The organism is Flavobacterium cellulosilyticum (genome assembly GCF_004349355.1).
Classification (GTDB): Bacteria; Bacteroidota; Bacteroidia; order Flavobacteriales; family Flavobacteriaceae; genus Flavobacterium; species Flavobacterium cellulosilyticum.
In genome coordinates this window covers 1-57,671 of sequence record NZ_SMFK01000002.1, presented here as the reverse complement: position 1 = coordinate 57,671, position 57,671 = coordinate 1, and the positions used below count along the sequence as shown (strand labels likewise).

At 33.9% G+C, this 57,671-nt stretch carries 54 protein-coding genes, 4 tRNA genes and 1 pseudogene (1 of these 59 running past the window's edge); 14 read left to right on the top strand and 45 right to left on the bottom strand.

All coding sequences use genetic code 11. The features are described 5' to 3' along the window. The 4 genes from gmd to E0F76_RS04195 form a co-directional block, all read right to left on the bottom strand. Nucleotides 1-1,034 carry the 5' portion of a GDP-mannose 4,6-dehydratase gene (gmd, locus tag E0F76_RS04210; RefSeq protein ID WP_132001819.1) on the bottom strand. The gene continues 61 nt to the left of window position 1, outside the view, so 1,034 of the gene's 1,095 nt are visible here — the first part of the coding sequence; the start codon lies at nucleotides 1,032-1,034; its stop codon lies beyond the left edge, outside the window. Between the two features lie 125 nt (nucleotides 1,035-1,159). After that, entirely contained in the window at nucleotides 1,160-1,504 is a 345-nt protein-coding gene (locus E0F76_RS04205) for a four helix bundle protein (protein ID WP_132001816.1), read from the bottom strand. 116 nt (nucleotides 1,505-1,620) lie between these two features. After that, nucleotides 1,621-2,571: a GDP-L-fucose synthase family protein gene (locus E0F76_RS04200; protein ID WP_132001813.1), complete on the bottom strand. Its 951-nt coding sequence runs from the start codon at nucleotides 2,569-2,571 to the stop codon at nucleotides 1,621-1,623. Nucleotides 2,572-3,289: 718 nt separating this feature from the next. Continuing rightward, on the bottom strand, nucleotides 3,290-3,655 hold the full coding sequence (locus E0F76_RS04195; RefSeq protein ID WP_132001810.1) for a CoA-binding protein: 366 nt from the start codon (nucleotides 3,653-3,655) through the stop codon (nucleotides 3,290-3,292). Between the two features lie 107 nt (nucleotides 3,656-3,762). On the opposite strand from E0F76_RS04195, the gene E0F76_RS04190 reads away from it, so the two are divergent. Next, complete coding sequence (locus E0F76_RS04190) at nucleotides 3,763-4,386, top strand: MarC family NAAT transporter (RefSeq protein WP_132001807.1); 624 nt, start codon at nucleotides 3,763-3,765, stop codon at nucleotides 4,384-4,386. A gap of 145 nt (nucleotides 4,387-4,531) precedes the next feature. Here E0F76_RS04190 and ctlX read toward each other — a convergent pair whose 3' ends face one another. The 4 genes from ctlX to eno form a co-directional block, all read right to left on the bottom strand. Further along, nucleotides 4,532-5,467 (bottom strand): citrulline utilization hydrolase CtlX, encoded by a 936-nt coding sequence (gene ctlX, locus E0F76_RS04185; RefSeq protein WP_132001804.1) that lies wholly within the window; start codon nucleotides 5,465-5,467, stop codon nucleotides 4,532-4,534. 66 nt (nucleotides 5,468-5,533) lie between these two features. Next, nucleotides 5,534-6,457 carry a dimethylarginine dimethylaminohydrolase family protein gene (locus E0F76_RS04180; protein WP_132001801.1) on the bottom strand — a complete coding sequence of 308 codons (924 nt, stop codon included), beginning with the start codon at nucleotides 6,455-6,457 and terminating at the stop codon, nucleotides 5,534-5,536. A gap of 67 nt (nucleotides 6,458-6,524) precedes the next feature. Next, nucleotides 6,525-7,811: a citrate synthase gene (locus tag E0F76_RS04175; RefSeq protein WP_132001798.1), complete on the bottom strand. Its 1,287-nt coding sequence runs from the start codon at nucleotides 7,809-7,811 to the stop codon at nucleotides 6,525-6,527. Between the two features lie 637 nt (nucleotides 7,812-8,448). Continuing rightward, the gene (gene eno / locus E0F76_RS04170; protein WP_132001795.1) at nucleotides 8,449-9,741 is read right to left on the bottom strand and encodes a phosphopyruvate hydratase; all 1,293 of its coding nucleotides are present in this window, start codon (nucleotides 9,739-9,741) and stop codon (nucleotides 8,449-8,451) included. A 404-nt stretch (nucleotides 9,742-10,145) separates the two neighbouring features. Between eno and E0F76_RS04165 the strand changes: the two genes are divergently transcribed. Continuing rightward, nucleotides 10,146-11,738: a peptide chain release factor 3 gene (locus E0F76_RS04165; RefSeq protein ID WP_132001792.1), complete on the top strand. Its 1,593-nt coding sequence runs from the start codon at nucleotides 10,146-10,148 to the stop codon at nucleotides 11,736-11,738. Between the two features lie 378 nt (nucleotides 11,739-12,116). Here the strand turns inward: E0F76_RS04165 and E0F76_RS04160 are convergent, their stop codons facing one another. The 20 genes from E0F76_RS04160 to E0F76_RS04065 form a co-directional block, all read right to left on the bottom strand. Beyond that, nucleotides 12,117-12,500 carry a hypothetical protein gene (locus E0F76_RS04160; protein ID WP_132001789.1) on the bottom strand — a complete coding sequence of 128 codons (384 nt, stop codon included), beginning with the start codon at nucleotides 12,498-12,500 and terminating at the stop codon, nucleotides 12,117-12,119. A 216-nt stretch (nucleotides 12,501-12,716) separates the two neighbouring features. Beyond that, entirely contained in the window at nucleotides 12,717-13,022 is a 306-nt protein-coding gene (locus E0F76_RS04155; RefSeq protein WP_181954030.1) for a DUF3467 domain-containing protein, read from the bottom strand. A 92-nt stretch (nucleotides 13,023-13,114) separates the two neighbouring features. Beyond that, nucleotides 13,115-17,425 carry a DNA-directed RNA polymerase subunit beta' gene (gene rpoC / locus E0F76_RS04150; protein WP_132001783.1) on the bottom strand — a complete coding sequence of 1,437 codons (4,311 nt, stop codon included), beginning with the start codon at nucleotides 17,423-17,425 and terminating at the stop codon, nucleotides 13,115-13,117. A 294-nt stretch (nucleotides 17,426-17,719) separates the two neighbouring features. Beyond that, nucleotides 17,720-21,532, bottom strand: coding sequence for a DNA-directed RNA polymerase subunit beta (rpoB, locus tag E0F76_RS04145; protein ID WP_132001780.1), 3,813 nt, complete (start codon nucleotides 21,530-21,532; stop codon nucleotides 17,720-17,722). Between the two features lie 273 nt (nucleotides 21,533-21,805). Further along, entirely contained in the window at nucleotides 21,806-22,174 is a 369-nt protein-coding gene (rplL, locus tag E0F76_RS04140) for a 50S ribosomal protein L7/L12 (protein ID WP_132001777.1), read from the bottom strand. An 89-nt stretch (nucleotides 22,175-22,263) separates the two neighbouring features. Beyond that, on the bottom strand, nucleotides 22,264-22,758 hold the full coding sequence (rplJ, locus tag E0F76_RS04135; protein ID WP_132001774.1) for a 50S ribosomal protein L10: 495 nt from the start codon (nucleotides 22,756-22,758) through the stop codon (nucleotides 22,264-22,266). A gap of 21 nt (nucleotides 22,759-22,779) precedes the next feature. Beyond that, the gene (gene rplA, locus E0F76_RS04130; RefSeq protein ID WP_132001771.1) at nucleotides 22,780-23,469 is read right to left on the bottom strand and encodes a 50S ribosomal protein L1; all 690 of its coding nucleotides are present in this window, start codon (nucleotides 23,467-23,469) and stop codon (nucleotides 22,780-22,782) included. A gap of 3 nt (nucleotides 23,470-23,472) precedes the next feature. Then, nucleotides 23,473-23,919: a 50S ribosomal protein L11 gene (rplK, locus tag E0F76_RS04125; RefSeq protein WP_132001768.1), complete on the bottom strand. Its 447-nt coding sequence runs from the start codon at nucleotides 23,917-23,919 to the stop codon at nucleotides 23,473-23,475. Nucleotides 23,920-24,080: 161 nt separating this feature from the next. Beyond that, a complete protein-coding gene (gene nusG, locus E0F76_RS04120) occupies nucleotides 24,081-24,632 on the bottom strand; it encodes a transcription termination/antitermination protein NusG (RefSeq protein WP_132001765.1) in 552 nt (183 codons plus the stop codon). 10 nt (nucleotides 24,633-24,642) lie between these two features. Continuing rightward, a complete protein-coding gene (gene secE / locus E0F76_RS04115; RefSeq protein WP_132003103.1) occupies nucleotides 24,643-24,840 on the bottom strand; it encodes a preprotein translocase subunit SecE in 198 nt (65 codons plus the stop codon). 15 nt (nucleotides 24,841-24,855) lie between these two features. Beyond that, nucleotides 24,856-24,926, bottom strand: a tRNA-Trp gene (locus tag E0F76_RS04110). A 58-nt stretch (nucleotides 24,927-24,984) separates the two neighbouring features. Continuing rightward, nucleotides 24,985-26,172 carry an elongation factor Tu gene (tuf, locus tag E0F76_RS04105; protein WP_132001762.1) on the bottom strand — a complete coding sequence of 396 codons (1,188 nt, stop codon included), beginning with the start codon at nucleotides 26,170-26,172 and terminating at the stop codon, nucleotides 24,985-24,987. 56 nt (nucleotides 26,173-26,228) lie between these two features. Beyond that, nucleotides 26,229-26,300: transfer RNA gene (locus E0F76_RS04100), tRNA-Thr, on the bottom strand. 93 nt (nucleotides 26,301-26,393) lie between these two features. Then, a tRNA-Tyr gene (locus E0F76_RS04095) sits at nucleotides 26,394-26,474 on the bottom strand. A 124-nt stretch (nucleotides 26,475-26,598) separates the two neighbouring features. Next, a tRNA-Thr gene (locus E0F76_RS04090) sits at nucleotides 26,599-26,672 on the bottom strand. Nucleotides 26,673-26,764: 92 nt separating this feature from the next. Then, nucleotides 26,765-27,067 (bottom strand): ribosome hibernation-promoting factor, HPF/YfiA family, encoded by a 303-nt coding sequence (gene hpf, locus E0F76_RS04085; RefSeq protein ID WP_132001759.1) that lies wholly within the window; start codon nucleotides 27,065-27,067, stop codon nucleotides 26,765-26,767. Nucleotides 27,068-27,100: 33 nt separating this feature from the next. Then, the gene (locus tag E0F76_RS04080; RefSeq protein WP_132001756.1) at nucleotides 27,101-27,997 is read right to left on the bottom strand and encodes a tyrosine-type recombinase/integrase; all 897 of its coding nucleotides are present in this window, start codon (nucleotides 27,995-27,997) and stop codon (nucleotides 27,101-27,103) included. A gap of 68 nt (nucleotides 27,998-28,065) precedes the next feature. Next, entirely contained in the window at nucleotides 28,066-28,263 is a 198-nt protein-coding gene (gene rpsU / locus E0F76_RS04075) for a 30S ribosomal protein S21 (protein WP_132001753.1), read from the bottom strand. A 232-nt stretch (nucleotides 28,264-28,495) separates the two neighbouring features. After that, complete coding sequence (locus E0F76_RS04070; RefSeq protein WP_132001750.1) at nucleotides 28,496-29,635, bottom strand: acyl-CoA dehydrogenase family protein; 1,140 nt, start codon at nucleotides 29,633-29,635, stop codon at nucleotides 28,496-28,498. An 18-nt stretch (nucleotides 29,636-29,653) separates the two neighbouring features. After that, nucleotides 29,654-30,538, bottom strand: a complete 885-nt coding sequence (locus E0F76_RS04065; protein WP_132001747.1) for a ComEA family DNA-binding protein — start codon at nucleotides 30,536-30,538, stop codon at nucleotides 29,654-29,656. 193 nt (nucleotides 30,539-30,731) lie between these two features. Between E0F76_RS04065 and E0F76_RS04060 the strand changes: the two genes are divergently transcribed. Next, a complete protein-coding gene (locus tag E0F76_RS04060; protein ID WP_132001744.1) occupies nucleotides 30,732-32,369 on the top strand; it encodes an amino acid permease in 1,638 nt (545 codons plus the stop codon). A gap of 73 nt (nucleotides 32,370-32,442) precedes the next feature. Here the strand turns inward: E0F76_RS04060 and E0F76_RS04055 are convergent, their stop codons facing one another. The 4 genes from E0F76_RS04055 to E0F76_RS04040 all read right to left on the bottom strand — a co-directional run bounded on the left by E0F76_RS04055 (nucleotide 32,443) and on the right by E0F76_RS04040 (nucleotide 36,633). After that, nucleotides 32,443-32,670, bottom strand: coding sequence for a PspC domain-containing protein (locus E0F76_RS04055; protein ID WP_132001741.1), 228 nt, complete (start codon nucleotides 32,668-32,670; stop codon nucleotides 32,443-32,445). Nucleotides 32,671-32,766: 96 nt separating this feature from the next. Further along, a complete protein-coding gene (locus E0F76_RS04050) occupies nucleotides 32,767-34,038 on the bottom strand; it encodes a DUF2851 family protein (RefSeq protein ID WP_132001738.1) in 1,272 nt (423 codons plus the stop codon). A 56-nt stretch (nucleotides 34,039-34,094) separates the two neighbouring features. After that, on the bottom strand, nucleotides 34,095-34,577 hold the full coding sequence (locus E0F76_RS04045; protein ID WP_132001735.1) for a 3'-5' exonuclease: 483 nt from the start codon (nucleotides 34,575-34,577) through the stop codon (nucleotides 34,095-34,097). 100 nt (nucleotides 34,578-34,677) lie between these two features. After that, nucleotides 34,678-36,633 carry a putative porin gene (locus E0F76_RS04040; RefSeq protein WP_132001732.1) on the bottom strand — a complete coding sequence of 652 codons (1,956 nt, stop codon included), beginning with the start codon at nucleotides 36,631-36,633 and terminating at the stop codon, nucleotides 34,678-34,680. Nucleotides 36,634-36,928: 295 nt separating this feature from the next. Between E0F76_RS04040 and E0F76_RS04035 the strand changes: the two genes are divergently transcribed. Next, entirely contained in the window at nucleotides 36,929-37,594 is a 666-nt protein-coding gene (locus E0F76_RS04035; RefSeq protein WP_132001729.1) for a ribonuclease HII, read from the top strand. Nucleotides 37,595-37,596: 2 nt separating this feature from the next. Here the strand turns inward: E0F76_RS04035 and lipB are convergent, their stop codons facing one another. Together lipB and E0F76_RS04025 are read right to left on the bottom strand one after the other, a co-directional pair. Beyond that, entirely contained in the window at nucleotides 37,597-38,301 is a 705-nt protein-coding gene (gene lipB, locus E0F76_RS04030; RefSeq protein ID WP_132001726.1) for a lipoyl(octanoyl) transferase LipB, read from the bottom strand. A 207-nt stretch (nucleotides 38,302-38,508) separates the two neighbouring features. Continuing rightward, on the bottom strand, nucleotides 38,509-39,666 hold the full coding sequence (locus E0F76_RS04025) for a glutathione-independent formaldehyde dehydrogenase (protein ID WP_132001723.1): 1,158 nt from the start codon (nucleotides 39,664-39,666) through the stop codon (nucleotides 38,509-38,511). A 265-nt stretch (nucleotides 39,667-39,931) separates the two neighbouring features. On the opposite strand from E0F76_RS04025, the pseudogene E0F76_RS19560 reads away from it, so the two are divergent. After that, nucleotides 39,932-40,107, top strand: a pseudogene (locus tag E0F76_RS19560) (lysine--tRNA ligase); the annotation flags it as partial. A 411-nt stretch (nucleotides 40,108-40,518) separates the two neighbouring features. Here the strand turns inward: E0F76_RS19560 and E0F76_RS19235 are convergent. Beyond that, nucleotides 40,519-40,686 carry a hypothetical protein gene (locus E0F76_RS19235; RefSeq protein ID WP_165932630.1) on the bottom strand — a complete coding sequence of 56 codons (168 nt, stop codon included), beginning with the start codon at nucleotides 40,684-40,686 and terminating at the stop codon, nucleotides 40,519-40,521. A gap of 576 nt (nucleotides 40,687-41,262) precedes the next feature. Between E0F76_RS19235 and lysS the strand changes: the two genes are divergently transcribed. The 9 genes from lysS to E0F76_RS03975 all read left to right on the top strand — a co-directional run bounded on the left by lysS (nucleotide 41,263) and on the right by E0F76_RS03975 (nucleotide 50,244). After that, complete coding sequence (lysS, locus tag E0F76_RS04015) at nucleotides 41,263-42,960, top strand: lysine--tRNA ligase (RefSeq protein ID WP_132001720.1); 1,698 nt, start codon at nucleotides 41,263-41,265, stop codon at nucleotides 42,958-42,960. Between the two features lie 158 nt (nucleotides 42,961-43,118). Continuing rightward, the gene (locus E0F76_RS04010) at nucleotides 43,119-43,535 is read left to right on the top strand and encodes a hypothetical protein (protein WP_132001717.1); all 417 of its coding nucleotides are present in this window, start codon (nucleotides 43,119-43,121) and stop codon (nucleotides 43,533-43,535) included. Between the two features lie 382 nt (nucleotides 43,536-43,917). Next, complete coding sequence (locus tag E0F76_RS04005; RefSeq protein ID WP_132001714.1) at nucleotides 43,918-44,316, top strand: DUF2452 domain-containing protein; 399 nt, start codon at nucleotides 43,918-43,920, stop codon at nucleotides 44,314-44,316. Between the two features lie 14 nt (nucleotides 44,317-44,330). Next, complete coding sequence (locus E0F76_RS04000; RefSeq protein ID WP_132001711.1) at nucleotides 44,331-44,969, top strand: flavin reductase family protein; 639 nt, start codon at nucleotides 44,331-44,333, stop codon at nucleotides 44,967-44,969. Nucleotide 44,970: 1 nt separating this feature from the next. Further along, nucleotides 44,971-46,467 carry a cryptochrome/deoxyribodipyrimidine photo-lyase family protein gene (locus E0F76_RS03995; protein ID WP_132001708.1) on the top strand — a complete coding sequence of 499 codons (1,497 nt, stop codon included), beginning with the start codon at nucleotides 44,971-44,973 and terminating at the stop codon, nucleotides 46,465-46,467. 3 nt (nucleotides 46,468-46,470) lie between these two features. Then, nucleotides 46,471-47,208, top strand: coding sequence for a YqjF family protein (locus E0F76_RS03990; protein WP_132001705.1), 738 nt, complete (start codon nucleotides 46,471-46,473; stop codon nucleotides 47,206-47,208). Then, on the top strand, nucleotides 47,195-47,332 hold the full coding sequence (locus E0F76_RS03985) for a DUF2256 domain-containing protein (protein WP_132001702.1): 138 nt from the start codon (nucleotides 47,195-47,197) through the stop codon (nucleotides 47,330-47,332). Before E0F76_RS03990 ends, E0F76_RS03985 begins: the two co-directional genes overlap by 14 nt. 90 nt (nucleotides 47,333-47,422) lie before the next feature. Next, the gene (locus tag E0F76_RS03980; RefSeq protein ID WP_165932629.1) at nucleotides 47,423-48,958 is read left to right on the top strand and encodes a cryptochrome/photolyase family protein; all 1,536 of its coding nucleotides are present in this window, start codon (nucleotides 47,423-47,425) and stop codon (nucleotides 48,956-48,958) included. Further along, nucleotides 48,955-50,244 (top strand): DASH family cryptochrome, encoded by a 1,290-nt coding sequence (locus E0F76_RS03975; RefSeq protein ID WP_132001696.1) that lies wholly within the window; start codon nucleotides 48,955-48,957, stop codon nucleotides 50,242-50,244. The genes E0F76_RS03980 and E0F76_RS03975 overlap by 4 nt, the downstream gene beginning before the upstream one ends. Nucleotides 50,245-50,266: 22 nt before the next feature. Here E0F76_RS03975 and moaA read toward each other — a convergent pair whose 3' ends face one another. From moaA to E0F76_RS03925, 10 genes are all read right to left on the bottom strand, one after another. Further along, nucleotides 50,267-51,274: a GTP 3',8-cyclase MoaA gene (gene moaA / locus E0F76_RS03970; protein WP_132001693.1), complete on the bottom strand. Its 1,008-nt coding sequence runs from the start codon at nucleotides 51,272-51,274 to the stop codon at nucleotides 50,267-50,269. Then, nucleotides 51,264-52,184: a bifunctional molybdenum cofactor biosynthesis protein MoaC/MoaB gene (moaCB, locus tag E0F76_RS03965; RefSeq protein ID WP_342773059.1), complete on the bottom strand. Its 921-nt coding sequence runs from the start codon at nucleotides 52,182-52,184 to the stop codon at nucleotides 51,264-51,266. Before moaCB ends, moaA begins: the two co-directional genes overlap by 11 nt. Before the next feature lie 63 nt (nucleotides 52,185-52,247). Further along, the gene (locus E0F76_RS03960; protein ID WP_132001687.1) at nucleotides 52,248-52,721 is read right to left on the bottom strand and encodes a molybdenum cofactor biosynthesis protein MoaE; all 474 of its coding nucleotides are present in this window, start codon (nucleotides 52,719-52,721) and stop codon (nucleotides 52,248-52,250) included. A gap of 212 nt (nucleotides 52,722-52,933) precedes the next feature. Further along, complete coding sequence (locus tag E0F76_RS03955) at nucleotides 52,934-54,001, bottom strand: HesA/MoeB/ThiF family protein (protein ID WP_132001684.1); 1,068 nt, start codon at nucleotides 53,999-54,001, stop codon at nucleotides 52,934-52,936. Nucleotides 54,002-54,056: 55 nt separating this feature from the next. After that, nucleotides 54,057-54,299 carry a MoaD/ThiS family protein gene (locus E0F76_RS03950; RefSeq protein WP_132001681.1) on the bottom strand — a complete coding sequence of 81 codons (243 nt, stop codon included), beginning with the start codon at nucleotides 54,297-54,299 and terminating at the stop codon, nucleotides 54,057-54,059. Next, a complete protein-coding gene (mobA, locus tag E0F76_RS03945) occupies nucleotides 54,299-54,865 on the bottom strand; it encodes a molybdenum cofactor guanylyltransferase (protein WP_132001678.1) in 567 nt (188 codons plus the stop codon). Before mobA ends, E0F76_RS03950 begins: the two co-directional genes overlap by 1 nt. Beyond that, nucleotides 54,865-55,614 carry a sulfite exporter TauE/SafE family protein gene (locus E0F76_RS03940; protein ID WP_132001676.1) on the bottom strand — a complete coding sequence of 250 codons (750 nt, stop codon included), beginning with the start codon at nucleotides 55,612-55,614 and terminating at the stop codon, nucleotides 54,865-54,867. The genes mobA and E0F76_RS03940 overlap by 1 nt, the downstream gene beginning before the upstream one ends. Further along, nucleotides 55,611-55,940, bottom strand: coding sequence for a winged helix-turn-helix domain-containing protein (locus E0F76_RS03935; protein ID WP_132001673.1), 330 nt, complete (start codon nucleotides 55,938-55,940; stop codon nucleotides 55,611-55,613). Before E0F76_RS03935 ends, E0F76_RS03940 begins: the two co-directional genes overlap by 4 nt. Before the next feature lie 472 nt (nucleotides 55,941-56,412). Further along, nucleotides 56,413-57,243: a mechanosensitive ion channel family protein gene (locus E0F76_RS03930; RefSeq protein WP_132001670.1), complete on the bottom strand. Its 831-nt coding sequence runs from the start codon at nucleotides 57,241-57,243 to the stop codon at nucleotides 56,413-56,415. Between the two features lie 159 nt (nucleotides 57,244-57,402). Further along, a partial coding sequence (locus E0F76_RS03925) for an integrase core domain-containing protein (RefSeq protein WP_220398895.1) occupies nucleotides 57,403-57,671 on the bottom strand: 269 nt, incomplete at its 5' end.

Below are 57,671 nucleotides of genomic sequence, written 5' to 3'. Positions count from 1 at the left end.
AGGTCGTATTGCGGCTCCCATCCCAATTTTTTAGATTTAGAAGGATCACCAATCAACAAATCTACTTCTGTAGGACGGTAATATTGAGGGTCAACTCTTACTACTACTTTTCCTATTTCTAATTGGTATTCTGGATTGTTACAAGCTACAATTTTTGCAGTTTCATTTTCATTTTCACCTTCAAATGCCAATTCTATTCCGGCTTCTGCAAAAGAAAAACGCACAAAATCACGGATATAAGTAGTTACTCCTGTTGCAATAACATAGTCTTCTGCTACATCTTGCTGCAGAATTCTCCACATAGCTTCTACATAATCTTTAGCATGTCCCCAGTCCCTTTGCGAATTTAAGTTTCCTAAATACAAACAATCTTGTTTTCCCAAAGCAATAGCAGCAGTAGCCATCGTAATTTTTCGGGTAACAAAAGTTTCTCCTCTTCGTGGTGATTCGTGGTTGAACAAAATTCCGTTACAAGCGTATATATTATAGGCTTCACGGTAATTTTTTGTTATCCAAAAACCATATATTTTAGCTACTCCATAAGGTGAACGTGGGTAGAATGGTGAGTTTTCATCATAGAAACCTGCAGCATTTTTATTTTCTGCCAAACCTCCATATAATTCAGAAGTAGAGGCTTGATAGATTCTGGTTTTCTTCTCCAATTTCAAAATCCTAACAGCTTCTAATATTCTTAAAGTCCCTATTCCATCTACATTAGCAACATATTCAGGTGAATCAAAAGAAACTTTCACATGAGACATGGCACCAAGGTTATAGATTTCATCGGGTTGCACTTCCTGAATGATTCTAATAATATTTGTAGAATCAGTCAAATCGCCATAATGCAATGTGAAATTGACATTAGTTTCGTGCTGATCTTGATAAATATGATCAATTCTTTGGGTATTAAAAGACGAAGCCCGTCTTTTAACTCCATGTACTTGATACCCTTTTTCTAATAATAATTCAGCTAAATAAGATCCGTCCTGACCTGTTATCCCTGTTACAAGGGCTACTTTTTGTGTTGTACTCATATTAGTTGTTCGTTATTCGTTGCTCGTTATTTGTTGTTCGTTATTCGATTTTCGTTGGTCGTTTTTCGTTGGTCGCTTAGCGATGGACGAAAAGCGGTGGAAGATGGACGAAAGACGGTAAACGATTATTCTATTGACTTAATTAATTTATATAACATCATTTTTATTCTAGTACATAACTCAAATAAAACTATATATTCACTTTCCGATATATACTCTAAATCTTTAGATAAAAATAAATGATAATTTGTTTCTTCTAAAGAACCCTTTGCTATATATAAAAATTGCTTAAATTCTTTTTTATATTGCCTAGCTTGCCCTTCAATAATATTAGTAGGAACACTACTAACACTTCTTCTAACTTGACTTACTAAACCAAATTGCTCCGATTTAGGAAATTTTTGGGTAATCTTATAAACATCTATTGTCAATTGATGCGATAATTTCCAAACTTCTAAATTTGACTGCATACTATTCGATTTTCGTTATTCGTTATTCGCTTTGCGATGTTCGAAAAACTGTGGACGACTTACTTTGTTCGATTTGCGTTTCGCGATGGACGATAAACGGAAAACGAAAAACGATTCTACATTTTCACCTCTTTAAACTTAGTTGCATTTTGTAAAAACCAATTGTATGTTTTCTGAATCCCTTCTTCCAATTGCACTTGGTGTTTCCATCCCAATGCATGCATCTTGGAAATATCCATTAATTTCCTAGGAGTACCATCTGGTTTTGTACTGTCCCAAATAATTTCTCCTTGATGTCCTGTTATTTTTTGGATCGTTTCTGCGAGTTGCTTGATGGTCAAATCTTCTCCTGTTCCTATATTGTATAAATAATCGGGTAGTTTATTTTCTAAAGCAAAAACAACAGCTTTAGCCATATCATCTACAAAAAGAAATTCCCGCATTGGCGTTCCACTACCCCAAAGGGTTACTGGAGCATGATTGTTCACTTTTGCCTCGTGAAATTTTCGCATCATTGCAGGCAATACGTGTGAGGTATTTAGATCAAAATTATCGTTGGTACCATATAAATTCGTTGGCATCAAGCTTACATAATCTTTACCAAATTGGTTTCTGATAGCTTGACAGGTTTTTACTCCCGTAATTTTGGCAATTGCATACCATTCATTTGTTGGCTCCAATTCACCAGTAAGTAAATATTCTTCCTTTAATGGTTGCGGTGCCAATTTTGGATAAATACAAGAGCTTCCTAAAAAAATAAACTTTTCGATTCCTGCTTGTAATGCCGAATTAATCAAATTATTTTGAATTTGCATATTCTCCATCAAAAACTGATATGGATAATTATTGTTCGCTAATATCCCTCCAACTCGCGCGGCGGCATCAATAATTACGGCTGGTTTTTCACTTGCAATAAAATCTATAACAGCTTGCTGGTTTCTTAAATCCAATTTGGAACTTGAAACTCCAATTAGATTGTTGTATCCTTTGGATGTCAAGGTTTTCCAAATTGCAGAACCCACCATTCCTTTGTGTCCGGCAATATAAATTTTAGTATTTGTATCCATAGTTTTTAAAATTTATTTCTAAAAATGATCTTGAATTAGTGTCATTTTTCAAATGAAAAATAACTATTTATAAAGTAAGTTACAACATTTAATTAATCGTATATTCTAAAACCCTCATCACAAAATCTTATGGCTTCGCCCTTCCCACTCCCATAAAAGTCAGAAATTTGATTGTTTTTTTAAGTTGGCAAATATAACCACAAAATATTACTTATAATAGTTTAATATTAGCAGACTTTTCTAATTTATAAAGAAGTGTCTAAAAAAAACATACACTACTTATTGCCAGATAGTTACTTATTATCGTTTAACAATTTAATAACTTAAAAAAATAAAATAACCGATTGTATTTCCTATTATTTTAAAAACATAAAGTTATGACATTCAATTTTATCCAAAAAAAAGCCCGAAGTTGAACTTCGGGTGCAAAAACTAACACTTTATACTTTTGTAATTCAATACACTATTTTCTGAAACAAATTCCTGCAAACGTATTTCAAAACATTGATTAAACAAACTGACTAAAATGAAGTGTGCAATATGTCTTGAATTTACTAAATAAAAGTAACTTTTAAATTTTTGATAAAATAAAGGAATCGTCATATTTACTTCTTTCATATAAAATTTCTAGCCATTCAGTTCACTCAATTCTTCTGATGGTCGCAAAAACATAAAAACTATCTGTTACACACCTTTTTACAGTTAGTCCAAATAAATTTTAATACTGGTTTGTGGCCAATAAAACCAATGTACAAGACACTTCTGCCTTAATATTATTTAACTCTAATAATTGGTAGAATTCTGGATTTTCGGTACCGGGATTAAAAATCACTCGTTTTGGCTTCGAATCAACGATATAATTATAATATTCCTTCTGACGATTAGGTTTAAGATACAAGGAAACCGTATCAATATTTTTTACCGGGATTGCCTTGGTATAAATTTTAACTCCGGCTACTTCACCCGTATTTTGTCCAATAGCTATTACCGTGTGTCCTTTTTCAACCAACATGGTTATTGCCTTGAACGGATATTTATCTGGTTTAGTGTTAGCCCCTAAAACCAATGTTTTCTTGTTTTTCATTTTACAAAAGTATAAAAAATGAATTGTTTTGTAGGTACTTTTTTCTATTTGGTTAATTTAAAGTTTAAATTTACGCTTCGAATTCCCAATAATTTAGACGAAAAAAAATGGAAATCTTTATTTATCTTTTTGCAGCTCTTTTTTCTGTTTTAAATCCTATTGGAACTGTTCCCATTTTTGTAGGTTTAACACAGGATTATACAAAACAGGACCGATCAAAGGTTTCTTTATTGACCGCTTTTAATGTATTTGTCATCTTGATCATTTCTTTTTTTATTGGGCAATATGTTTTAAGCTTTTTTGGCATAACGATTTCGGCATTGCGAATAGCAGGGGGATTGATTATTGCAAGTTCCGGTTTTTCCTTGTTAAATGGGCAGTTTAAAAAAAATAAAGGGATCAATAAAGAAATAGAAGAAGACATTCAAAGTCGTAACGACATTTCACTAACACCATTGGCTATGCCCATGTTAGCCGGACCGGGTTCTATATCCTTATTAATCGCTTATCATCAAGAACATAACACTACTTCTGATATTGTTTTTTCTTGCTTTGCTATTTTAACTGTCGCCATTCTTATATTTATAATTTTAAAAAGTGCCCATTATTTGGCTAGAATACTAGGTTCGGCTGGAATTGTCGCTATTTCCAGAATCGTAGGATTTCTTACTATTGCTATTGGTATTCAATATATCATCAGTTCTATTTTGAATATTATCAAGGAAATATAGTCTCGTTTTGGTTATTTTGTGAAATGGTTAATTGGTTAACTGGTTAACTGGTTATTTGTTTAAACGGTTAATCGAAGTTAACATTCATACTGGTGTTTAAGAATTAACCTTTTCTAAACAATTAACCGATTAAGCGATTAACCTTTTAAATCTGTGGCAAAAACAGTTCCGCCATCATGCATCTGGCACTTCCTCCTCCACAGGCTTCGATCGTATCGAGACTTGAACTCAAAATAGTAACGTGTTCTTCGAGTTGAGCAATTTGTTTTTTGGTCAGACATTTATGTGCAGCAGTACTCATCACTAAATACCTTCTATCATCAGCACCTAGCACTTCGAGCATGTTCCCCGCAAAATTATTGACTTGTGATTCTGTAATCAGAATAATTTCTTTCTCATCACCGCGTAAACTGTCCAATACCATTTTACGTTCTTTTTTATCATCTATAGATTCAGCGCAAATTACAGCAAAAGTATCACCAATACACATCATGACATTGGTGTGATAGATTAACTTGCGCTCTCCGTTAACCGTTTGAAATGCCTCGAATATAACTGGAGAATATTCAAAATCCTCACAAAACTCAATAAACAATTCTTCATCGGCACGAGCTGATAAGGCACAATAGGCTTTGCCATTTTCACGATCCAAAACGATACTTCCTGTTCCTTCCAAATAAAAACCATCTTCTTCCGCTGATGTATAATCCATGATTTCGTTAATTACAAAACCATCCTCTTCTAGAATATCAAAAACATCTTCTCGGCGTTCTCCACGACGATTCTCGGCAAACATTGGATACATAACGACATCGCCATTTTCGTGAAATGAAATCCAATTGTTTGGAAAAATACTGTCAGGTGTGTCAGGATTTATGGTGTCTTCGACCACTATCACATTTACACCAACCATTCGGAGTTTGTTTACAAATACGTCGAATTCTTCTTGTGCTTTTGCATTTACAGTTTCTGCAGAAAGTTCGTCAAGCACTTTTTGATAATAATTATTTACAGCTGTTTGTTCGTTCATCCTGAAAGCAACAGGACGAATCATGAGGATCGAGTTTGTGGTTTGGTTCATCTTTTTTAATTTAAAGTTTAAGGTTTAAATAGTTTAAAACTGTGACATTTTAAACAAATTTAAACTTTAAACAAATTTTTGTTCTCTAATCAAAGGCAAAGTGGAACATCTTAAGAGTCCTTCTTGTTTCGCAATTTCGGCATATGGAATTTCTTCTACAATAAATCCATTAGAACGCAACCAGCTATTAAGTCTACTGAATTTTTTTTCAGAAACTACTACATTCGAGTCAATTGAGAAAACATTGGAATTCATTTTGTACATTTCTTTTCTAGTAATATGAAAAAGATTTTCTTTTCCAAAAAGATTTAGAAGGAATAAATAATCTGCTTCCTCTCGAAAACCTCTTTTATAAATAATTGCTTTCGTATCACCTACGGGTTGAAAACAGCAATCGAGATGCAAGGCATTGTCACGGGCTTCAATTTTTGATTTGATCAAATCGAATTCTTTGATTTTCTTATTGGGAAACAAATCTCTGATATATTGCACCCCTTCTAGATTTGTTCTAGCCGTTATGTAATCTTTATAATCACTTCCTTTATAAGTTCCTATAAAAATATAATCCTTCCATAGCATTACGTCTCCACCTTCGATATGCACTTCTACTGGAGGTCGAACTACTTTTTGAGGATTTATTTGATCTATTATATACTGTATAGCATCTAACTCTCTTTCCCTATCCGGTAAAATATTTGATTTAATAAAAACATCATCGATTACGAAACCAATATCTCTTGTGAAAATTTGATTGTAATTTTCAATCATTTCTGGCTGATAAACGGTAACTCCATACTTATCTAAAACTTGTTTGAAGCAATTCATCTCATGAACCATATCTGGCTCTTTTGGATAGGTGCCCGCCAAAATATGTTCTAATGACTTTGGGTCATAGGCTTCCTCAACCGATGGTGTGGGCCCATTATTTATTGCAGTTCCCATGATAACTGCTTTTAACTTTGATGTTTCGTTCTTTATGTTTAATTCCATATCAATTGACGCCTTGTTTTTACCAAAGATAAAAAAAAAAGCCCCGCAAGTGCGGGGCTTTTACAAATTATTTTCTTTTATCCGAAGGAACAAATTCTCTTAAAGGATAACCAGTATATACTTGTCTTGGCCTTCCTATTGGCTCTTTGTTTAGCCTCATTTCTTTCCATTGCGCAATCCAACCTGGTAATCTTCCTATTGCAAACATGACAGTAAACATATCTGTAGGAATACCCAAAGCTCTGTAGATAATTCCAGAATAGAAATCTACGTTTGGATATAATTTTCTAGAAACAAAATACTCATCAGACAAAGCCAATGCTTCCAATTTTTTGGCAATACCTAAAATTGGATCATTTACACCTAATGTAGCCAATACTTCATCAGCTGCTTTTTTGATGATTTTAGCTCTTGGATCAAAGTTTTTGTATACTCGATGACCAAAACCCATTAATCTAAAAGGGTCATTTTTATCTTTGGCTTTATCCATGTATTTATCAGCATCACCACCATTCGCATGGATTTCTTCTAACATTTCAAGAACTGCTTGATTTGCACCACCGTGTAATGGCCCCCAAAGAGCAGAAATTCCAGCAGATACTGATGCAAATAATCCCGCATGAGAAGAACCTACCATTCTCACTGTCGAAGTAGAACAATTTTGCTCGTGATCAGCATGAAGAATAAACAATTTATCCAAAGCTTCTACTATGGCAGGGTTTGCCGTATAAGGTTCCGTTGGCAATTTAAACATCAATTGCATGAAGTTTTCAACATACCCTATAGTATTATCATAATAATTTAATGGATATCCTTTAGATTTTCTATAGGTCCAAGTAGCAATGACAAGGAATTTCCCCATCAATTTACAAACCGCTTCATATAATTCTTGTTCGTTACCTGGATTAACTGCTTTAGGATTAAAAGCAATCAAAGCACTTGTCAAGGCAGACAAAACCCCCATTGGATGAGCAGTTTTAGGAAAACCATCAATAATCGTTTTCATTTCCTCATCAACTAAGGTATATCTTCTGATATGAGTTTCAAATTCCTTTATTTCAGCGGGAGTTGGCAATTCACCAAAAATTAACAAATAACATACCTCAAGAAAATTTCCTTTTTCGGCTAGTTCTTCAATTGAATACCCTCTGTAATGTAAAATACCTTTTTCTCCATCAAGAAAAGTAATATTACTTGTACAAGCTCCGGTATTTTTATAACCTGGATCTAGGGTTACAACCCCTGATAAATCACGTAATTTGCTAATATCGATCGACATTTCATTTTCAGTTCCAATGTAAATTGGTAACTCATATTTTTTGCCTTCGATCTCTAGTGTTGCTGTTTTTGACATAGTAGTTATGGAAATAAATCTTAATAAATTATATTTTCCAAAATTAGACTATTTCAAATGAATTAAAAAATGAAATTCGCAATGAAATTGTTAATTATAACAAAAAAAATATTTTATCTACTCCAAAACAATCCTGCCTTCTTATAAAAAAGGGGACAGATTAAAAAAAAATGCTTTATTCCAAATTAATTCTGAATTACTTTCTCTATTTGCTTCCTTAATATGTATTATTTTTTAAAATTAAATCCCTTTTCGTTGGATTGAATTTGCCTCTAAAAAACTCCCTTGTAAGTCATCCAAATCTCTTGTCTTGATAGTTATTTATTTTTTTACAAATGGAATATTTTTCTTTAAAATTACCAAATATTGTCTTTTACAATTGACTATTTCCATTTATTATAGCCATTAATAAAAGAACTGTCATATTATTATTTAATATTATCAATGGCAGATTAAAATTTCCATGTATAATAATTAGGACGATTATATTGAAAAAGCAGCTATTTAGTATTCAATTCGTTTGGGATAGTTTTTACGGACATTAGAAATTATAAATAAACATGAATTGGTTAAAAATAAAAAACCCTTTCAGAACTTAGGCTCTAAAAGGGTTTAAAAAATATAAATCTTTGAATTTTTATTTTATTTTAAAAGCATTTTTTCCAGGGAAATAGGCTGTATCTCCTAATTCTTCTTCAATTCTTAATAATTGATTGTATTTAGCCATACGATCAGAACGTGAAGCAGAACCTGTTTTAATTTGACCACAGTTTAATGCTACTGCTAAATCAGCAATTGTAGTATCCTCTGTTTCTCCTGAACGGTGAGACATTACTGAAGTATAACCTGCATTTTTAGCCATATTTACTGCTGCGATAGTTTCAGTTAAAGTTCCAATTTGGTTTACTTTTACCAAAATAGAATTAGCAATTCCTCTTTCGATTCCAGTTGACAAACGCTCTACATTAGTAACAAATAAATCATCACCAACCAATTGCACTTTGTCTCCGATTTTTTCTGTTAGCAATTTCCATCCATCCCAGTCATTTTCGTCCATACCGTCTTCGATTGAGATAATTGGATATTTAGCAGCTAATTCAGCCAAATAGTCCACTTGTTCAGCTGATGTTCTAATTTTTCCTGTTGGACCTTCAAATTTAGAATAATCGTATTTTCCGTCAACATAAAATTCTGAAGCAGCACAGTCTAAAGCCACCATGATTTCATCACCAAATGAATAACCTGCAGCTTCTACTGCTTTTTTGATGGTATCTAAAGCATCTTCTGTTCCTCCAGCTAAGTTAGGTGCAAATCCACCTTCATCACCTACTGCAGTACTCAAACCTCTATCGTGTAATACTTTTTTAAGATTGTGGAAAATCTCCGTTCCCATTTGTAACGCTTGTGTAAAAGATGTTGCTTTTACTGGGAAAATCATAAATTCTTGAAATGCGATTGGCGCATCAGAGTGAGAACCTCCATTGATGATATTCATCATTGGAACTGGCAATGTATTTGCCGAAACTCCACCTACGTAACGATACAATGGCAATCCAAGTTCATTTGCAGCTGCTTTAGCAACAGCAAGCGAAACACCAAGAATAGCATTTGCTCCTAAATTTGCTTTATTAGGGGTGCCATCTAATTCAATCATTGTTTGGTCAATCAAATTTTGTTCAAAAACTGATGTTCCAATTAATTCTTCTGCAATTTTAGTATTTACATTTTCAACTGCTTTTAAAACTCCTTTTCCAAGAAAGGCTTTTCCTCCGTCACGTAATTCTACAGCTTCGAATTTTCCAGTTGAAGCTCCAGATGGAACTGCCGCTCTTCCTAAAACACCGTTTTCTGTAACTACATCTACTTCAATTGTAGGATTTCCTCTTGAATCGAAAATTTGTCTTGCGTGAATTTTGATAATAATACTCATTACTTTTCTATTTTAAATTTTTTGTACTACAAAGATATTATTTCTTGAATAAATCTTTACTCAAAAACAATTAATCTTATTAACGATAACGTTATATTATTTTCAAGGAATTAACTTTTATTGATTCATTACCAAATTCTTAACTAAAAATCCCAATTTCGTTAAGATAATTAGATTAAAAATACGATTATTACAATAATACTCTGCTCCTAAACAAAATAGAGAACATTTTTTTTAAAAAATAAAGTAGAACTAGACTTTTAAGTCCCATTAATTGCTTTAGACTAAAATGCGACACTATTAATTGACTAAAAAAATTAAACTTCAAATGCAAAGCTCAAAATAATTCCTTTTTTGAATTGGCATATATTAATAGTACTTTTGCAGACTATTTATAAAAAAATATGAGCTTTTTAAAAGAAATACAACGCAGAAGAACTTTTGGAATTATATCGCATCCCGATGCCGGTAAAACTACTTTGACCGAAAAACTACTCCTTTTTGGAGGAGCGATTCAGGAAGCAGGAGCCGTAAAAAACAATAAAATAAAAAAAGGAGCGACCAGTGACTTTATGGAAATTGAGCGCCAAAGAGGGATTTCGGTTTCCACTTCGGTTTTAGCATTCAATTATCAAAATAAAAAAATAAACATCCTTGACACACCAGGTCATAAGGATTTTGCCGAAGATACTTTTAGAACCTTAACCGCTGTTGACAGTGTGATTGTGGTTATTGACGTTGCCAAGGGAGTAGAAGAACAAACGGAAAAATTAGTTGCAGTATGTAGGTTACGAAAAATTCCTATAATCGTTTTCATTAACAAATTAGACCGTGAAGGAAAAGATGCTTTTGACCTGATGGACGAAGTGGAACAAAAACTAGGATTGACCGTGACACCATTGAGTTTCCCTATCGGAATGGGTTATGATTTTCAGGGTATCTATAACCTTTGGGAACAAAACATTAATTTATTTAGTGGTGACAGCAGAAAAAACATTGAAGAAACTATCGCTTTTGGAGACGTCCAAAACAATCCCGAATTAGAAAAAATAATTGGTCAAAAACCTGCTGCTCGATTGCGTGAAGAATTAGAATTAATCGACGAAGTATATCCCAAATTTGATCGTCAAGATTATTTGGACGGAAAATTACAACCTGTATTTTTTGGATCGGCCTTGAATAATTTTGGTGTTCGAGAATTACTGGATTGCTTTGTTGAAATTGCACCTTCTCCACGACCAAAAGATTCTGAAACTCGTTTGGTTGATCCAAAGGAAGAAAAAATGAGTGGATTTGTTTTTAAAATCCATGCCAATATGGATCCAAAACACCGTGACCGTCTCGCTTTTATAAAAATTGTTTCTGGTACTTTCGAAAGAAACAAACCGTATTATCACGTTCGACAAAAGAAAAATTTAAAATTCTCGAGTCCAAATGCCTTTTTTGCCGAAAAGAAAGAAATCGTCGATATTTCTTACCCTGGAGATATTGTTGGATTACACGATACAGGAAATTTCAAAATTGGAGATACTTTGACCGAAGGCGAAATCATGAGCTTTAAAGGTATTCCAAGTTTTTCTCCAGAGCATTTCAGATACATTAATAATGCGGATCCAATGAAAGCCAAACAGCTAGACAAAGGAATTGACCAGTTGATGGATGAAGGTGTGGCACAATTATTCACTTTAGAAATGAATAATAGAAAAATAATTGGAACTGTCGGCGCACTTCAATATGAGGTAATTCAATACCGATTGGAACACGAATACGGTGCTAAATGTACTTATGAAAACTTCCCAGTTCACAAAGCGTGTTGGGTTAAACCTGACGACCTGAAAAGTGTGGAATTCAAAGAATTTAGAAGAATCAAACAAAAATTCTTGGCACACGATAAATACGGACAATTAGTGTTTTTGGCCGACTCTGACTTTACTATTCAAATGACACAAAATAAATACCCTAATGTGAAATTATTTTTCACTTCGGAATTTGAGTAAAAAGTTTCGCTTTAGAATTATTAGGATCTGCATTAAGCCACAGATTAAATTGATTACTACAGATTTTAAACTTTAAAAAAGCATGAAATACTACAATCATAATTAGGCTATTTTAGAAATTAAATTACATTTTTCAATTATTTTTGATAGACATAATTAGATACTATTATCTAAAAACAGCAGATTATAATTCTAATCCTTATTATTAAATTTACTTTTTATTCTACTAAGTAGGAGAAATACTTTTACTCACACTCACGATATTAGTTTTTAGATAAAAAATCAATGAAACATTAATTTTGTATTATGCGAAATTTAAACATAAAAAAAACGCCAGTTCATTGAATTGACGTTTTTATATATTTTAAAGTAATAGACTTAGACTATTGAACTTTCGAAATTTACTGCTTTTTTCAAAAATGCTTTAATTAACAAACGATTAGGTTCTGTACCCGATGTTATAAATTGTTGTTTTGCAGAAGTTCCTCTTGGCATAACAGATGAATTTGGACTTTGTTTTGAACCCATAAACCATAAAATAAAATTCATATTAGAATCACCTGAAGTAGGTTGTTGTTTCATAGCATTCATTTCAATATTAGAGTTTACTATCTCACTTTTTTCAATTGTAGCTACTGAACCAGAATTGTTTTCTGAAGCAACTTGAGCAAAAATTGAACTATTTAAAAGTAACATAAAAACTATCATCATAAAAAAGGTGTTGATTTTAGTGTTTCTGTTTCTTTTAGTTAATTGATTCATTTTCCTTGTTTTTATAAAGTGACAAAAGTATTTCTCTTATCTGATGTCAAACCTAAATCAAACTTAAACTACTAAAAAATATATTCGTTAAATCACCCCAAAACTCGTTTAAAGCACAAAAACGAAGCATGCATCACTTAAAACATTACCTTTATTTAATTACAAACCAATTATGTTTATAATAGAAAAAGGCTCCCACTGGAGCCTTTTCTGTTATTATGCTTGTCCCGGAGGACCAAAATTCAATGGTATTGGAGGCTGTTCAGTGTCTCTAATTTCGCCATGGGCGACTTCGAAACGGTGAATGTTTTCTCCAATGGCTTTCAACAATCTTTTTGCGTGTTGTGGCGTCAAGACTATTCTTGATTTCACTTTAGCTTTTGGAATACCTGGCATGATACTTACAAAATCCAAAACAAACTCTGATGAGGAATGATTAATTATGGCTAAATTAGAATAAATTCCTTCGGCCGTTTTTTCATCCAATTCAATATCCAATTGTCCTTGTTGTTGCTCTTTCATATTTATAAATTTTAAAAAATGAATACCTTTAGTAAATAGAGATTAGCCTATAAAACGACCAATCTCTAATTACTATTCACTAAAAACTTAAATTAGTATATGTACTCTTCTTTATTTGCCATCATTTCATTGTAATCTTCATTTGAACCTACAATAGTATTGTCATATTCTCTCATTCCAGTTCCGGCTGGAATTCTATGACCAACGATTACATTTTCTTTCAATCCCTCTAAGTAATCGATTTTACCTGCTACAGCAGCTTCATTCAATACTTTAGTGGTTTCCTGGAACGATGCAGCCGAGATGAATGATTTCGTTTGAAGAGACGCTCTTGTAATACCTTGTAAAACAGGAGTTGCAGTTGCAGTGATAACATCACGAGCCACAACTAAGTTTTTATCAGTACGTTTCAATAATGAATTTTCATCACGTAAATCACGAGGAGAAATGATTTGACCTGGTTTTAAATTAGCAGAATCTCCAGCATCTTCAACCACTTTCATACCATAAAGCTTATCATTTTGAACGATAAAATCTTTAGTGTGAATCAATTGATCTTCTAAGAATAATGTATCTCCAGGATCTTGAACTCTTACCTTACGCATCATTTGACGTATTACAACTTCAAAGTGTTTGTCGTTTATTTTTACCCCTTGTAAACGGTATACTTCTTGAATTTCATTTACCAAGTACTGTTGAACAGCAGCTGGACCTTGAATTCTCAAAATATCTTCCGGAGTGATTGCACCATCAGACAATGGCACACCCGCTCTTACAAAGTCATTTTCTTGTACAAGAATTTGACTTGATAATTTCACTAAGTATTTCTTAATCTCACCAAATTTAGATTCGATTATTATCTCACGGTTTCCTCTTTTGATTTTTCCAAAAGAAACAACACCATCGATTTCAGAAACTACAGCTGGGTTTGAAGGGTTACGAGCTTCAAGCAACTCGGTAATTCTTGGTAAACCTCCTGTAATATCTCCTGATTTAGAAGAACGACGTGGAATTTTAACCAATACCTTACCTGCTTTAATTTTCTCCCCGTTATCAACCATCAAGTGGGCTCCAACTGGTAAGTTATACGAACGAATCAATTCACCATCTTTACCGTAAACCAATAAAGTTGGGATTAATTTTTTAGCTCTAGATTCAGAAATTACTTTTTCTTGGAAACCAGTTTGCTCATCAATTTCAACCATGTATGATTGACCTTGTTCTAATTCTTCGTAAGCAATTTTACCTGTAAATTCCGAAACAATAACTCCATTATAAGGATCCCATTTACAAATAGTAGTTCCTTTTTCAACAATCTCACCATCTTTAACAAAAATACTTGAACCGTAAGGAATATTATGTGTATTCAATACAATACCTGTTTTGGCATCGACTAGTTTCAATTCAGTTGAACGAGAAACAACAATATCAACCGCATTTCCTTCACTATCTTCTCCTTTAACCGTTTTTAAATCTTCGATTTCTAGTTTACCCGCAAAACGAGTTAAAATACTAGATTCTTCAGAGATACCACCCGCAACCCCACCAACGTGGAATGTACGTAATGTCAACTGTGTTCCAGGTTCTCCAATAGATTGTGCGGCAATTACACCAACAGCTTCTCCTTTTTGGGTCATTTTTCCTGTGGCCAAGTTACGACCATAACATTTTGCACAAATACCTTTTGTAGCCTCACAAGTTAGTGGAGAACGAACCTCTAACCTTTCGATTGGAGAAGCCTCGATTAATTTCATGTATGGTTCAGTAATTTGCTCACCCGCTTCTATTATAAGTTCATTAGTCAAAGGATTAATAACATCTTGCAATGCAACACGTCCTAAAATTCTTTCCCCTAAAGTTTCCACGATTTCTTCGTTCTTTTTCAATGCTGCAACTTCAACACCTCTTAAAGTACCACAATCTACAGTATTAACAATAACATCTTGAGAAACGTCATGCAATCTTCTTGTCAAATAACCCGCATCGGCCGTTTTCAAAGCCGTATCCGCAAGACCTTTACGAGCACCGTGAGTAGAGATAAAGTACTCAAGAATCGAAAGACCCTCCTTAAAGTTAGACAAAATCGGGTTTTCAATAATTTCTCCACCACCAGCAGTAGATTTTTTAGGCTTAGCCATCAAACCACGCATACCAGTTAACTGACGAATTTGTTCTTTGGAACCCCTTGCACCAGAATCAAGCATCATATACACTGAGTTGAAACCTTGTTGGTCTTCTCTAATGTTTTTCATCGCAGTTTCTGTAAGCTGTGCATTTGTTGAAGTCCATACATCAATAACTTGGTTGTAACGTTCGTTATTAGTGATAAGACCCATATTATAATTTGCAGAAATAGCTTCTACTTGCTCTCTAGCATCTGCAATTAATTTTGGTTTTTCATCTGGGATTCTAATATCTCCCAATGAGAATGACAATCCACCTTTGAAGGCAAATTTGTATCCCATATCTTTCATATTATCCAAGAAGGCAGCTGTTGTAGGAACATTCGTTACGCTTAAAACGTGTCCGATAATGTCTCTCAAGTTTTTCTTAGTCAATACATCATTGATATAACCTGCAGCTTCTGGAACCACTTCGTTAAACAATACACGACCAGCTGTAGTTTGGATAATTTTATACACTAAATCTCCAGCTTCGTTATAATCTTTTGCACGTATTTTAACACGAGCATTCAATTCTAAACGACCTTCGTTCAATGCGATATTTGCTTCTTCTGCAGAATAAAATGTTAGGCCTTCACCTAATATCTTATGATCTGGAGTAGACAAACGCTCTTTGGTCATATAATAAAGACCTAAAACCATGTCTTGAGAAGGTACTGTAATTGGCGCACCATTCGCAGGATTCAAGATATTGTGAGAAGCCAACATTAATAATTGTGCTTCCAAAATAGCTTCTGGTCCTAACGGCAAGTGAACTGCCATTTGATCCCCATCAAAATCCGCATTAAATGCAGTACAAACTAAAGGGTGCAATTGGATTGCTTTTCCTTCAATTAATTTTGGTTGGAATGCTTGAATACCTAATCTGTGCAAAGTAGGAGCACGATTCAGCAAGATTGGATGACCTTTAATTACATTTTCAAGGATATCCCAAACTACTGGCTCTTTTTTGTCTATTATTTTTTTGGCTGATTTAACCGTTTTTACAATTCCTCTTTCAATCAATTTACGGATTACGAAAGGTTTGTAAAGCTCTGATGCCATATCTTTCGGGATACCACATTCGAATAATTTTAATTCAGGTCCAACAACAATTACTGAACGAGCAGAATAATCCACACGCTTACCCAATAAGTTTTGACGGAAACGACCTTGTTTTCCTTTAAGGGAATCCGAAAGTGATTTCAATGGTCTGTTAGATTCTGTTTTAACAGCTGATGCTTTTCTTGTATTATCAAAAAGTGAATCTACTGATTCTTGCAACATACGTTTTTCGTTTCTCAAGATAACCTCTGGAGCTTTGATCTCCATTAATCTTTTCAAACGGTTGTTACGTATAATTACACGACGGTATAAATCATTTAAATCTGAAGTTGCAAAACGACCTCCATCAAGTGGTACGAGTGGACGTAATTCTGGTGGAATAACAGGAACTACTTTCATAATCATCCATTCTGGACGATTCTCACGGTTCAAGTTAGACTCACGGAAAGATTCAACTACGATTAATCTTTTTAATGCTTCTGTTTTACGTTGTTTAGACGTTTCATTATTTGCTGAGTGACGTAAATCATATGATAATTGATCTAAGTCAATACGAGCCAATAAGTCCATAATACATTCTGCTCCCATTTTGGCAACAAATTTATTTGGATCAAAGTCATCTAAATATTGGTTGTCAGCCGGAAGTGTATCTAAAATATTCAAATACTCTTCTTCTGTCAAAAAGTCTAATCTTTTTACAGATTCTCCTTCTGGAGTTTTAGCAATACCTGCTTGGATTACAACATATCTTTCATAATAGATAATCATGTCTAATTTCTTAGAAGGAAGACCTAATATATATCCAATTTTGTTTGGAAGAGAACGGAAATACCAAATATGAGCAATAGGCACAACAAGATTGATGTGTCCTACTCTATCTCTACGTACTTTTTTCTCTGTAACTTCAACACCACAACGGTCGCAAATGATTCCTTTGTAACGGATTCTTTTGTATTTACCACAAGCACATTCGAAATCTTTTACTGGTCCGAAGATACGTTCGCAGAAAAGACCATCACGTTCTGGTTTGTGAGTTCTATAATTGATAGTTTCAGGCTTCAACACTTCACCTCTTGATTCTTTCAAGATTGATTCAGGAGAAGCTAGACCTATCGAAATTTTATTGAATCTTTTTACAGGATTCTTATCTTTATTATTATTTCTATTATTCATCATAGTTTTTACTATTGATTTATTGCAATTAAAAAATTGATTCTTTTTTAGTCTAGAGTCAAATGTCATAAAGTTTTAAAGTCTAGGACGACTTTGGACTTTGGACTTTCAAACTTTTGACTTAAAACTACCTCGGATTACTTCTCTAAACTTCAAACAAATTTTTGAAGTGCTAATTATATAGGATATATAAAAAATCGGAACGGCTTACGGGTATAAATCCTAAAAACCTATAAAAAAGTGATCAGTGCTCAGTGTTCAGCTTTAAACTGACTACTGAACACTGATAACTGAATACTATTCTTCTAATCTAATGTCTAAACCAAGACCTTTCAATTCATGCATTAATACATTGAATGATTCCGGTAATCCTGGTTCTGGCATAGACTCTCCCTTAACGATTGCTTCGTAAGTTTTAGCTCTACCAATAACATCATCAGATTTCACAGTCAATATCTCTCTAAGCGTACTTGATGCTCCATAAGCTTCAAGTGCCCAAACTTCCATTTCTCCAAAACGTTGACCTCCAAATTGAGCTTTACCTCCCAATGGTTGTTGTGTAATTAATGAGTATGGTCCAATTGAACGTGCGTGCATTTTATCATCAACCATGTGACCTAATTTCAACATATAGATAACACCTACTGTTGCTGCTTGGTGAAAACGTTCTCCAGTTCCTCCATCATAAAGATAAGTGTGTCCAAAACGTGGAATTCCAGCTTCGTCAGTCAATTCGTTGATTTGATCTAAAGTAGCACCATCAAAAATTGGAGTAGCATATTTTCTACCTAAATTTTGACCAGCCCAACCTAAAACCGTTTCATAAATCTGACCAATGTTCATACGTGAAGGTACTCCAAGTGGATTCAACACAATATCAACTGGCGTTCCATCTTCTAAGAAAGGCATATCTTCATGACGAACAATACGAGCTACAATACCTTTGTTACCGTGACGTCCCGCCATTTTATCCCCAACTTTCAGTTTACGTTTTTTAGCAACATATACTTTAGCTAATTTCAATATTCCTGAAGGTAATTCATCACCTACAGTAATAGTAAATTTCTCTCTTCGTAATGCACCTTGTAAATCGTTCAACTTAATTTTATAGTTATGAATTAAATCATTCACCATAGTATTAGTTGCATCGTCAGCTACCCATTGTCCTTTGCTTAAGTGAGCAAAATCTTCAACAGCATAAAGCATTTTTTGAGTATATTTTTTACCTTTTGGTAAAACTTCTTCACCCAAATCATTCATTACACCTTGAGATGTTTTTCCGTTAACGATTAAAAACAATTTCTCGATTAATTTGTCTTTTAATTCAACAAATTTAACTTCAAATTCCATTTCCAAAGCGCCTAAAGCATCTTTATCTTGGGTACGTTTGCGTTTATCTTTTACTGCTCTTGCGAACAATTTTTTGTCTAGAACCACACCATGTAAAGAAGGAGAAGCTTTTAATGAAGCATCTTTTACATCACCTGCTTTATCCCCAAAGATGGCTCGAAGCAATTTCTCTTCAGGAGTAGGATCTGATTCTCCTTTTGGAGTTATTTTTCCGATTAGAATGTCACCAGGCTTAACCTCGGCTCCAATTCTAATCATTCCGTTTTCATCTAAATCTTTAGTAGCTTCTTCAGAAACGTTTGGAATATCATTCGTTAATTCTTCGTTACCTAATTTAGTATCTCTCACTTCTAATGAATAATCATCAACGTGAATAGATGTAAATATATCGTCGCGAACTACTTTTTCAGAAATTACAATCGCATCCTCAAAGTTGTACCCTTTCCATGGCATAAATGCCACTTTTAAGTTACGACCCAAAGCTAGCTCTCCATTTTGAGTAGCATAACCTTCAGATAATACTTGTCCAAGAACTACTCTATCACCTCTTCTTACGATTGGTTTCAAGTTGATACTTGTACTTTGATTGGTTTTTCTAAATTTAATTAGATTGTATGTTTTCTCATCTTCTTCAAAACTTACCATTCTTTCTTCCTCAGAACGATCGTATTTGATAGTGATAATATTAGCATCAACATATTCTACAACTCCAGGACCTTCAGCATTTATCAATACTCTAGAATCTGAAGCTACTTGACGCTCTAAACCTGTTCCAACAATTGGAGCTTCAGGGCGTAATAATGGTACGGCTTGACGCATCATGTTCGATCCCATCAAGGCTCTATTCGCATCATCATGTTCCAAGAAAGGAATTAATGAAGCAGAAATCGAAGCAATTTGGTTTGGGGCAACGTCAGCATAATCCACTTTAATTGGATCAATTACAGGAAAATCTCCCTCTTGACGCGCAATTACGTTTTCGGCAAGGATTTTACCAGTAGCATCCATTTCAATGTTTGCTTGAGAAATCAACATACCTTCTTCTTCTTCAGCGCTCAAGTAAACAGGTGTAGAAACTAAATCTACAACTCCATTTGTTACTTTACGATACGGTGTTTCAATGAAACCCATTCCGTTTACTTTAGCATAAACACCAAGCGAAGATATCAAACCAATGTTTGGTCCCTCAGGAGTTTCAATTGGACATAAACGTCCGTAGTGCGTATAGTGAACGTCACGTACTTCAAAACCTGCTCTTTCACGAGAAAGTCCACCTGGTCCTAGTGCCGATAATCTTCTTTTGTGCGTAATCTCAGCTAGTGGATTTGTTTGATCCATAAATTGAGACAACTGGTTGGTACCAAAGAAAGAGTTGATTACTGATGATAATGTTTTAGCATTAATCAAATCAATAGGTGTAAACACCTCGTTATCTCTAACGTTCATTCTCTCACGAATGGTTCTTGCCATACGAGCTAAACCTACACCAAATTGTTGTGACAATTGCTCTCCAACTGTTCTAACACGACGGTTTGACAAGTGATCGATATCATCAATATCTGCTTTCGCATTAATCAATTCAATCAAATATTTCACTATGGTAATGATGTCTTCTTTGGTAAGCACTTGCTTTTCCATTGGCGTATCAAGACCCAGTTTTTTGTTTATTCTATAACGACCAACTTCACCTAAATTGTAACGTTGTTCAGAAAAGAATAATTTATCAATAATACCACGAGCAGTTTCTTCATCAGGCGGTTCTGCATTACGCAATTGTCTGTAGATATGCTCAACAGCTTCTTTTTCAGAGTTTGTTGGATCTTTTTGTAGCGTGTTGTGAATAATAGAATAATCTACTCCATTATTATCTTCCTTGTGCAACAAAATAGATTTAACGTTAGAATCAATGATTTCTTCAACATTATCTTTGTCGATAATTGTATCTCTATCAAGAATTATTTCGTTACGTTCGATAGAAACAACTTCGCCGGTATCTTCATCCACGAAATCTTCATGCCAAGTGTTCAAAACACGAGCCGCTAATCTTCTACCAATATATTTTTTAAGTCCTGTTTTAGATACTTTAATTTCTTCAGCAAGGTCGAAAATTTCAAGGATATCCTTGTCTCTTTCGAATCCAATGGCACGGAATAAAGTAGTTACAGGTAATTTTTTCTTTCTGTCGATATACGCGTACATTACGCTATTGATATCGGTTGAAAATTCTATCCAAGAACCTTTAAAAGGAATTACTCTGGCAGAATATAATTTTGTTCCATTTGCATGGAAAGATTGTCCGAAGAAAACCCCTGGAGAACGGTGTAATTGAGAAACAACAACACGCTCAGCACCATTGATTACAAAAGTACCACTTGGAGTCATGTAAGGAATTGTTCCAAGATATACATCTTGTACAATAGTTTCAAAATCTTCGTGTTCTGGATCTGTACAATATAATTTCAATCTTGCTTTTAAAGGCACACTATATGTAAGACCTCTCTCAATACATTCTTGAATTGTATAACGTGGTGGATCTACAAAGTAGTCAAGGAATTCCAATACAAAATTGTTTCTTGTATCTGTAATTGGAAAGTTTTCCATGAAGGTATTGTATAAACCTTCGTCGCCTCTTTCATCAGATTTTGTTTCCAATTGGAAAAAATCTTTAAACGATTTAACCTGAACATCTAGAAAATCTGGATATACAGGAATGTTTTTTGTAGAGGCAAAATTTAATCTTTCAGTCTGATTAGTTATCATCTATGGACAAAATTTTGATTAAAAAAGTAATTTTTTTGTGTATAAATACTATTTCTATACTTTACTTTTACAACCATTACATCTTTAAAAATCAATTTAAGATAACTACTTTTTTATTATCTGTTAATTTTTTTTCCTCGTAATGGGTAAAAATGTATTCTATTTCAAAATTCTATTTTGCAATGAAACAAAATAGAAATTTATTATACGAAAAATGGTTTAGGTCTTTGGATTGTATCCAAGACCTAAACCTAATTCTCTAAAAGAGGTGAACTATTTAATTTCAACAACAGCTCCAGCTTCTTCTAATGATTTTTTAAGACCTTCAGCCTCATCTTTAGAAACGCCTTCTTTAACATTTGATGGAGCAGAATCAACTACATCTTTAGCTTCTTTCAAACCTAAACCTGTAAGTTCTTTAACCATTTTCACAACAGCTAATTTAGAAGCACCAGCTTCTTTTAATACTACTGTAAATTCAGTTTGTACTTCTTCAGCAGCAGCTTCTCCACCACCTGATACTACTACAGCTGCAGCAGCTGGTTCGATTCCGTACTCATCTTTTAATATTGTTGCTAATTCGTTAACTTCTTTTACTGTTAGGTTAACTAATTGTTCTGCGAATTGTTTCAAATCTGCCATTTTTTCTATCGTTTTAAAATGATTTGTTAAATATAATTTATTTATTGTGCGCGTAATCATACGCTTAATTCATACTGTTAAGTATGGAATTAAGCCACCTCTTCTTCTTTGAATTGGTTTTGAAGAGCAGAAATAACTCTTTGTGCTGGCGATTGAAGTAATCCAATAAGTTCACCAATAAGTTCTTCTTTAGATTTAATAGTTGCCAAGGCATCTAATTGATCATCTCCAATATAAACTTCTGCATTGATGTAAGCCCCTTTCAAAATTGGCTTAGCATTCTTTTTGCGGAAATCTTTAATTATTTTTCCAGGTGCGTTAGCAACATCAGCAATTAATATAGCACTATTACCTGTCAATACTGAAGGTAATTCACCATAATCATTAGCCGAAGCTTCCATTGCTTTTGCAAGCAAAGTATTTTTAACTACCTCTAATTTTATACCTGCTTTAAAGCAAGCTCTTCTCAAGTTTGAAGTTGTTTCTGCATTTAATCCAGAAATATCAGATATATAAATGATATTTGTACCAGCTAACTGTGCAGTTAAATCTTCAATCGCGATTGATTTTTCTTCTCTAGTCATACTAAAAATTTTTAACTACAATTATACTGCTTTAGGATCCAATGCAATTGCAGGACTCATTGTGCTAGTGATGTGAATACCTTTAATGTAGGTACCTTTAGCAGCAGTTGGTTTAAGTTTGATTAATGTTTGAATAATTTCGTGTGCATTATCATAGATTTGTTCAGCTCCAAAAGAAACTTTTCCAATTCCTGCATGTACGATACCAGTTTTATCAACTTTGAAATCGATTTTACCAGCTTTAACTTCTTGAACAGCTTTTGCAACATCCATAGTTACAGTACCTGTTTTAGGATTAGGCATTAAACCTCTAGGTCCTAAAATACGACCTAATGGACCTAATTTACCCATTACAGCAGGCATAGTGATAATTACATCAACATCTGTCCAACCGTCTTTAATTTTTTGAAGGTATTCATCAAGACCAACATAGTCTGCACCAGCTGCTAAAGCTTCCGCTTCTTTATCTGGAGTAACCAATGCCAATACTTTAACATCTTTACCAGTTCCATGAGGCAATGTTACTACACCTCTTACCATTTGATTCGCTTTTCTAGGATCTACTCCTAAACGTACTGCGATATCAACAGACTCATCAAATTTTGCAGAAGCTATTTCTTTAATTAATGCAGAAGCATCTTTTAAAGAATATAGTTTGTTCTTTTCAATTTTTGAAGCAGCCTCTTTTTGCTTTTTTGTCAATTTTGCCATGTCTTAAGCTTGTTTTAGAGGAGAATCTCCAGTTACAGTTATACCCATAGATCTAGCCGTTCCTGCGATCATGCTCATAGCAGACTCGATTGTGAATGCATTTAAATCAACCATCTTGTCTTCCGCGATTGTTTTGATAACATCCCAAGTAACGCTAGCTACTTTCTTACGATTTGGTTCTCCAGAACCAGATTTAAGCTTTGCTGCATCCAATAATTGAACAGCAGCAGGTGGTGTTTTTACAACAAAATCGAAAGATTTGTCTTTATACACTGTAATTTGCACTGGGCAAATTTTACCTGGTTTATCTTGGGTTCTCGCATTAAATTGCTTACAGAACTCCATGATATTAACACCAGCAGCACCTAAAGCAGGTCCAACCGGTGGCGACGGGTTCGCAGCACCTCCCTTAACTTGTAGTTTAACTACTTTACTAATCTCTTTAGCCATTTTTTTAAAAAATTTAACACACTCTCATTGGAAGCGAAAATGTGGTTTATTATATATGTAACAAAATTATACTTATTAATGGTCTTACTGTTTAAAAGTCAAATGTCTTAAAGAATTTAAAAACTATATGTTTTTACTTTATGACTTTAGACTTTACGACTTTAGACCTTCTCTACTTGCATAAACCCTAATTCTAATGGTGTTTTTCTACCGAAAATTTTAACCATTACTTCCAGTTTACGTTTTTCTTCATTAATTTTTTCAACAGTCCCATTGAAACCATTGAAAGGACCATCTATTACTTTTATTGTTTCTCCTAAATTGAATGGAATTGCTCGTGTATCAGCATTTACCGCTAATTCATCTACTTTTCCTAACATTCTATTTACTTCAGAAAGCCTTAATGGAACTGGCTCTCCTCCTTTTATTTCACCTAAAAAACCAATTACACTTGTTATAGATTTAATAATATGGGGTATCTCCCCAACAAGATTAGCTTCAATCATTACATAACCTGGAAAATACACTTTGTCTTTAACAATTTTTTTTCCATCTTTTACAGTTACTACTTTTTCAGTAGGAACTAATACCTGAGAAACATAATCACCCATTCCTAATCTAGCGATTTCGGTTTCGATGTAAGCTTTCACTTTATTCTCTTGACCGCTTACTGCTCGAACTACGTACCACTTTTTCATATTATTATCTGCCATAACAAAAAAATTATGCTTTTATCCAGTTAAAAAAACCAGCCAATGTTTTTGCGAAAAATTCATCTGTTCCCCAAGTTGCCAAAGCAAATATCACGGAGAAAACAGCAACAACAATAGTTAAACGTTGTACTTCTGCCCATTCTGGCCAAGACACATTTAATCTTAATTCTTCAAATGCTTCTGATATGTAATTAACAACTTTCATGATGATTTGTTTTATTAGCACGGGCGGAGGGATTCGAACCCCCATCAACGGTTTTGGAGACCGCTATTCTACCCTTGAACTACGCCCGTTTGTTAATAAAAACCAGCAACACCATAAGGCGTTACTGGCTTATACTTATTTATATAATTAAGCTACAATCTCAGTTACCTGACCTGCACCTACAGTTCTACCACCTTCACGGATAGCAAAACGCAATCCAACATTCATTGCGATTGGGCTTAATAAAGCTACATTAATAGTTAAGTTGTCTCCTGGCATTACCATCTCAACTCCTTCTGGCAAAGTAATAACTCCTGTTACGTCAGTTGTACGAACGTAAAACTGTGGACGGTAGTTATTATGGAATGGTGTATGACGACCACCTTCTTCTTTTTTCAAGATATAAACCTCAGCTTTGAAAGTAGCGTGTGGTTTTACTGATCCTGGCTTAATGATAACCATTCCTCTTTTGATAGATTCTTTATCAACACCTCTTAACAATAAACCTACGTTATCTCCAGCTTCACCTCTATCAAGGATTTTACGGAACATCTCAACTCCTGTAATAGTAGAAGTTAATTTACCAGCTCCCATTCCAATGATTTCAACAGCATCTCCTGTATTAGCAATACCAGTTTCGATACGACCTGTAGCAACAGTTCCACGTCCAGTAATCGTAAATACATCTTCAACTGGCATTAAGAAAGGTTTTGCAGTATCACGAATAGGCTCTTCGATCCAAGTATCACAAGCTTCCATTAATTCAATGATTTTTGGTACCCAAGCTGGATCACTATTCAATCCTCCTAAAGCAGAACCTTGAATAACCGGACAGTTGTCACCATCATATTCATAGAAAGACAATAAGTCTCTAATTTCCATTTCAACCAATTCTAATAATTCCTCATCATCAACCATATCCACTTTATTCATGAATACAACCATTCTAGGAATACCTACCTGACGACCTAATAGGATGTGCTCACGTGTTTGTGGCATTGGTCCATCAGTTGCAGCTACAACAAGAATAGCACCATCCATTTGAGCAGCACCAGTAACCATGTTTTTTACGTAATCCGCGTGACCAGGACAGTCAACGTGTGCGTAGTGACGGTTAGCAGTTTCATACTCTACGTGAGATGTATTAATTGTAATACCTCTTTCTTTTTCTTCTGGAGCATTATCAATTTGATCAAACGATTTTGCTTGACAGTAACCAGCATCAGATAACACTTTAGTTATTGCTGCAGTTAAAGTTGTTTTTCCGTGATCCACGTGCCCAATTGTTCCAATGTTTAAGTGGGGCTTATTACGGTTAAAGGTTTCTTTTGCCATTTTACTTAGTTTTTAATCTTAATTAATTTATTAGTGTTCAAATTTATTCTTTCTTGAGCCAACTACGGGAATTGAACCCGTGACCTCTTCCTTACCAAGGAAGCACTCTACCTCTGAGCTAAGTCGGCAGAGAGTTCATTTTAGATTTATGATTTTAAAAATTAAATTTCAGATTAACAACAATCTTAAATCTAAAATCTAAATTCTAAAATTCATTCTTGTGGGGAGAGCAGGATTCGAACCTGCGAAGTTCACACAGCAGATTTACAGTCTGCCCTCGTTGGCCGCTTGAGTATCTCCCCTTTTATTTTAGATTTCTGATTTTAGACTTTAGATTACTCTAAAACCACATTCCATCATTCTAAAATACTTTTTCCTTTACGCATCGAAATCTAAAATCTACATTCAGAAATCTCCAATTTTTAGAGCCGGCGGAGGGACTCGAACCCACGACCTGCTGATTACAAATCAGCTGCTCTAGCCAACTGAGCTACGCTGGCAAAATCAATAAAAAAAGTCCGCTATTTCTAACGGACTGCAAATGTAGAAATTTTATCTCTCAATCAAAACATTTTTTTAAAAAAAATTAATATTAAATGTGGTCTCGTATTTTTTCTTTTCTTTTTACCAATAATCTTTCTAGAGATTCAGCCGAAATCTCCACTGCTTCCTCAAAAGTCTTACAATGTTTTTTTACTAAAAAATCATCACCTGGAACATTAATTTTGATTTCGACAAACTTGTTTTCCTTGTCACTCATGTTTTCTACTTTCAAAAAAACATCTGCAGATACAATTTTATCATAATACTTCTCTAATCTGTCCATTCTTTCCTGAACGAAATCTACTAGTTTTCTATCAACATTAAAGTTGACCGCCTGAACATTTACCTTCATAATCAAATTTTTATTGGTTAAACACTGCTTGAATTATTTTAAATTTCTTGGATGAGCATCTTCATATACTTTTTTTAGCTCTGACAAACTACTATGTGTATATACTTGTGTCGATGCCAAACTTGAATGTCCTAATAATTCTTTTACTGAATTCAAATCGGCTCCGTTGTTTAATAAATGAGTCGCAAATGTATGCCTTAATATATGGGGACTTTTTTTGACCTTTTCGGAGACTGTACTAAAGTAAGAATTTATTAAACGATACACAAAGGATTCACTTAATTTTAACCCTTTATTTGTGATAAAAAAATTGTCATTTTCCGTAATTAACTCTAAACGTGTTCTTTCATTGTAATACAAAATTAATTGCTCAGAAATAATTGGCAAAACAGGAAGAATCCTTTCTTTATTCCTTTTCCCGAGTACTTTTATTGAACTATAAGCAGCATTAATATTATGTGTCTTTAAAAATATTAACTCGGTTCTTCGAATTCCTGTGGTGTAAAATAAATCAATAATTAGTTTATTTCTTATTTCATCGAAACCTTCGGGTTTTGGAATTAGACTCAAAACATCATCCACTTCTTTTACTGAAAATGGAATTTGAAGTGTTTTTGGAGTTTTTAAAGCCTTATGTTTCAATAACGGACTTACCTCTATTTGTTTTGTTTTTAATAAAAACTTATAAAATGCTTTTAAGGAAGCTATTTTTCGATTGACTGTTACATTGGAAATTGAATCGTCTACAAGCGAAACAATCCAGCTTCGGATTTGACTGTAATTTACTTTATCAATAGCATCTTGATCGAATTGGTTTTTATTGAATGATTCGAAGTACTGTATATCATTCAAATACGCATTTACGGTATGTGGAGAATATTTTTTCTCCATTTGTAAGTAATCTCTAAAAGCATCTTTGTTTGTAGCCATAAAAAAACCGTTAGTATCAAAGGTATTAAACTTTAATGACTAACGGCATTTATTGCAATAGAAAATAATTAACTATTTTCCATATTATCTCTCATATTCTGGATATAAGCTGCTTTTTGAATTTTCGCTCTGTTGGTTACTGATGGTTTTATAAAAGCAGTACGCGCTCTTAGTTGACGAACAGTTCCAGTTTTGTCGAATTTTCTTTTATAGCGCTTTAATGCTCTATCGATATTTTCTCCGTCTTTAATTGGTATAATTAACATAATTTTATCACCTCCTCTCGTTAAGGCTGCAAAAGTAATTATTAATTATGAATTATGAGTTATGAATTATGAATTATTTTTTTAGATTAAATATAATAGACGACAGATTAAAATAAAACAAACAGCAACAAAAAAAGCCAAGCTACAATTTAGCTTCGCTCTGTTCGGCTTTGCCTCGGGTCTCGCTTCTTGGCTTTTCAATCTATTATCTCTTTGTCTATTTTCTCTTTGTCTATTTCAAAATATTCCTTGAAATCACTAGTTTCTGAATCTCCGTAGTTCCTTCGCCAATAGTACATAATTTAGAATCTCGGTAGAATTTCTCTACTGGATAATCCTTCGTATAGCCATAACCTCCGTGAATTTGAACGGCATCATTGGCCACTTTTACACAAACTTCGGAAGCAAACATTTTACTCATTGCTCCAAGTGTTGTCATATTACGATTGTTATTTTTCAAGAAAGCCGCTTTATGCAAAAGCAATTCTGAAGCTTCAATTTCAGTAGCCATATCAGCGAGTTTGAATGAAATTCCTTGAAATTCACTAATTGCTTTTCCAAACTGATATCTTTCTTTCGAATATTTTAAAGCTGCTTCATAAGCTCCTTTTGCAATTCCGAGAGACAAAGCTCCAATGGAAATTCTTCCGCCATCTAATATTTTCATAGATTGAACAAAGCCATCGCCTACTTCTCCTAATCTATTCGCATCTGGAATTCTACAATTATCAAAAATAAGTTCCGCTGTTTCGCTGGCACGCATTCCTAATTTATTTTCTTTTTTTCCAGAAGTAAATCCTGGCATTCCTTTTTCGAAAACGAAAGCAGTCATCCCTTTGGAATCTCCTTTTTTTCCCGTTCGAACAATAACAACTGCAATATCTCCCGATTTTCCGTGAGTAATAAAGTTTTTGGCCCCATTTACAATCCAATGATCTCCGTCTTTAATAGCAGTGGTATTCATTCCACCAGCATCCGAACCTGTATTGTGTTCCGTTAGTCCCCAAGCTCCAATATGCTCAGCTGTTGCCAATTTTGGAATCCATTTTTTCTTTTGCTCCTCGTTACCAAAGGTCAAAATATGATTGGTACATAAGGAATTATGAGCCGCAACGGACAACCCTATGGAAGGATCGACTTTAGATATTTCTTCAATTATGGTGATGTATTCATGATACCCCAGTTCAGAACCTCCTAAGTCTTGTGGGACTAAAACGCCCATAAAACCCATTTCACCCAATTTTTTAAATAAAGAAACTGGGAATGTTTGAGCTTCATCCCATTCCATTATATGTGGTCTAATATTTTTTTCAGCAAAATCTCTAATAGATTGCGCAATTAATGTTTGTGTTTCGCTATAATCGAAGTTCATCCTAATAATATATGAGTTTTAAAAGTCCAAATATAAGGCTATAATATTTGCCATTTCAATAGACAATCCTTTAATTTTTGTTAAATCCTCAATATTTTTAAAATCTCCATTCATACTTCTAAAAGTTACGATTTGTTTTGCTAATTGATAATTGAAATAGGGAAATTGAGACAATTCCTTTATTGACGCGTTATTGATGTCAATTTTATTTACTTTTGGGAGCACTGTAATTTTAAAATGAGTATTCAAACTCTCAATTACTTCTGGCGTTAATCCCCAGACATCTTTCATTTGTTCCATTGACACAAAACCCCCAAGACTTCCCTTAAATTTTAATATTCGAAGTGAAATCACCTCGCCAATTCCTTTTATTTTAATCAAATCTTCTTGAGTAGCTTGATTGATGTCGATTATAACTATTTTTTCATTTTTGCCGAAAGCCGTAAAGGGATACTTTTTATTCTCTTTGAATTCTTTTTTGTTTTTGACCCAATCTGGAAACTTAAAATATGGCGCAATGGCAATTAATAACGAATCGGATACTTTTGTGACGTGTTGAAATTCTTCAGGCGAATTCACATACTTATTTTCTTTTCTAAAAGCAAGAAGTCGATCAATTTCCTGAACCGACATTCCCAATTTATACCCTTTGAAATCTGTAATAAAATTAGGATTGAAAGGATATATTTTTGGAACATAATCCTGTTTTTCCTTTTTCAAGGAATCCATTTGAATTTGCAAAGACATCCATTTTTCTTTTTCAGGAGATTTATTAGACTGAACTTTAAAATCAAAGAAAAAATACACTGTTTGTACTAGTACAATTAAAAAAAGCAATAGAAAAACACCAGCTCGCTGTCCTCTTGAAAACTTAAAAAAAGATTGTATATCTTGGAAAGTCATCGCTATAATTTATGCTTATTTGGAACACACTGGTTTTCAGACTTTAAAAATAAAAAAATATTTAACAAACCTATACTTACTTAGGAAAAAATATTAAAAATAAAATACAAATTTCAAAAAACACGGCGAACTCTATCATCTCAATCTTAAAAAACAATATATTTGAATTTTAATAATCACAAACCTCAATTATATGTCTATTTGGAAAAGAAAACCATTAGCACAACTTTTAGACGAAGCTGCTGATTCTGAAAAAGGATTAAAGAAAACCCTCACTGCCTCTGGATTGGTTGCTCTTGGAATTGGCGCTATTATTGGTGCTGGATTGTTTTCAATAACTGGATTAGCAGCATCAGCAAACGCTGGCCCAGCAATAACCATTTCATTTCTTGTAGCCGCGTTTGGCTGTGTTTTTGCGGGTTTATGTTATGCTGAATTTTCTTCAATGATTCCTGTTGCCGGAAGTGCTTATACTTATTCATTCGCAACTATGGGCGAATTTATCGCTTGGATAATTGGCTGGGATTTAGTTTTAGAATATGCTGTAGGAGCCGCAACCGTATCGATAAGTTGGTCTCGTTATTTCGGAAAATTTTTAGGTGGCTATGGAATACATATCGATGATGCTTATATGCTTTCTCCTTTTGAAGGTGGTATTATCAATATTCCAGCTGTTATAATTGTTATGGTTGTATCTTTTCTATTAATTCGTGGAACCCAAGAATCTGCTTTTGTAAATGGTATTATTGTTTTATTAAAAGTATCTGTAGTCCTAGTTTTTATCGCTGTGGGATGGCAATATATCCGTCCAGAAAATTATACTCCGTATATACCTGAAAACACTGGTAAATTTGGTGAGTTTGGTTTTTCAGGGATAATCAGAGCTGCGGCGATTGTGTTTTTTGCTTATATTGGTTTTGACGCTGTTTCGACTGCTGCACAAGAAGCCAAGAATCCGAAAAGAGATATGCCAATTGGCATTTTATTGTCATTAGCAATATGCACTATTTTATACATACTTTTTGCACACGTTATGACAGGTGTTGTGAACTATCAGGCATTTGCAGGAAAAGATGGAATAGCTCCTGTTGCTGTTGCTGTTGAAGCAATGGGGAATGTAGGGCCGAACGGAATGATAACTCCAGCTTATCCTTGGCTTAATAATGCAATTTTATTAGCCATCTTAGGTGGGTATTCTTCGGTTATTTTGGTGATGTTGATGGGACAAAGTAGAGTGTTTTTCTCGATGAGTAAAGATGGTCTTATGCCAAAAGTATTTTCAGAAGTACATTCAAAATTCAGAACCCCAGCCAAAAACAACCTACTGTTCATGGTAATTGTAAGTGTTTTTGCAGCATTTGTTCCTGCAAGAGTTGTGGGAGAAATGACCAGTATAGGTACTTTATTTGCCTTTATATTAGTATGTGTCGGCGTATTAATTATGCGTAAAAAAATGCCCGATGCACCAAGAGGATTCAGAACACCATTTGTCCCTTATGTACCCATAGCAGGTATTGTTGTTTGCTTGTTTATGATGGTGTTTTTACCATTAGACACATGGATCCGTCTTATCGTTTGGATGATAATTGGTTTTGATTTTTACTTATTCTACGGCATGAAAAACAGTGTTTTAAATAAAGGTAATTTTAGTTTAAAAAATTACAAAACTGTTTCTGCATCAGGTCTAGGAATGGTACTAGCTTTGATAATCATAGCATATATTAACCATTTAGATGTAAATGTTGATGAAATATTCTTATTTTATTTCTCTATTGGTTTTGCAATTATACACGCATTTATATATGCTTATAGTTTCAAAAAGATGAGATAAAAACTTTAAGAAATAAAAAAGGGTTTTTAGAATTTCAAAATTCTAAAAACCCTTTTTCTGATTATATAACAGCTTATAAGTCGAAAACAGATGTACGTTTTGCTCGAATCAAATCTTTCAATCGAATCCAAAATGCAAGTGTCAAATACACTCCAAAACCTATTCCAGCGGTTACAAAGGAAATGTATATAAAGAACAAGCGAACGCTAGTTACCCGCATTCCTAATTTGTCTGCAAGACGAGAGGAAACATGAAAACCATGTTTTTCAAAAAAATATTTAATTTGTAGTACTGCTCTCATTCTTTTAGGTTTTGCCTCCAGCGACATGCTCAAGGTAACAATAGTTTTGGGTAAAATTACAAAATATTCGAATGAACATACATCCGAATCAACAATTTAACTTTTTTTCAATAATTCCATTCCGATACTACATTCTAGGCAACGACTTTTATTGCAATATTCATTTTTGAGTTGCAATAAAGATTGTGATTCAAAAGCATTTTTTGGTTTAATCCCAAAAGAAGTGAATTTATCCATTATCGCATTTTTCTCTGGTGCAACCTCATTCAACAGTATAAACAAATCTTCGGATATTTCTTTGCCTTGATTTTTGGCGTAAGCAAATTGTAATGGAATTAAAGTATTTATAACAATCAAGTCAATAAATGATTTAGAAATCTTCTTTTTCTTTTTAGGGCTTTCTTTGTCAAACTGATAATGATTTTGCCAATAACTGGATGCAGGAACTTCTACTATTTCATAAATATTCTGGAGTGAATTTGAAGTACTTATTTTAGAAAATAAATTTTGTTGAGTGTGATACAAATTCGCTAATTGCGAGAGTCGAATGGTTGGGAAATTATCCGGCCGATGTTTAAAAAATTGAACTGGTTCTACATTTTTTTTCTCAAATTGGTATTTATGAAGCAAATAGAAATACCTGAATTTCAGATTATTAAAGTAAGAATCTTCTTTTTCAGAATCCAACAAACCGGCTGAACCTAAAAGTAACGCTTCTAAATTTTCGACTTCAAAACTTTCTTTTCTTATAATTGAAAAAGGAATCGTTTGTGCAATTTTCATAAAAATAGCCCCATTAGTATTCAACCCGAAATTCTTCGCTAGTAGGCAAAACAAAACTGCTTCCCAATCATTATTCGTTTGTTCTAATAATTCATAAATCGATTTTGATTTTCTTTCCAGCCGTTCAAAAAACAAGCGTTCTTGCCAATTCTTTAATGTGAATTCATTTATCTCTTTCAGTTGCTTTTCGCAAAATATCCAAGATTTTGGAGTCATCAACGTTTTGTAATTGACAATTGTCAATATATCAACGTGATTTTTCAATTCCAAAACTGGAATTTCGGTATTGTTTTTTCTAAATATTTCGGTATCGTGTTCCCAAACTACATGAAGAATCACATTTTCATAAGCTTCATCTCTTTCGTGGTGATGAACATACCAATCCGAAGATTTGAGATGAATTTCTACATTTCCTGCCCATTTTTGGTCCCCAATTATAATTTGAGAATTAAAAAAATCAGGTCCAGCAAGTTCTAAATATTGTCCAACATTGATGATAGTGATCTCCTCTCCATTGGAAGTTTTTAAATTTAACGCATCAAATTTCTTAAATTTCCATAAGTAATGGAGAAAATCTTCTTTCATAAAATTAGACAATAGATTGAAGACTAAAGTACTAAAAAAATAAATGCGTGATAAAATTATCTCAATAAATACAATTTAGCGCAAGCCCGCGCATCAGACAAAGCCTCGTGATGATTCAAAGCAATTTGCATTGCCCGACAACAATCGCTTAATTTGGTTGGTTTTAATCCTTTTGCTTTGTATATTTTTACAGTACATTCCCATCGAGAACTAATATTTAATTCCTCATAATTCAAGCCATAAAGTGCCATCGACTTGGCTAATACATTACGATCAAAACTTTCGTTGTGAGCCACAACTATGCGATTTTGAAGACGTTTTTTAATTTCTGGATATACTTGTGCAAAAGTCTTTGCGTTCATCGTATCTCTTGGATGAATCCCGTGAACGGCAATCGTAAAAGGAGAGTATTCGTTTCTTGGTGGCTTGATTAGGGTAACATATTCGTCAACGATAATTCCGTTTTCAACGGTAACTATTCCAACTGAACAAGGATGGAATGCTGTGGCAGTTTCGAAATCTATTGCAGTGAAGGTCATTTGATTGTAGATTTTAGATTGCAGATTTTTTTGACATTAATACTACATTTCCATTTATTAATTCACTAATTAATTTCATTTTAAAATTGACAAGAAATTTTTATTGGAAAAAATTCCAAATCAAACCAATCCGAATTGTAAAATCGCGATACGGATTATTGGGTGATGCATAATAATTATAACCCATTAAAGAGGAATTGAAATGTTCGGCTATAAAATAAATTCGAGTTCTTTGAATTCGAGCATTAAAGAAAAAATCCAAATTAGCAAAATTCCCAATCTCTTTTTTGTTTTGAACAAAAAACTCTCCAATTACTGGATTGTATTCATTCGAATAATAATTAGTGAAATAATTTAGCGTCACCCCTGTTTGAAAAAACAAGGCTTTATGAAACATATCTTGTGAAAAATAAAAAGTGTTTCTGGTAACAAACTCCGGAACATTGAGGATAAAATTATTCTGAACCGTTTTTTGATATAAAACAGTATTATCTAAAGCCAATTTCCAAAATTTAAATTCTTTATTTGCCTTAACCGATAAATAATTGATGGTTTTGTCATATTGTTTGGGAGCAATTATTTGTTGATTTAGTGCTATTTGATTTGCACTGGAAACATCTTCAAAATACAAATGATCATTTAAAACAGTATATTGAGCTGAAGCGTTAACCCATGGAGTTGTTGCATTAGCACTAATAGAATTAATTTTTTCGTTCTTAAAATCATTCGACCAATTGTAATTTACAAAACTACTTTGGTATAAATTATAATTATTGTTTGGCAATTTATTTATGTTTTGATATTGAAATGAAAATTGAGTTTCGTCATTCAAATCATATTGCATCTTGGCATCTAAATTCGATAACGATTGATTCGTTATTGACCTTGAATACAAAAATTTCCCAACCCATTTATTCTTTTGATAACTGTATTGACCTCCAACATTATTTATCCTTTGAGATAGATAAGCTGGAATTGTGTTATTATCTAAAATCAATACTTGATGATAATAATAATTAGAGAAGAAATCATCGACAAAAAAATTAAACTGACCTAAACTAGAATTCTCATAAGTAAGCCCAATTTTATTATAGGTTTTATTGTAATGTGTTTGATCATTTATACCACTTGTTTTGTAGGAATCGCCAAATCTGTAAACACTTGACCCACCTACAGTGGAAGCAACTGTTACTTGATTGTATTCGAAAAACTTATTTTCGTAATTAAATTGATGCGTTACATAAAGATTATTATTTCCTTTTTTAGGGTTAATCCTATAAGAATGATCTAGAAAAAAACGTTTTCCTTTCAAAAATGAAGTTGCATCTGTTAAATACACTTCTAATCTTTCTCTATTGATATAATCAGGATTACCACTTTCGAAATCATCAGTAGTAGTAATTCCTCCATTTTCTTCATTTTCGATATCAGCTGAAACAAAATGGGCATTAGCAAAATAGCGTTTGTTTTTAGTGTTATAACTTGTGGTGAATCTAAAATTTCCCGAACTAACCAATTGGTTGATGTATTTTCCAGTGGAACGCAAACCTCTATAAGCAATAGAAAAATTAAGGTCGGGTGAAACATTCAATGTAAAAAAGGAGTCCAGAGATTGCCCTTGTTTCATTGTCGATTTAAAATACAATTCAGTTACTGGTGTTGCAACAGAACTATATCGAATTTCATTGGCTTCTAAAAAATTAAAATGTTTTGCTTTAAATCCAAATTCAGGAAGCGGTTCAAAACTGGTCAAACTATATTGCAAAGTGTTATACGTTTGTCCTTCATTAGGAAAAGGCAGCAGTCCAAAATTATCTCTTCGTAAATAATTAAAACTGTATAGCTTTTTAATAGTCAAAGAAGTGTCGATATAAGTAGTATCTCGCTCTAAAGTAATTATTCGGTACAGGTCAATAGTCGCTACTTTTTCTTTCGTTTTTTTTATCGAATCTGAACTATTGTACTTACTTTCAAAACCCAACATATTTTGGATTTTTTGTTGAGAAAAAACGGTTATTGGCAATACTAAAAAAGACAAGAAAAAGAGAATTCTCATTTGAAATGATATATAATTAGTCGAATTATTATAAACTGTAATTCAAGCAAAGGTAAATTATAAAAACATATAATTAAAAAAACAATTTCAATTCCTTGGGCATTCCCTCAAGATTGCTTCGTCTTGTGGCCTCGCAACGGCGGGTCGGGCTATTCGCTGTATCTTTTGTTTCGTTATCACTTCACAAAAGGATGCCGCTGCTATCCCTAATGCAAAACCCAATCACTTCAAAAAACAAAAATCCCTACTCTAAAACAAAAAAAATTACAATATTTGTTCTCACAAACCACAAAGTATGCTGCTTTCACAATTTTCAAACTTTATTCTAGAATCTGGAACCGATGAAGCGGGTCGAGGCTGCCTCGCAGGTCCCGTAACTGCAGCTGCAGTTATTCTTCCACCTGATTTTGAAAATACATTTTTGAATGACAGCAAACAATTGTCCGAAAAAATGAGAGAAAAACTCAGACCAATTATCGAAAGCCAAGCTATTTCATTTGCAGTAACGCATTTATATCCAAAAGAAATAGACGAAATCAACATCCTAAATGCTTCGATGAAAGGAATGCAAGAATGTGTTTTGAAATTAAATCCCACTCCCGAATTTATAATTGTAGATGGCAATCGAGCAATGAATGCAAAATTAGGTTTGAAAAATTTGTGCGGAAAAATATTTACTAAAACTGAAATCGAATTATTAAAATCGATTCCGAACCAAAGTATCATCAAAGGGGATTCAAAATATTTGAGTATTGCCGCAGCTTCTGTTTTGGCAAAAACGGAGCGAGATGATTATATGAATCGCATTCACGAAGAATTCCCGATGTACAATTGGAAAAAAAACAAAGGCTACCCGACCAAAGAACATCGTGAGGCTATTCGGAAATATGGAGTTACGAAATACCACCGAATGACGTTTCGATTATTGCCGGAACAATTAATTTTAGATTTAAGAATTTAGATTTAAGATTTCTCGAAAGTCGCTTCGAAAAGATTTGCGAAATGCTTCAAAATCTTCGCTTTCACTTCGGCTTCATCCACTTTTTCTACACCGAGTTCAACATTTAATGAAGTGACTGCTTTTCCTCGAATACCGCAAGGAATAATGTTATCAAAATAACCCAAATCTACATTTACATTCAACGCAAAACCATGCATGGTAACCCAACGTGAAGCTCGCACTCCCATAGCACAAATTTTTCGGGCAAAAGGGGTACCTACTCCTAGCCAAACTCCAGTTTCGCCTTCGCTTCGACCGCATTCTATACCATACTCCTGTAAAGTAAGAATAATGGCTTCTTCCAGAAAGCGTAAATATTTATGAATATCCGTAAAGAAATTTTCCAAGTCCAAAATGGGATAACCTACAATTTGGCCAGGTCCGTGATAGGTAATATCGCCTCCACGATTTATTTTGTAGAAAGTGGCTCCTTTGGCTTCGAGTTGTTTTTCAGATAAAAGCAAATTGTCTACATCACCGCTTTTTCCCAAGGTGTATACAGGTGGGTGCTCTACAAAAAGAAAATAGTTAGGTGTTTCTAATTCGAGTTCCTCTCTCCTATTCCTAATTTTTAAATCAACGATTCCTGTAAACAAGTCTTCTTGGTATTCCCAAGTCTCTTTGTAATCTTTATTTCCTAAATCTTGAAGTTGGATCGTTTTGTTCATTTTTTTTAGAGGTACCAAAGGTTTTTAAGTGCAAAGGTACAACGGTTTGAAACATGAATCTTAAAAATTAGACCACAAATCATATTTCAAGAAGAATAAATGGATATTGATAATCCATTTTGTAGAATTATTAATATCCATTTATTCCTACATGGAATCGCTCCATAAATTGTTCAGCCTCAGGTTTCAGTTTGTAATTAGAACAATCTATAACTTTTTACCCGTAACCATCTCTGGTTTAAGGATTACTTTCGTCCATCCTTTTTCACGGGCATCAAAATGTTTGTAGGCATCAGGAGCCTGGTCTAATGAAAGTTCATGCGAGACAATTAAAGATGGTTTCGCTTTGCCAACCGAAATTAATGTAGAAAGCTGACGGTTGTACGCTTTTACATTTGCCTGCCCCGTGGCAATTCGCTGCCCTTTCATCCAGAATTGACCAAAGTCAAAATCCATGTGTCCTTTTTTCTGCAATTCTTCTTTTGATTTCGGATCTTTGGGAACAAAAACTCCAACTACTCCAATAGAACCAGTTGCTTTTACAGCTTGAACGAGTTCGTTCATCGTTATATTAGAATGCTCCGTACCATGTTTATCACAACACTGGTAGCCTACGCATTCGCAACCCTTATCAGCACCCACGCCTTTGGTAAGCTCCATTACCTGTTCCACCGCGGAACCTTTCGAAAAATCTATAGCAATGGCACCCAATTCTTCAGCAAGCTTGAGGCGGTCAGGATGACTATCCACCACCATGATTTTACTGGCTCCTTTAATGCTAGCCGAATGTGCTGCCATAAGCCCAACTGGGCCTGCACCATAAATAACAACTGAATCACCTGGCTTTACACATGCCAATTCAGTTGCGTGATATCCTGTAGGAAAAATATCCGATAGCATCACATAATCATTTTCCTTTTCAACAGCGTCTTCCGGTAATTTTAAACAATTAAAATCACCATGAGGGACGCGAAGGTATTCAGCTTGTCCGCCACCGTAGGGGCCCATTCCGGCAAAACCATAAGCAGCACCAGCGAATCCCGGATTCATTGTAAGACAAAAAGCGGTTAAGCCGCTTTCACAATTGCGACAGTGACCGCATCCAATGTTGAATGGAAGACAAACCATATCTCCAACTTTAATCTGTGTTACGGCTTTGCCTATTTCCACGACTCTACCCATATTTTCATGTCCAAAAATCCTTCCCGATTCCATATCCGTTCGACCTTGATACATATGCAGATCAGATCCACAAATATTCGTAGCGGTTATTTTAACCAAAACATCCGTCGATTGCTCAATTATGGCGTCCGGCATTTCTGTGACCCTTACATCTCGGGGGCCATAATAAACTAGTGCTTTCATAATATTGTTTTTTAAATGTTTACTTAGTTTTGAAGTTGTTCTTCCTTTTAAGTTTTGAGTATTCCGCACGCATTACAAAGGAATTTCAAAAAAAATTAAAGTTACAATTCTATTTTTAATTTATTAGTTTTCAAATAGTTAATTAAACGTTACGATTTATGATTAATCAATTTACCAAAAAAAATGGATCCTACAACTTACGAATTAGAGCCTTGCTACTTTACTTCTTATACAGTATCATTGCGCTCTTAAAATAAGTACAAAAATGGCATTATCAGAACAAGAAATTATCCGAAGAGAAAAACTTCAAACCTAACTAACTTAGAAATCAATCTTTATCCAGCTAATCTTTTTGCTTTAAATCATACTTCGAAACAGATAAAGGAAAGCTCTGAAGCAGCTAAGAAGGTACTTGTTGCTGGCCGTTTGATGAATGTTAGAAGTTGCGAAGCACGAAGCGAAGCAATCTATTTTCGTTCACTTATTTGTTGGATACAAAGGCACTAGTAATTCTCGTTTTATGCCATGAAGACACAAAGTCACAAAGTTTCTTGGTTAAAGAATTTTTTAAAATAATAATTTACTCCATCACTACCTCAAGATTTTTATTAACGGGGTTTTGTAGAAAGTCAACTATACTGAATTGCAATTCTAGTGATTTTTTATCGGAGCTAATTATCGCATTGTTGTTTGAAACACTTTTTATTTTTCGTGGAAAACAATATTTTATGACATAAGACTGTACTAACTTAAACTTAGCAAGCTGCTTTTTATACATCTCCATTTCTTCTTTCTCTGTGTTAAAAAGAGCTTCATCTGTAATAGTCACAATTCTATTAAACTGATTTCCGTTTAAAGTAAGCGTATACTATAATAAGGCTCCTCGGCAGTTAAAGCACAATTATGTCTATTCTCATCAGCGTAGTATTCCGTTTTATTCAGGTCTACAATGTCTTCTGCTTTTTTGAAATCTTGCGAAATTGTTGTTCTGTATTCCTTATCAAAAGCGCTTTTTTTCATGTGCACTTTTACATTTTTAAATAGATTGAATAGTTCTTGCACTTTTGTAGTGTACTTAATAAAATTAGCATTGTATTATTAATGTATTGATCAAATACATAAGTAGTATCCTGAAATATGGTTTCTTTAAAATACGCTTCTTTGGCAATTTGCGTGTCGCTATTTTCGTTTCTATGGCTGTCGTACTAGATAGTTCCCGAATTATCTGGCTTGATATGTAAAGTATCAGTCACCTCACAACTTGGTAGGAATGATAATCCAAATAATAAAAGAACGGCTTTCTTCATGTTTTAGTTTTATTTTCGAAAGTTGAAAAGTACTAGATATTTGACTTTGAGGCATTCTTGTTAACAAAATATTCTTACAAAAAAAACAAGTCGTAGAATAGCCCCGATTGAAAGCGATATCCCGCGCTATTTTTGGCGTGGATAAAGCGGAAAGCGGGACAGCTCGTTATTGAATTCCGACTCTTTGTGCTCCAGAAAATCCACTTTAGAATATTCCTATTTTAGCAGTTCTTCACTTTGCAACTTAACACATAAAGACTATCTTTGCGCTCTTAAAATAAGCACAAAAATGGCATTATCAGAACAAGAAAACATCCGAAGAGAAAAACTTCAATCCTTACGCAACTTAGGAATCAATCCTTATCCAGCGAACCTTTTTCCTGTAAATCATACTTCGAAGCAGATAAAATCGCAATTTGAAGAAGGTAAGAAGGTAATTGTGGCAGGACGTTTAATGAGCGTGAGAGATCAAGGAAAAGCTTGTTTTGCTGAACTACAAGATAGCGAAGGACGCATACAATTGTATGTAAACCGCGATGTATTGTGTGAGGGCGATGATAAAACATTATACAATCAGGTATTTAAAAAACTAACTGATTTAGGCGATTTTATTGGTATTGAAGGGGAATTGTTTACTACTAAAGTAGGTGCACAGTGTATCCGTGTGGATGGTTTTACTTTCTTGAGCAAAACTTTGCGTCCGTTGCCATTACCAAAAGTAGATGAAGACGGAAAAGTACACGATGCCTTTAACGATGCTGAATTGCGTTATAGAATGCGTTATGTGGATTTGACGGTAAACCAAAATGTGAAAGAAACATTCATCAAGAGAACAAAATTGTTCAATGCAATGCGTAGTTTTTTTAACGATGCAGGTTATCTTGAAGTAGAAACTCCGGTTTTACAATCAATTCCTGGTGGAGCTGCGGCGCGTCCGTTTATCACTCATCATAATTCACTTGATATGCCATTGTACATGCGTATTGCAAATGAATTGTATTTGAAAAGATTAATTGTTGGTGGATTTGATGGGGTGTATGAGTTTTCGAAAAACTTCCGTAACGAAGGAATGGATCGTACGCACAACCCTGAATTTACCGCAATGGAAATATATGTAGCCTACAAAGACTACAACTGGATGATGGATTTTACCGAAAACTTACTAGAACATTGCGCGATTGGTGTAAATGGAACGAGTGAGACAACTTTTGGTGAGCACCAAATCAGTTTCAAGGCGCCTTATGCACGTGTTACGATGACAGATTCTATCAAACATTTTACAGGTTTTGATATTTCTGGTAAAACGGAAACAGAACTTTTTGAAGCTGCTCGCGGAATGGGAATTGATGTGAACAACACGATGGGTAAAGGAAAATTGATTGATGAGATTTTTGGTGCAAAATGCGAAGGAAATTATATTCAGCCAACCTTTATCACCGATTATCCAAAAGAAATGTCGCCACTTTGTAAAGAGCATCGTGATAATCCTGAATTGACAGAGCGTTTCGAATTGATGGTTTGCGGTAAAGAAGTAGCCAATGCCTATTCGGAATTGAACGACCCAATTGACCAAAGAGCCCGTTTTGAAGACCAAATGCGTTTGGCTGAAAAAGGTGATGATGAAGCCAACGGAACAATTGATGAAGATTTCTTGAGAGCATTGGAATATGGAATGCCGCCAACTTCTGGTTTAGGAATTGGAATGGATCGTTTGATGATGTTCTTGACCAATAATGCTTCGATTCAGGAAGTATTGTTCTTCCCGCAAATGCGTCCGGAGAAAAAACAGGTTCAACTAGAAGAAGATGAAAAATTAATTGTTGCTATTTTGCAATCTAACGGCAATCAATTGGAATTTGGTTCACTAAAAATCAAATCGGAATTGAGCGGTAAAAAATGGGACAAAGCAATGAAAAACCTTTCTGCTCTTGGAATGACCGAAGTAGTTGTTGAAGGTGACGTAAAAGCTTGCCGATTGAAAGAGTAAAATAATTATAAATGAAAAGGGGACTTCATAAAGGAGTTCCCTTTTTTATATTAAAAAAATACTGTTTAAAATACATTCAAATGCCGCTATCCTTAATTGTAATATTTTGTGTTATTTTTTCAATAGCAATTAGCTATCAAATTTATTTTGAAAAAATAATGGCTAAAAAAATTCCTGCGAAAAGAAAACAAAAAATATTTGAATTATTAAATAAAGAATTCGAGGGGCTAAAAGAAAATACACTTGGTTTTTTAGAATATAACTTAAATAATAAGAACATTCTATTTGAATACACAACTACTAGAATAAAAAATAGTTTTTCAAATGATTTAAATATATATCTTGATATTACAAATATTGAAAATGACATTAAAAAACTATGTAAAATTCATTTCTATTGTTCTACTATTGACAATAGAGATTGGGTAAAAATGCCAGTAGAAGTACTCTACGAATCATTGAATAATTTAGCTAAATATTCACCCAAAATAGTTGATAAAATAATTTCAGAAACCGAATTTTATATTTCTGAAAAAAGAGCAGAAAGAGATAAGAATTTAAAACAAATTAATTGATAAAATAATTAATTAGGTTAACCTAAAAATAAAACCAAATTAGCAGTAAAAAATGGGACAAGGCAATGAAAAATCTTTCTGCTCTCGGAATGACCGATGTAGTTGTTGAAGGTGACGTAAAAGCTTGCCGATTAAAAGAATAACATTCTACATCAAAACATAATTTACAAAAGGAACTCAATCGAGTTCCTTTTTTTATACCCCACCAACAAAATAATCCCACCCCCTTTCCATTTCATAAAAGGAATTTAAAATTGAACACCCGTTTTTAGTTCTAATTGACGAAAAAGAATTACTTTTGTTTAACTAAATAATGTTTTGATTAAACAAAACATATTCGATTGGAATAAATCAAAAAATACGATTAACTCATTCAAAGAAAATGAAGAACGGAAAACCTGACAATGTTGTTTTTTCTATAGAAAACGGATACAACGCCAATATTTTGCCTTATGCGACGAATGTTGGCGCACCAGTTATTAAAACTGACGATGTTGTTTCTTGGAAAAACAGAGGTATTAGCAATGTAAACAAAGAGTTTGCAAACAAGTTCAATGAACTGAAAATGCAATATCAAAAACTGATGGAAGAATACGAGTGGAACGAATTAGTTTATAATGCGAAATTTTCATTTGAACCCGTTGTTGGAGAAATCTATCACCTCTACATCGCAGAAGACAGCACTTACTTTTTGTCGTTGATTTCGCCTCAAGAATGGAACAAAGAGCACATCGGAACTTTCCAATTGAATAGTGACAAAAAATGGGTTCTCATAAACTAAAACACAAAACAATAATGAAAAAATATTTTTCTTTTGAGGCAATAATGAATATGAAAAAACAAGAACGTGTTCATTTCATTAATAGTTTGGGTGGATTCAAAAGCGTTTCCTTGTTGGGAACTATCAATAATCAAGGGCAAACAAACTTGGCTATTTTCAGTTCTGTATTTCATATTGGAGCTAATCCATCCTTGATCGCTTTGATATTTCGACCAAGTCCTCCCGAGCGAAACACGCTTCGAAATATTTTAGACACAGGATTTTACACCATAAACCACATCAACGAAAATATATACAAACAAGCACACCAAACTTCGGCTCGATACGATTCGGATATTTCTGAATTTGATGCAACTGGATTGCAACCGGAATTCAAGAATGATTTCAAAGCGCCTTTTGTTGCAGAAAGTAATGTCCAATTTGGAGTTGAATTCAAAGAACAAATTGAAATTACCATCAACAACACCATTATGATTATTGGCGAAATCAAAGAGGTTTATGTTCCTGAAAATTGCCTTTGTGTAGATGGTTTTCTAGATCTTGAAAAAGCGAATACACTAACCTGCTCTGGATTGGACAGTTATCATAAAACGGTAAAAATAGACCGATTGAGTTATGCCAAACCCAACAAAGAAATCACTTCAATAACATAAATTGAATAAAACAACCGTCAATATTGTTTGGTTTAAACGCGATTTGCGGTTCTTTGATAACGAAGCATTATTTAACGCACATCACTCAGGTTTGCCTTTATTGTTGGTGTATGTTTTTGAACCATCAGTTATGAATTACGATGATGCAGATGTGCGTCATTGGCGATTTATTTACGAATCGATTCAAGATTTGCAAAGGAAATTGAATGCATCAAAAAGCAAAATCTATTTTTTTTATAACGAGGTTGAAACTGTATTTTCAGAAATAATTAAAAATTTTGAGGTGAAAACCATTTTTTCGCATCAAGAAATTGGTAACAAAATCACATTTGATAGAGACATTGCTATGCAAGAACTTTTTCAAGAAAATAATATCGTTTGGAAGGAATTTCAAATGCACGGAGTAATCAGGAAACTTAAATCCAGGCAACATTGGGACAAACGTTGGGAAGAAGTGATGCGAGCAAGTCCCAAAATCTTGAAAGAATCCGATTTAAAAACCATTCATTTAGAATCCGATTTTTACGAAAGTTTAAAAGGGGAAATTTTACCAATTGAAATCACAACACCAAACAAAAATTTCCAACAAGGTGGCGAGACTTTGGCTTGGCGGTATTTAGACAGTTTTGTCAAAGAGCGTTATGTCAATTATAGCAAACACATTTCAAAACCCGCTTTGAGCAGGAAAGGCTGTAGCCGATTGTCGCCCTATTTAGCTTACGGAAACATCAGTATGCGAATGGTGTATCAATATACGAATCAGTTTTACGAAGCGTCCAAAAACAAACGAGCCATTCTCAATTTTGTGTCGCGTTTGCATTGGCATTGCCACTTTATGCAAAAATTTGAAGACGAATGCGAAATGGAATTCGAAAACGCTAACCGAGCTTATGACACTTTGATCAAACCAAAAAACGAAACCTACATAAAAGCTTGGCAAGAAGGCAAAACGGGCGTTCCCATTGTCGATGCTTGTATGCGATGTTTGGTCGCAACGGGTTACATCAATTTCAGAATGCGAGCGATGGTAGTTTCTTTTTTCACGTTTAATTTATGGCAAGATTGGCGCGAATTGCATTTCTTGGCCAGACAATTTCTGGATTATGAACCCGGAATTCATTATCCGCAAATTCAGATGCAATCAGGTACAACTGGAATTAATACCATCCGAATTTATAATCCCATAAAAAACTCCGAAGAACACGATTCCGAAGGTATTTTTATCAAACAATGGTTGCCAGAATTAGCTGAAATCCCTGTTCATTTATTGCACGAACCTTGGAAAATGAACGAAATGGAACAGCAATTTTATAATTGTAAAATTGGCGAAGATTATCCCGAACCAATCGTAAATATTGAAGAAACCCGAAAATACGCCAGCGATATTGTGTGGAGTTTCCGCAAAAAAAATGAAGTAAAACAGGAAGGCAAACGAATTTTACAAAAGCACGTGACTAACCCAAATTCAAGAAGAACTAAATCACCAAAAAAAACCTAAAAAATGGCACTATTTTTAAAAGCAAATTGGGAAAATATAATAATGGCCAATTATGAAATTGATCCAAAAATTCTAAGTCCGTTTTTACCAAAAGGGGTAGAATTGGATTTGTTTAACGAAAAATGCTACATCAGTTTAGTGGGTTTTATGTTCAAAAAAACCAAATTATTCACTATTCCAATTCCTTTTTTTGGAAATTTTGAAGAAATCAATTTACGGTTTTATGTGAAACGAAAAGAAGAAAACGGTAGTACAAAACGAGGTGTTGTTTTTATAAACGAAACTATTCCGTATCCAATTGTGGCTTGGACAGCCAATAAATTATACAATGAAAATTATACAGTTGTACCAACCAAGCACAAGATAATTGAAGAAAAATTAGTTAAAAAAGTAAAATTTGAATGGTTGTTAAACAAAAAATGGAATTCCATTGCCGTAACAACAGCTACTACATCCGAAAAGATGAAGCCAAATTCATTAGAAAGTTTTATCTACGAACACTATTATGGTTACACAAAAACTAGCGAAAATGAAACCGAAGAATACAAATTACAACATCCAAGTTGGAAGGTAAGTGAAGTTTTGGATTATAAAATTGAATGTGATTTTGAGGCAATGTACGGGAAATCATTTTCGGTTTTAAACCAAACAAAACCCGAAGCCGTTTTTATAGCCGATGGTTCCTCAGTGGGAATTGAATGGAAACGAAATCAATTAGATTTAAACAATGAAAGGCGTTAAAAAACAAAACCTACCCAATAAAATTTGCGTTGTTTGCAACAAACCTTTCGCTTGGCGCAAAAAATGGGAGAAAGTTTGGGATGAAGTGAAATATTGTAGCGATAAATGTAGAAGTAGAAAATAAAAAATTAAACCATTAAGTTCATTAATAAAATTAAGATTTACAGTGTTCTTAACTTTCTTAATTTTCTTAATGGTTCGAAAAACTAAGCAAATGAAAAAAACTATAAGATTAATTCTCGGGGATCAATTAAATATAAATCATTCTTGGTATCAAACCGTTGAGTATTCGGTCACTTATGTTATGATGGAAATCCGTTCTGAAACTGATTATGCAACACATCATATCCAAAAAATTGCTGGATTCTTTGCGGCGATGCAAGAGTTTGCCAATGAATTAAGAAAGCAAAAACATCAGGTGATTTATTTTCAATTAAACGATGAAAACAACTTACAATCGTTCGATAAAAATTTTCAATTTTTAATTAAAAAAGAAAAATTCACCCATTTCGATTACCAATTACCCGATGAATACCGATTGGACGAATTGTTGAAAAACTTCTGCAATTCGCTTTCCATTACAACTTCGGTAACGGATTCAGAACATTTTATGAGTTCCAGAAGCGAATTAGGCGATTTTTTTGAAGGCAAAAAAATTTTTCTGATGGAAAGTTTCTATCATATGATGCGAAAAAAGCACAACGTTTTGATGCAAGGCGACAAACCTTTGACCGGAAAATGGAATTATGACGGCGAAAACCGTAAAAAATTACCCAAAGACCACAAACCAACACCGCCATTGGTTTTCAATAATGATGTTTCGGAAATTGTTGCTGAAATCAATAAAGCCAACATTAAAACCATTGGAAACGTAGATGCTAAAAATTTTGTTTGGCCAGTAAACAGAACGCAATCCTTGGAATTATTAGAGTTTTTCGCTACTGAATGTTTGGCGCTTTTTGGAAGTTATCAAGACGCAATGACGCCCAACGAATGGTCTTTGTATCACGCTCGGCTTTCGTTTTCTATGAATTGTAAATTAATTTCCCCTTTAGAAGTCATCAATAGAGCTATTCAAGAACGGGAAAATCGCCCTGACGAAATAGAATACAATCAGTTGGAAGGTTTTGTTCGACAAATCATTGGTTGGAGAGAATATATGCGTGGTATTTATTGGAACAAAATGCCCGATTATGCTAGGATGAATTATTTCAAGCACGAAAATAAATTACCCGATTGGTTTTGGACGGGGAAAACCAAAATGAATTGCCTGAAAGACGCCATCAATCAATCCTTGAATTATGGGTATGCGCATCACATTCAACGCTTGATGATTACAGGCAATTTTGCGCTTTTGTCAGGAATTCACCCTGATGAAGTCGACGCTTGGTATCTCGGAATTTATATTGATGCGATTGAATGGGTCGAAATTACCAACACTCGCGGAATGAGCCAGTTTGCCGATGGCGGAATAGTAGGCACGAAACCGTATGTAAGTTCCGCTTCATATATTGACAAAATGAGTCATTATTGTGGTTCGTGTTATTATAAAAAAGCCCTAAAAACAGGCGATAAGGCCTGTCCTTTCAATAGTTTGTATTGGAACTTTTACGACAAAAACGAAGATAAATTAGGCAAGAATCCGCGTATTGGTATGATGTACAATGTTTGGCGAAAAATGCAACCCGAAGCCAAAGCCGAACTCTTGCAACAAGCCGATTATTATTTGAAAAATATCAATGATTTATGAAAACTTCAATAGTTTGGTTTAAAACCGATTTGCGATTAACGGATAATGAAACACTTATCAAAGCTATTTCGCAAAGTGAACAAATGATTCCGGTTTATTGTTTTGACGATTCCCATTTTGAAACCACACCATACGGATTCAAAAAGACGGGTCCTTTTAGAGCGCAGTTTTTGTTGGAATCACTTAAAGATTTAGATAAAAACTTAAGAGCTTTAGGTTCTGGTTTATTAATCGTCAAAGGGAAACCAGAAATTGAAATTCCGAAAATTGTTAAAAAATACAAAGCACAAAAAGTTTTTGCCAAACGAGAAGTAGCTTACGAAGAAAAACGAACTGAGAAATTAGTGCAAGACGAATTATTCAAATTGCGATGCGAATTAGAAACCTTTAGCACCAGCACCTTGTATCACGCCGAGGATTTACCGTTTTCTATCAAAGACATTCCCGATGTATTTACTAATTTCAGAAAGAAAACCGAACAGGATGCCATAATTAGAAATCCATTTGAAAAGCCTAAGCAAATTAATTCGCCAGAAATACCCGTTTTAGAACTTCCTACATTAAAAGAATTAGGCTTAAAAAAAATGAAAATCGATTCTCGTGCTGCTATTCAATTCAAAGGTGGTGAAACCGAAGCTTTAAAACGTTTGAATCATTATTTTTATGAAACGAAATGTTTGTCCAATTATAAAGAAACCCGAAACGGAATGGTTGGTGCAGATTATTCATCCAAATTTTCGGCTTGGTTGGCAATGGGTTGTATTTCCCCACGATTTATATATGCTGAAATCAAAAAATATGAAAACCAATTTGGAGCCAATGATTCCACTTATTGGTTACTATTCGAATTATTGTGGAGAGATTTTTTCCGATTTATGTTCAAAAAACACCAAACCAAATTTTTCTTGTATTCTGGAATAAAAACCGAGAAAATCAATTCAAAATCCTTAAACGAAAAGTTCCTTTCCCAATGGATTAAGGGTGCAACACCATCGGATTTTATTAATGCCAATATGCTCGAATTGAAACTCACTGGTTTCATGAGCAATCGAGGCAGACAAAATGTAGCCAGTTATTTTTGCAATGAACTCAATATGGATTGGCGATTGGGCGCAGCCTATTTTGAAGGACAATTAATCGACTATGATGTTTGTAGCAATTGGGGAAATTGGGCTTATTTAGCTGGCGTTGGCAACGATCCTCGTGGGCATCGTTATTTTAATATCGAAAAACAAGCCAATGATTATGACAAAAAAAAGGTTTTTAGAAATTTGTGGTTGAAATAATGAAGGAGAAAAACATCTAAAATCATCCCCCAATCTTAATCATACTTCGATTCTGGGAAAATAATTCGGGATTTTGAAATTTGGCATCATCATCCATTCCGCCTCGCATAGCATGTTTTGCTTTTATATTTTGAAAAATGAGTGGTTCTATTGATTCACCAGCTCTTAATGTATCTAGTAATGAAGTTTCGGAATTCGAAAATAGGCAATTTTTGAGTTTTCCATCAGCTGTCAATCGAATGCGATTGCAAGTACTACAAAAAGGATTCGTAACCGAACTAATGACCGAGAAGTTTCCTTTATACGATTCAATTTTATGGTTTTTAGCCGTATCATTCGGTTTATCCTGTATGCGTTTTACATTGGCCACAGCATAATAATTTTCTACTTGATCCAGAATTTCGGCATAAGAAACTAGTTTTTCTTTATTCCATTGATTGCCGTCAAAAGGCATAAACTCAATAAAACGAATCATTATATTGCTGTCTTTGGTCAATTCTATAAAATCGATAATTTCATTATCATTAAATCCCTTAATTACCACGACATTTAATCGTACCTGAAAACCATTGGCATCAAGCAAAGCAATATTTTCTATTACTTTGTCAAAATAATTTCTACGTGTAATTTGGTTGAATTTATCTTTTTTTAAGCTGTCGATGCTAACATTTAAAGTTGTAATTCCAGCTTCTTTAAATGTCTCCATAAAGTCGTCAACCAATATTCCATTGGTAGTCAAAGTAAGTTTAACTCCTAATTTTCCTAATCGTTGAATAATTTGTTTGGCATCTTTTCGTACCAAAGGTTCTCCTCCAGTCAAGCGAATTTTAGTCACACCGAGATTGACAAAAGTTTGGGCAATGGTCACAATTTCATCTGCAGTCATCAAATGAGGTCTTGGCGTAAGGGCAATACCTTCGGCCGGCATACAATACGTACATCTCAAATTACAATGTTCTGTAATTGAAATCCGCAAATAATTGTGTGCTCGTCCGTGAGTATCCTGCATATAAATTGCTTTATTTTCCATGGTTGAAACCATTTAATATTTTGAATAAATGTAATATTGATGGAAAAACAGCATCCATCGATTCACTAGCACCAGCAGTTGAACCAGGCAATGCCATGATCAAAGTAGATCCTTTGAAACCAACCACACTTCTGGACAACATCGCATAAGGAGTTCTGTCTTGACCATAAGAACGAATCGCTTCTTCTATTCCGGGAATACGACGATCCAATAATGGAACCACAGCTTCAGGCGTAATATCACGATTGGACAATCCCGTTCCGCCAGTAATGATTATTAAATCCTTTTTGTTGTCGCATAGTTTGTGTATCGTTTCTTGGATATCTGTAACCTCATCTGGAATTACGGTATAACTCGAAACACTTAACCCCTGATTTCTTATTTTTTCAGTAATTACTTTTCCTGCTCGGTCTTCTTTTTTTCCAGAAGCAACAGAATCAGAACAAACCATTACAGCCACCGATAAATCCATTTTTTCTTTGACACCAAAATCCGATTTCCCTCCTTTTTTGTGGAGTAATTTAATGGTCGAAATTTCCACTTGTTTGTCGATAGGTTTTAGCATATCATACATTGTCAAGGCTACAATTGATGCGCCGTGCATGGCTTCTACCTCTACTCCTGTTCTGTAAATGGCCTTTACAGTTACTTCAATTCGAATGGAATCTTCGAGCAATTCAAACTGAATTCCTGTGAACTCAATTGGCATAGGATGACAATCCGGAATGGAATTCGAAGTATTTTTTACCGCAAACAAACCAGCTGTTCGAGATACTTCAAGAACATTTCCTTTAGGAACAGTATTGTTTACAATCGCTTGCATGGTCGCTGGGGAACCTACTTTTACAATTGCTTGAGCCGTTGCCGTGCGTTGGGTTATTATTTTATGTGTGATGTCTACCATTGAGATTTTAGATTGAGGATTTTAGATTTACGATTTTAGAATTCAAGATTGCCAATGTTTTAAGACAAATTATAGAACTCCACCTTCGTGATTTGGTGGACTATTAACTTTCCAAGTATAACTCTCATCCTCAAAAATTTCTTTTCCAAAAATGGATACTTTTTCTTTTATTTCTTCGACTAAATATTCTAATGCTTTATAAACCACTTTCCGTCTTGGCGCCGATACAAAAACGAACAAACAAATTTCGCCTGTTTTTACCCATCCTAAACTGTGATAAATATGCAAACAACTCAATTCATATTTAGCAAAAGCTGCTTCTCGAATTTCATAAAATGATTGTTCCGCCATTTCTTCATAAGCCGAATATTCAATTGCTACAACTTTTTTACCTTCAACAATATCGGCACGCACTTGTCCCAAAAAGATATTGTGTGCGCCAATACTAGTTTTACTTTGGTGTTTGGCAATCGAATTTCCAATGAATTCCGATGTTATTTGCCCTTTTATAAATGAGCTTTTTTTTGATTTATCTTTCAACATAATTTTTATTATTATTCGCCACAGATGACACTGATTTAACGGATTTTCATCAATTCTTTTTAATCGATTTATTAAATATTCTTTTTAAATAAACCTTTGCTTATCTGTTTAATCCGTAATATCCGTAGCCTATTATTTGTTTTTTTTCATTGCCATTGAAATTGCCATTGATATCGAAATTGTCATTACCAGTGAAATTGATACTGCCATTGTTATTGAAACTGATTTTTCAAAGATTCGATTCCTTTTCCTAAATGAAAAACGCCTACAAATCCTGAATTTTTCAAATAGTTCAATGCTGTTTGGCTGCGTTGTCCCGTTTGACAAAACAACACAATTTCTTGATTTTTATCTAATTTCTCACTATATTCTTCTAATGTACTCAATGGAATCTTAATTACATTTGCCCCATTGAATTCTGGACTTTCTTCCAATTCCCTAACATCAATAAAAATTACTCCTAACTGTTTCAGTTTTTCTAAAAAAGCTTCCGCACTTAAGTGTTCATTTGTTTTTTTTCGGTTTAAAAGCTGCAAGCCTTTAATCATTCCTTTTTCAATTGCTTTTGGATTTTTTACAAAATCGATAATTTGCGTTTGAAAATGAAGTCCATCATACAGCAATAATTTCCCAGACAACACTGTTCCTATTTCTAGAATTATTTTCAACACTTCGGTGGCTTGAAATGTTCCAATTGTATTGGGCAAAACACCTAACACGCCTGATGCTTCACAACTAGGAATTGCATTTAAACCTTCCTGCTCTGGAAACAAACACCGATAACTTGGACCATTTTTATAATTAAAAACCGAAACTTGCCCCTCAAATTTATGAATCGAGGCATACACTACCGGAATTCTTTTGGCAAGAGCCACATCATTTATTAAATAACGAACTGCAATGGCATCAGTACAATCGACTATAATTTGGTAATCGGAAACAACTTCAAAAGCATTATCTGAATTGAAAAAATGAGCAAACACTTGCACCTTAATAGTTGGATTTTTTTCTAAAATAGCCGCAGCCGCAGTTTGTGCTTTACCTTTTCCACAATCTTGGATTCCATATAAAAGTTGTCGGTGCAAATTGGATTCCTCAACCACATCTCCGTCTACAATTCCAATAGTTCCCACACCAGCAGCTGCCAAATTCTGCAAAACTGGACAGCCCAAACCTCCAGCTCCAATTACCAAAACTCGGGAATTTTGTAATTTTAGCTGACCTAATTCCCCTATTTCCGGAAGGATTATTTGTCTGGAATATCGTTTGTTATTTGTCATTTTTTCTGTTTCAAAAATTCTGCATTCTGAAATCTAAAATCTGCAATTTAAATTTTCATCCTCCCGCGAATGGCGGCAATAAAGCAATCACATCTTGATCTTTTATTATATAATCTAAACTACTCATGGATTGATTTACAGCAATTGAATAATTTGCATTTTTAAGTTCTTCATATGTAGTTTCCATCTTAGTCCTCAAAAAAGAAATCGAGACTTTATTATCTTCAATATAGAATTGTTCCTCTTTTTTTTGACAGACATCAACCAACAAACCAAAATATTTTAAGGTTATTGTCATTATTTTAGTATTTTTTGATACTCTACGTTCGTATTAATATTTTTCACTTGAGCGCTCCATATTAAAGGAACTTGCAGCGTTTGATGATTAATATCATCAATCAACCCACGCAATTTTAATTGGTTACTAGCCAAATGTTCGCCTAAGGGAATTCGCAAAGCTCTATCATAAACCGCAACTAACGGACTTGCCTTATCAAGAACTTGAACTTGTGTCATTAGATAGGATTCATCATGATTTTTCAACAACCACTCTAATAATTCGGTTGTAACCAATGGCACATCGACACTCAAAACGAGATTTATTTTCGTTTTGGATTGTTTCAAAGCGGTATACAAACCTCCTATAGGTCCTTTATCAGCAATTAAATCCTCAATGCGATTGTATCCCATTTTATCATAGGCTGCATTGGAAGAAACTACCAAAATATTATCTCCAACAATAGGTTTTAAAGCATCATAAATATGACTAATAAAAGGTTTCCCTTTTAGGACTAACAAACCTTTGTCGGTCCCCATACGCTCGCTTTTTCCACCAGCCAAAATAATTCCTGTAATTGTACTCATTATGCAGTTGTATATAATTTTATAATAGCTATTCCAAGTACAGCAGAAAGGATATAGCGCAATTTCTTAGAATTGTATTTTGTGCTTCCATAATAGGCTCCCAATAATCCCCCAATAAAAACTACTCCTATCAAAACTGACGAAGAGGATGGTATAACTCCCCCTTTTGAAATAAATCCAAATAGTCCTGATATTGAGTTGACAAAAATAAATAAAGCTGAAACAGCGGCGGTTTGTTTCATTGTTGCCCAACCAAACAAGAGTAGAATTGGACTCAATACGATTCCTCCACCAATACCTATCAATCCTGATAAAAATCCAATTACAGCTCCAAAAAACAAAGCCAATGGTAAGTTAATCTCTTTGACGGTGCTTTTTTCCTTTCCAAAAATCCCCAACAAACGAACAACAGCAAAAATCAATACTGTCGCTAAAATAATTTTATAATAAAAAGCATCTATCTTTAAAAAACCTCCTAAAAACGAAAAGGGGATTGATGTCAATGCAAAGGGATAAAACAAATTCCATTTGAAATTTTTCTCCCTATAATAAAAATAAAATGAAACTGCCGAAACTAAAATATTCAGTACCAAAGCGGTTGGTTTCATAAAAGTCATAGGAAAAGAAAAAGCACTCATCAAAGCCAGATAACCGCTCGCTCCTCCGTGACCCACACTAGCATACAAGAAAGCAACTATTGGCAATAACAGCAATAATAATGGTGAATCTAATAAATCAATAATGGTCATAAATTGTGTTTTTTTAGTTCCTCATCCAAAAATTTCCAGCAAGAAGTATTGATAGCTTCAAAAGATTCGACTAGTGATTTCCCATAAGGAGTGAGAACTGTTCCTCCCCCATTATTTCCACCAATTTGGGTTTCTATGAGTGGTAATTTTGATGCTTTGTTAGAAGCATCAACCAACTTCCAGGCTTTTTGGTACGAAATATGCATCGCTTTAGCGGCTTTATTAAGTGAACCTGTAGCTTCAATTTGTTTCAATAATTGAATACGGCCTTCACTTATTATAATTCCCTCTTCTGACTCAATCCAGATTTTGCTTTTAATTTTCAATTAAGAATATTTTCGTTATACTTTTGCAAAGATAACGAAAGTGTTTTTTATGGAAAAGAAAATAAGTGATTTTCAGCAATTTTTTGCAAATGCATAATTCAACATCAAAGTCAATGCAAAATCTTCAAAAAATAACATCAAAAAAAATAATTTATTAAATTTATAAGATAAATTTTATATTTTTGATATTGAATAAAGTCTGCTGTTTGTCAGACCAATCTACCAAAATTGGGTGTAATAAGTCTTCTTTGTCATTACTATATGCAAGTTGGCAATAATTTTAAAAAAAACAATAAGAAAATGAGTACTACACCGGCTAAGTACGAACTTTTATTTTATAAGCAAGAATTCTTTCAACTGGGAAGTCTCAAGCAAAAAATAATAAAAAGTGTTTTTCAAATAAAAGTCCAGCAATTTGCTGGACTTTAAGTAGGCACGAACTATTATTTTTTAAGCCTAAATTCTGTTTCCTTTATTTGTTTCCTTGAACGTGAACATCCATTTGCGGAAAAGGAATATTTAAATTGTAGTCAGGGAATTTGGTATATACTTTTTCGTTCATTGCAAAAAACACATCCCAATAATCAGGAGTATTTACCCAAACTCTAACTTTAAAATTAACTGAGCTATCAGCAAGTGCTTCAAGTCCAATAAAGGATTTAGGATCTTCTAAAATGCGATTATCATCAGCAATAAAATCATTAATAGCTTTTTTAAAAACGTGCATATCATCTCCATATGCTATGCCGAATGTCCAATCTACTCTACGCAATTCTTCTGCTGAATAATTAATCAGAGCACCTGAGGATAATGGCCCATTGGGAATAATTACTAATTTTTTATCTGGAGTATTAAGCATGGTAGCAAAAATACTTATCTCTTTAACGGTTCCTGTAAATCCTTGAGCTTCAATAAAGTCACCGAGTTTAAATGGTTTCAAAATTAAAATGATTACTCCACCTGCAAAATTTTGAAGGGTACCCGATAATGCCAAACCTACAGCTAAACCTGCAGCACCAATAATAGCGACAAAGGAGGTCATTTCTATTCCTATCATTCCCATGACGGTGATGGCAACCAAAGCTTTTAATCCAAAATTGGTTAAACCTTTTAAAAAAGGAACTAGTGATTGGTCTATATTTGATTTTTCCAGAGATTTCCCGACACCTTTAGTAACCAATTTAGCAATCCATAAACCAATTATTAGAACGAGAATTCCTCCAATTAATTTTGGAGCGTATTCGATACCAAAATTGATTATTTTTTCAAAATAATTATTAACAACTAAAACTTCTTCTTTCATTGTAATCAAATTTGTTTTCTACTCTTTAGGCTTTTCGATTTCGCCCCGTTTATTTCAGTGGTTACTGGACTCCACATTTAAATCTATTTTGCTGGTTGTAGCTTAACTTCTTTTGGAATTAAATCAAGTTGGATATGCAAATAAAAACCGCACTATTAGTTAAGCAACATTTTTAAAAATATTTTGCTGTTTCCAGAATTCTTCGATTGTTTTATATTCTAAAGCGGAATGCCTTCTTTTTCTGTTGTACCAGATTTCAATAAATTCAAATAAATCGAGTCCCATTTGCTCTTTAGATATAAGCTTATTGCCATAAATCTGTTCCGTTTTCAAAGTCTTAAAAAAGCTCTCAGCCACTGCATTGTCCCAACAATTTCCTTTACGGCTCATGCTTCTTGTGATCAGTTTATAGGATTCTAGTACATTAG

What these genes read in the sequence shown, in the direction of transcription:
- E0F76_RS04205 (WP_132001816.1), bottom strand. Translation starts at nt 1,504, where the DNA reads ATGCAGTCAAATTTAGAAGTTTGGAAATTATCGCATCAATTGACAATA.
- E0F76_RS04200 (WP_132001813.1), bottom strand. Translation starts at nt 2,571, where the DNA reads ATGGATACAAATACTAAAATTTATATTGCCGGACACAAAGGAATGGTG.
- E0F76_RS04195 (WP_132001810.1), bottom strand. Translation starts at nt 3,655, where the DNA reads ATGAAAAACAAGAAAACATTGGTTTTAGGGGCTAACACTAAACCAGAT.
- E0F76_RS04190 (WP_132001807.1), top strand. Translation starts at nt 3,763, where the DNA reads ATGGAAATCTTTATTTATCTTTTTGCAGCTCTTTTTTCTGTTTTAAAT.
- ctlX (WP_132001804.1), bottom strand. Translation starts at nt 5,467, where the DNA reads ATGAACCAAACCACAAACTCGATCCTCATGATTCGTCCTGTTGCTTTC.
- E0F76_RS04180 (WP_132001801.1), bottom strand. Translation starts at nt 6,457, where the DNA reads ATGGAATTAAACATAAAGAACGAAACATCAAAGTTAAAAGCAGTTATC.
- E0F76_RS04175 (WP_132001798.1), bottom strand. Translation starts at nt 7,811, where the DNA reads ATGTCAAAAACAGCAACACTAGAGATCGAAGGCAAAAAATATGAGTTA.
- eno (WP_132001795.1), bottom strand. Translation starts at nt 9,741, where the DNA reads ATGAGTATTATTATCAAAATTCACGCAAGACAAATTTTCGATTCAAGA.
- E0F76_RS04165 (WP_132001792.1), top strand. Translation starts at nt 10,146, where the DNA reads ATGAGCTTTTTAAAAGAAATACAACGCAGAAGAACTTTTGGAATTATA.
- E0F76_RS04160 (WP_132001789.1), bottom strand. Translation starts at nt 12,500, where the DNA reads ATGAATCAATTAACTAAAAGAAACAGAAACACTAAAATCAACACCTTT.
- E0F76_RS04155 (WP_181954030.1), bottom strand. Translation starts at nt 13,022, where the DNA reads ATGAAAGAGCAACAACAAGGACAATTGGATATTGAATTGGATGAAAAA.
- rpoC (WP_132001783.1), bottom strand. Translation starts at nt 17,425, where the DNA reads ATGATGAATAATAGAAATAATAATAAAGATAAGAATCCTGTAAAAAGA.
- rpoB (WP_132001780.1), bottom strand. Translation starts at nt 21,532, where the DNA reads ATGATAACTAATCAGACTGAAAGATTAAATTTTGCCTCTACAAAAAAC.
- rplL (WP_132001777.1), bottom strand. Translation starts at nt 22,174, where the DNA reads ATGGCAGATTTGAAACAATTCGCAGAACAATTAGTTAACCTAACAGTA.
- rplJ (WP_132001774.1), bottom strand. Translation starts at nt 22,758, where the DNA reads ATGACTAGAGAAGAAAAATCAATCGCGATTGAAGATTTAACTGCACAG.
- rplA (WP_132001771.1), bottom strand. Translation starts at nt 23,469, where the DNA reads ATGGCAAAATTGACAAAAAAGCAAAAAGAGGCTGCTTCAAAAATTGAA.
- rplK (WP_132001768.1), bottom strand. Translation starts at nt 23,919, where the DNA reads ATGGCTAAAGAGATTAGTAAAGTAGTTAAACTACAAGTTAAGGGAGGT.
- nusG (WP_132001765.1), bottom strand. Translation starts at nt 24,632, where the DNA reads ATGGCAGATAATAATATGAAAAAGTGGTACGTAGTTCGAGCAGTAAGC.
- tuf (WP_132001762.1), bottom strand. Translation starts at nt 26,172, where the DNA reads ATGGCAAAAGAAACCTTTAACCGTAATAAGCCCCACTTAAACATTGGA.
- hpf (WP_132001759.1), bottom strand. Translation starts at nt 27,067, where the DNA reads ATGAAGGTAAATGTTCAGGCGGTCAACTTTAATGTTGATAGAAAACTA.
- E0F76_RS04080 (WP_132001756.1), bottom strand. Translation starts at nt 27,997, where the DNA reads ATGGCTACAAACAAAGATGCTTTTAGAGATTACTTACAAATGGAGAAA.
- rpsU (WP_132001753.1), bottom strand. Translation starts at nt 28,263, where the DNA reads ATGTTAATTATACCAATTAAAGACGGAGAAAATATCGATAGAGCATTA.
- E0F76_RS04070 (WP_132001750.1), bottom strand. Translation starts at nt 29,635, where the DNA reads ATGAACTTCGATTATAGCGAAACACAAACATTAATTGCGCAATCTATT.
- E0F76_RS04065 (WP_132001747.1), bottom strand. Translation starts at nt 30,538, where the DNA reads ATGACTTTCCAAGATATACAATCTTTTTTTAAGTTTTCAAGAGGACAG.
- E0F76_RS04060 (WP_132001744.1), top strand. Translation starts at nt 30,732, where the DNA reads ATGTCTATTTGGAAAAGAAAACCATTAGCACAACTTTTAGACGAAGCT.
- E0F76_RS04055 (WP_132001741.1), bottom strand. Translation starts at nt 32,670, where the DNA reads ATGAGAGCAGTACTACAAATTAAATATTTTTTTGAAAAACATGGTTTT.
- E0F76_RS04050 (WP_132001738.1), bottom strand. Translation starts at nt 34,038, where the DNA reads ATGAAAGAAGATTTTCTCCATTACTTATGGAAATTTAAGAAATTTGAT.
- E0F76_RS04045 (WP_132001735.1), bottom strand. Translation starts at nt 34,577, where the DNA reads ATGACCTTCACTGCAATAGATTTCGAAACTGCCACAGCATTCCATCCT.
- E0F76_RS04040 (WP_132001732.1), bottom strand. Translation starts at nt 36,633, where the DNA reads ATGAGAATTCTCTTTTTCTTGTCTTTTTTAGTATTGCCAATAACCGTT.
- E0F76_RS04035 (WP_132001729.1), top strand. Translation starts at nt 36,929, where the DNA reads ATGCTGCTTTCACAATTTTCAAACTTTATTCTAGAATCTGGAACCGAT.
- lipB (WP_132001726.1), bottom strand. Translation starts at nt 38,301, where the DNA reads ATGAACAAAACGATCCAACTTCAAGATTTAGGAAATAAAGATTACAAA.
- E0F76_RS04025 (WP_132001723.1), bottom strand. Translation starts at nt 39,666, where the DNA reads ATGAAAGCACTAGTTTATTATGGCCCCCGAGATGTAAGGGTCACAGAA.
- E0F76_RS19235 (WP_165932630.1), bottom strand. Translation starts at nt 40,686, where the DNA reads ATGAAAAAAAGCGCTTTTGATAAGGAATACAGAACAACAATTTCGCAA.
- lysS (WP_132001720.1), top strand. Translation starts at nt 41,263, where the DNA reads ATGGCATTATCAGAACAAGAAAACATCCGAAGAGAAAAACTTCAATCC.
- E0F76_RS04010 (WP_132001717.1), top strand. Translation starts at nt 43,119, where the DNA reads ATGGCTAAAAAAATTCCTGCGAAAAGAAAACAAAAAATATTTGAATTA.
- E0F76_RS04005 (WP_132001714.1), top strand. Translation starts at nt 43,918, where the DNA reads ATGAAGAACGGAAAACCTGACAATGTTGTTTTTTCTATAGAAAACGGA.
- E0F76_RS04000 (WP_132001711.1), top strand. Translation starts at nt 44,331, where the DNA reads ATGAAAAAATATTTTTCTTTTGAGGCAATAATGAATATGAAAAAACAA.
- E0F76_RS03990 (WP_132001705.1), top strand. Translation starts at nt 46,471, where the DNA reads ATGGCACTATTTTTAAAAGCAAATTGGGAAAATATAATAATGGCCAAT.
- E0F76_RS03985 (WP_132001702.1), top strand. Translation starts at nt 47,195, where the DNA reads ATGAAAGGCGTTAAAAAACAAAACCTACCCAATAAAATTTGCGTTGTT.
- E0F76_RS03980 (WP_165932629.1), top strand. Translation starts at nt 47,423, where the DNA reads ATGAAAAAAACTATAAGATTAATTCTCGGGGATCAATTAAATATAAAT.
- E0F76_RS03975 (WP_132001696.1), top strand. Translation starts at nt 48,955, where the DNA reads ATGAAAACTTCAATAGTTTGGTTTAAAACCGATTTGCGATTAACGGAT.
- moaA (WP_132001693.1), bottom strand. Translation starts at nt 51,274, where the DNA reads ATGGAAAATAAAGCAATTTATATGCAGGATACTCACGGACGAGCACAC.
- E0F76_RS03960 (WP_132001687.1), bottom strand. Translation starts at nt 52,721, where the DNA reads ATGTTGAAAGATAAATCAAAAAAAAGCTCATTTATAAAAGGGCAAATA.
- E0F76_RS03955 (WP_132001684.1), bottom strand. Translation starts at nt 54,001, where the DNA reads ATGACAAATAACAAACGATATTCCAGACAAATAATCCTTCCGGAAATA.
- E0F76_RS03950 (WP_132001681.1), bottom strand. Translation starts at nt 54,299, where the DNA reads ATGACAATAACCTTAAAATATTTTGGTTTGTTGGTTGATGTCTGTCAA.
- mobA (WP_132001678.1), bottom strand. Translation starts at nt 54,865, where the DNA reads ATGAGTACAATTACAGGAATTATTTTGGCTGGTGGAAAAAGCGAGCGT.
- E0F76_RS03940 (WP_132001676.1), bottom strand. Translation starts at nt 55,614, where the DNA reads ATGACCATTATTGATTTATTAGATTCACCATTATTATTGCTGTTATTG.
- E0F76_RS03930 (WP_132001670.1), bottom strand. Translation starts at nt 57,243, where the DNA reads ATGAAAGAAGAAGTTTTAGTTGTTAATAATTATTTTGAAAAAATAATC.